The 55,244-nt window shown below is 63.1% G+C and carries 61 protein-coding genes (2 of these 61 cut by a window edge); 26 read left to right on the top strand and 35 right to left on the bottom strand.

Annotated features, from left to right (window positions below):
- Positions 1–1,204 carry the 3' portion of a methyl-accepting chemotaxis protein gene (locus RIN56_09805; GenBank protein MDR7867107.1) on the top strand. Its footprint begins 206 nt before the window's first position, so 1,204 of the gene's 1,410 nt are visible here — the last part of the coding sequence; its start codon lies beyond the left edge, outside the window; the stop codon is at positions 1,202–1,204.
- Between the two features lie 92 nt (positions 1,205–1,296).
- Here the strand turns inward: RIN56_09805 and RIN56_09800 are convergent, their stop codons facing one another.
- Positions 1,297–1,851, bottom strand: coding sequence for a CBO0543 family protein (locus RIN56_09800; protein ID MDR7867106.1), 555 nt, complete (start codon positions 1,849–1,851; stop codon positions 1,297–1,299).
- Positions 1,852–2,045: 194 nt separating this feature from the next.
- Between RIN56_09800 and RIN56_09795 the strand changes: the two genes are divergently transcribed.
- Entirely contained in the window at positions 2,046–2,795 is a 750-nt protein-coding gene (locus RIN56_09795) for a sulfite exporter TauE/SafE family protein (protein MDR7867105.1), read from the top strand.
- Between the two features lie 33 nt (positions 2,796–2,828).
- Here the strand turns inward: RIN56_09795 and RIN56_09790 are convergent, their stop codons facing one another.
- Positions 2,829–2,966: a hypothetical protein gene (locus tag RIN56_09790; protein MDR7867104.1), complete on the bottom strand. Its 138-nt coding sequence runs from the start codon at positions 2,964–2,966 to the stop codon at positions 2,829–2,831.
- A gap of 98 nt (positions 2,967–3,064) precedes the next feature.
- Between RIN56_09790 and RIN56_09785 the strand changes: the two genes are divergently transcribed.
- Positions 3,065–3,658 (top strand): YkgJ family cysteine cluster protein, encoded by a 594-nt coding sequence (locus RIN56_09785; protein MDR7867103.1) that lies wholly within the window; start codon positions 3,065–3,067, stop codon positions 3,656–3,658.
- On the opposite strand, the gene RIN56_09780 is transcribed toward RIN56_09785, so the two are convergent.
- Positions 3,648–5,318: an FAD-binding protein gene (locus RIN56_09780; GenBank protein ID MDR7867102.1), complete on the bottom strand. Its 1,671-nt coding sequence runs from the start codon at positions 5,316–5,318 to the stop codon at positions 3,648–3,650. The genes RIN56_09785 and RIN56_09780 overlap by 11 nt on opposite strands.
- Entirely contained in the window at positions 5,315–5,671 is a 357-nt protein-coding gene (locus RIN56_09775; GenBank protein MDR7867101.1) for a 2Fe-2S iron-sulfur cluster-binding protein, read from the bottom strand. The genes RIN56_09780 and RIN56_09775 overlap by 4 nt, the downstream gene beginning before the upstream one ends.
- A gap of 148 nt (positions 5,672–5,819) precedes the next feature.
- On the opposite strand from RIN56_09775, the gene RIN56_09770 reads away from it, so the two are divergent.
- From RIN56_09770 to RIN56_09720, 11 genes are all read left to right on the top strand, one after another.
- Positions 5,820–7,046: a S41 family peptidase gene (locus RIN56_09770; protein MDR7867100.1), complete on the top strand. Its 1,227-nt coding sequence runs from the start codon at positions 5,820–5,822 to the stop codon at positions 7,044–7,046.
- Positions 7,047–7,198: 152 nt separating this feature from the next.
- A complete protein-coding gene (locus tag RIN56_09765; GenBank protein MDR7867099.1) occupies positions 7,199–7,666 on the top strand; it encodes an EAL domain-containing protein in 468 nt (155 codons plus the stop codon).
- 389 nt (positions 7,667–8,055) lie between these two features.
- A complete protein-coding gene (locus RIN56_09760) occupies positions 8,056–9,228 on the top strand; it encodes a radical SAM peptide maturase, CXXX-repeat target family (GenBank protein MDR7867098.1) in 1,173 nt (390 codons plus the stop codon).
- Entirely contained in the window at positions 9,222–10,172 is a 951-nt protein-coding gene (locus RIN56_09755) for a CXXX repeat peptide maturase (GenBank protein MDR7867097.1), read from the top strand. The genes RIN56_09760 and RIN56_09755 overlap by 7 nt, the downstream gene beginning before the upstream one ends.
- A 2-nt stretch (positions 10,173–10,174) precedes the next feature.
- Positions 10,175–10,477, top strand: a complete 303-nt coding sequence (locus RIN56_09750) for a CXXX repeat peptide modification system protein (GenBank protein MDR7867096.1) — start codon at positions 10,175–10,177, stop codon at positions 10,475–10,477.
- Between the two features lie 54 nt (positions 10,478–10,531).
- Entirely contained in the window at positions 10,532–10,957 is a 426-nt protein-coding gene (locus tag RIN56_09745) for a hypothetical protein (GenBank protein MDR7867095.1), read from the top strand.
- 153 nt (positions 10,958–11,110) lie between these two features.
- The gene (gene uvsE / locus RIN56_09740) at positions 11,111–12,064 is read left to right on the top strand and encodes a UV DNA damage repair endonuclease UvsE (GenBank protein MDR7867094.1); all 954 of its coding nucleotides are present in this window, start codon (positions 11,111–11,113) and stop codon (positions 12,062–12,064) included.
- A 142-nt stretch (positions 12,065–12,206) separates the two neighbouring features.
- A complete protein-coding gene (locus RIN56_09735; GenBank protein MDR7867093.1) occupies positions 12,207–12,947 on the top strand; it encodes a hypothetical protein in 741 nt (246 codons plus the stop codon).
- Between the two features lie 45 nt (positions 12,948–12,992).
- The gene (locus RIN56_09730; protein MDR7867092.1) at positions 12,993–13,208 is read left to right on the top strand and encodes a hypothetical protein; all 216 of its coding nucleotides are present in this window, start codon (positions 12,993–12,995) and stop codon (positions 13,206–13,208) included.
- Between the two features lie 223 nt (positions 13,209–13,431).
- The gene (locus RIN56_09725) at positions 13,432–14,649 is read left to right on the top strand and encodes a serine protease (protein MDR7867091.1); all 1,218 of its coding nucleotides are present in this window, start codon (positions 13,432–13,434) and stop codon (positions 14,647–14,649) included.
- Between the two features lie 21 nt (positions 14,650–14,670).
- Positions 14,671–15,849 (top strand): tetratricopeptide repeat protein, encoded by a 1,179-nt coding sequence (locus RIN56_09720; protein ID MDR7867090.1) that lies wholly within the window; start codon positions 14,671–14,673, stop codon positions 15,847–15,849.
- A gap of 35 nt (positions 15,850–15,884) precedes the next feature.
- Here the strand turns inward: RIN56_09720 and RIN56_09715 are convergent, their stop codons facing one another.
- Positions 15,885–16,853: a P1 family peptidase gene (locus RIN56_09715; GenBank protein MDR7867089.1), complete on the bottom strand. Its 969-nt coding sequence runs from the start codon at positions 16,851–16,853 to the stop codon at positions 15,885–15,887.
- The gene (locus tag RIN56_09710) at positions 16,853–17,518 is read right to left on the bottom strand and encodes a flavodoxin family protein (GenBank protein MDR7867088.1); all 666 of its coding nucleotides are present in this window, start codon (positions 17,516–17,518) and stop codon (positions 16,853–16,855) included. Before RIN56_09710 ends, RIN56_09715 begins: the two co-directional genes overlap by 1 nt.
- Positions 17,519–17,686: 168 nt before the next feature.
- On the opposite strand from RIN56_09710, the gene RIN56_09705 reads away from it, so the two are divergent.
- Both RIN56_09705 and RIN56_09700 read left to right on the top strand, forming a co-directional pair.
- Complete coding sequence (locus RIN56_09705; GenBank protein MDR7867087.1) at positions 17,687–18,493, top strand: acetoacetate decarboxylase family protein; 807 nt, start codon at positions 17,687–17,689, stop codon at positions 18,491–18,493.
- Between the two features lie 57 nt (positions 18,494–18,550).
- The gene (locus RIN56_09700) at positions 18,551–18,865 is read left to right on the top strand and encodes an antibiotic biosynthesis monooxygenase (protein ID MDR7867086.1); all 315 of its coding nucleotides are present in this window, start codon (positions 18,551–18,553) and stop codon (positions 18,863–18,865) included.
- 19 nt (positions 18,866–18,884) lie between these two features.
- Here the strand turns inward: RIN56_09700 and RIN56_09695 are convergent, their stop codons facing one another.
- The 3 genes from RIN56_09695 to RIN56_09685 all read right to left on the bottom strand — a co-directional run bounded on the left by RIN56_09695 (position 18,885) and on the right by RIN56_09685 (position 21,408).
- Positions 18,885–20,096 (bottom strand): MFS transporter, encoded by a 1,212-nt coding sequence (locus RIN56_09695; protein MDR7867085.1) that lies wholly within the window; start codon positions 20,094–20,096, stop codon positions 18,885–18,887.
- A gap of 119 nt (positions 20,097–20,215) precedes the next feature.
- Positions 20,216–20,608 (bottom strand): MarR family winged helix-turn-helix transcriptional regulator, encoded by a 393-nt coding sequence (locus RIN56_09690; protein ID MDR7867084.1) that lies wholly within the window; start codon positions 20,606–20,608, stop codon positions 20,216–20,218.
- A 134-nt stretch (positions 20,609–20,742) separates the two neighbouring features.
- A complete protein-coding gene (locus RIN56_09685; GenBank protein MDR7867083.1) occupies positions 20,743–21,408 on the bottom strand; it encodes a GGDEF domain-containing protein in 666 nt (221 codons plus the stop codon).
- A gap of 220 nt (positions 21,409–21,628) precedes the next feature.
- On the opposite strand from RIN56_09685, the gene RIN56_09680 reads away from it, so the two are divergent.
- Positions 21,629–22,339: a gamma-glutamyl-gamma-aminobutyrate hydrolase family protein gene (locus RIN56_09680; GenBank protein MDR7867082.1), complete on the top strand. Its 711-nt coding sequence runs from the start codon at positions 21,629–21,631 to the stop codon at positions 22,337–22,339.
- 22 nt (positions 22,340–22,361) lie between these two features.
- Entirely contained in the window at positions 22,362–23,075 is a 714-nt protein-coding gene (locus RIN56_09675) for a L,D-transpeptidase family protein (protein ID MDR7867081.1), read from the top strand.
- 484 nt (positions 23,076–23,559) lie between these two features.
- Here RIN56_09675 and RIN56_09670 read toward each other — a convergent pair whose 3' ends face one another.
- Both RIN56_09670 and RIN56_09665 read right to left on the bottom strand, forming a co-directional pair.
- The gene (locus tag RIN56_09670; GenBank protein MDR7867080.1) at positions 23,560–24,138 is read right to left on the bottom strand and encodes a hypothetical protein; all 579 of its coding nucleotides are present in this window, start codon (positions 24,136–24,138) and stop codon (positions 23,560–23,562) included.
- 120 nt (positions 24,139–24,258) lie between these two features.
- On the bottom strand, positions 24,259–25,518 hold the full coding sequence (locus RIN56_09665; GenBank protein ID MDR7867079.1) for an ankyrin repeat domain-containing protein: 1,260 nt from the start codon (positions 25,516–25,518) through the stop codon (positions 24,259–24,261).
- A gap of 163 nt (positions 25,519–25,681) precedes the next feature.
- Here RIN56_09665 and RIN56_09660 point away from each other — a divergent pair, with 163 nt between their 5' ends.
- Positions 25,682–26,065: a hypothetical protein gene (locus RIN56_09660; GenBank protein MDR7867078.1), complete on the top strand. Its 384-nt coding sequence runs from the start codon at positions 25,682–25,684 to the stop codon at positions 26,063–26,065.
- Between the two features lie 90 nt (positions 26,066–26,155).
- Here the strand turns inward: RIN56_09660 and RIN56_09655 are convergent, their stop codons facing one another.
- The 8 genes from RIN56_09655 to RIN56_09620 all read right to left on the bottom strand — a co-directional run bounded on the left by RIN56_09655 (position 26,156) and on the right by RIN56_09620 (position 37,999).
- A complete protein-coding gene (locus RIN56_09655; protein ID MDR7867077.1) occupies positions 26,156–27,346 on the bottom strand; it encodes an MFS transporter in 1,191 nt (396 codons plus the stop codon).
- Between the two features lie 143 nt (positions 27,347–27,489).
- A complete protein-coding gene (locus RIN56_09650) occupies positions 27,490–29,490 on the bottom strand; it encodes a methyl-accepting chemotaxis protein (GenBank protein ID MDR7867076.1) in 2,001 nt (666 codons plus the stop codon).
- 221 nt (positions 29,491–29,711) lie between these two features.
- Positions 29,712–30,644, bottom strand: coding sequence for a cysteine synthase A (gene cysK / locus RIN56_09645; GenBank protein MDR7867075.1), 933 nt, complete (start codon positions 30,642–30,644; stop codon positions 29,712–29,714).
- 57 nt (positions 30,645–30,701) lie between these two features.
- Positions 30,702–31,742 carry a [FeFe] hydrogenase H-cluster radical SAM maturase HydE gene (hydE, locus tag RIN56_09640; protein MDR7867074.1) on the bottom strand — a complete coding sequence of 347 codons (1,041 nt, stop codon included), beginning with the start codon at positions 31,740–31,742 and terminating at the stop codon, positions 30,702–30,704.
- Between the two features lie 590 nt (positions 31,743–32,332).
- On the bottom strand, positions 32,333–33,433 hold the full coding sequence (locus tag RIN56_09635) for a PRK06851 family protein (GenBank protein MDR7867073.1): 1,101 nt from the start codon (positions 33,431–33,433) through the stop codon (positions 32,333–32,335).
- Between the two features lie 439 nt (positions 33,434–33,872).
- A complete protein-coding gene (locus tag RIN56_09630; protein ID MDR7867072.1) occupies positions 33,873–34,781 on the bottom strand; it encodes a hydroxymethylglutaryl-CoA lyase in 909 nt (302 codons plus the stop codon).
- A 16-nt stretch (positions 34,782–34,797) separates the two neighbouring features.
- The gene (locus RIN56_09625; protein MDR7867071.1) at positions 34,798–35,997 is read right to left on the bottom strand and encodes a CoA transferase; all 1,200 of its coding nucleotides are present in this window, start codon (positions 35,995–35,997) and stop codon (positions 34,798–34,800) included.
- A gap of 88 nt (positions 35,998–36,085) precedes the next feature.
- The gene (locus RIN56_09620) at positions 36,086–37,999 is read right to left on the bottom strand and encodes a sigma 54-interacting transcriptional regulator (GenBank protein ID MDR7867070.1); all 1,914 of its coding nucleotides are present in this window, start codon (positions 37,997–37,999) and stop codon (positions 36,086–36,088) included.
- A gap of 291 nt (positions 38,000–38,290) precedes the next feature.
- Between RIN56_09620 and RIN56_09615 the strand changes: the two genes are divergently transcribed.
- On the top strand, positions 38,291–39,697 hold the full coding sequence (locus RIN56_09615) for an anion permease (protein MDR7867069.1): 1,407 nt from the start codon (positions 38,291–38,293) through the stop codon (positions 39,695–39,697).
- A gap of 514 nt (positions 39,698–40,211) precedes the next feature.
- On the opposite strand, the gene RIN56_09610 is transcribed toward RIN56_09615, so the two are convergent.
- From RIN56_09610 to RIN56_09590, 5 genes are read right to left on the bottom strand one after another with little or no spacing between them, the layout of a single operon-like run.
- The gene (locus tag RIN56_09610) at positions 40,212–40,979 is read right to left on the bottom strand and encodes a TPM domain-containing protein (protein MDR7867068.1); all 768 of its coding nucleotides are present in this window, start codon (positions 40,977–40,979) and stop codon (positions 40,212–40,214) included.
- 27 nt (positions 40,980–41,006) lie between these two features.
- On the bottom strand, positions 41,007–41,561 hold the full coding sequence (locus tag RIN56_09605; protein MDR7867067.1) for a LemA family protein: 555 nt from the start codon (positions 41,559–41,561) through the stop codon (positions 41,007–41,009).
- Between the two features lie 53 nt (positions 41,562–41,614).
- Entirely contained in the window at positions 41,615–42,313 is a 699-nt protein-coding gene (locus RIN56_09600) for a phenylalanine--tRNA ligase beta subunit-related protein (GenBank protein MDR7867066.1), read from the bottom strand.
- Between the two features lie 38 nt (positions 42,314–42,351).
- Positions 42,352–42,864 carry a nitroreductase family protein gene (locus RIN56_09595; protein ID MDR7867065.1) on the bottom strand — a complete coding sequence of 171 codons (513 nt, stop codon included), beginning with the start codon at positions 42,862–42,864 and terminating at the stop codon, positions 42,352–42,354.
- 4 nt (positions 42,865–42,868) lie between these two features.
- Positions 42,869–43,240, bottom strand: a complete 372-nt coding sequence (locus RIN56_09590; GenBank protein MDR7867064.1) for a hypothetical protein — start codon at positions 43,238–43,240, stop codon at positions 42,869–42,871.
- A 120-nt stretch (positions 43,241–43,360) separates the two neighbouring features.
- Here RIN56_09590 and RIN56_09585 point away from each other — a divergent pair, with 120 nt between their 5' ends.
- Complete coding sequence (locus tag RIN56_09585) at positions 43,361–43,507, top strand: hypothetical protein (GenBank protein ID MDR7867063.1); 147 nt, start codon at positions 43,361–43,363, stop codon at positions 43,505–43,507.
- Between the two features lie 177 nt (positions 43,508–43,684).
- Positions 43,685–43,810, top strand: a complete 126-nt coding sequence (locus RIN56_09580) for a hypothetical protein (GenBank protein MDR7867062.1) — start codon at positions 43,685–43,687, stop codon at positions 43,808–43,810.
- 59 nt (positions 43,811–43,869) lie between these two features.
- Here the strand turns inward: RIN56_09580 and RIN56_09575 are convergent, their stop codons facing one another.
- Positions 43,870–44,070 carry a hypothetical protein gene (locus RIN56_09575; protein MDR7867061.1) on the bottom strand — a complete coding sequence of 67 codons (201 nt, stop codon included), beginning with the start codon at positions 44,068–44,070 and terminating at the stop codon, positions 43,870–43,872.
- Positions 44,071–44,330: 260 nt separating this feature from the next.
- Here RIN56_09575 and RIN56_09570 point away from each other — a divergent pair, with 260 nt between their 5' ends.
- Both RIN56_09570 and RIN56_09565 read left to right on the top strand, forming a co-directional pair.
- Positions 44,331–44,522, top strand: a complete 192-nt coding sequence (locus RIN56_09570) for a hypothetical protein (GenBank protein MDR7867060.1) — start codon at positions 44,331–44,333, stop codon at positions 44,520–44,522.
- An 80-nt stretch (positions 44,523–44,602) separates the two neighbouring features.
- Positions 44,603–46,228, top strand: coding sequence for a hypothetical protein (locus RIN56_09565; protein MDR7867059.1), 1,626 nt, complete (start codon positions 44,603–44,605; stop codon positions 46,226–46,228).
- 87 nt (positions 46,229–46,315) lie between these two features.
- On the opposite strand, the gene RIN56_09560 is transcribed toward RIN56_09565, so the two are convergent.
- The 5 genes from RIN56_09560 to RIN56_09540 all read right to left on the bottom strand — a co-directional run bounded on the left by RIN56_09560 (position 46,316) and on the right by RIN56_09540 (position 49,010).
- Entirely contained in the window at positions 46,316–47,062 is a 747-nt protein-coding gene (locus RIN56_09560; GenBank protein MDR7867058.1) for a YdcF family protein, read from the bottom strand.
- A gap of 151 nt (positions 47,063–47,213) precedes the next feature.
- Entirely contained in the window at positions 47,214–47,564 is a 351-nt protein-coding gene (locus RIN56_09555) for an ASCH domain-containing protein (GenBank protein MDR7867057.1), read from the bottom strand.
- Between the two features lie 79 nt (positions 47,565–47,643).
- On the bottom strand, positions 47,644–47,961 hold the full coding sequence (locus tag RIN56_09550; protein ID MDR7867056.1) for a hypothetical protein: 318 nt from the start codon (positions 47,959–47,961) through the stop codon (positions 47,644–47,646).
- A 36-nt stretch (positions 47,962–47,997) separates the two neighbouring features.
- Positions 47,998–48,567: a nitroreductase family protein gene (locus RIN56_09545; GenBank protein ID MDR7867055.1), complete on the bottom strand. Its 570-nt coding sequence runs from the start codon at positions 48,565–48,567 to the stop codon at positions 47,998–48,000.
- A 68-nt stretch (positions 48,568–48,635) separates the two neighbouring features.
- Positions 48,636–49,010: a VOC family protein gene (locus RIN56_09540; protein ID MDR7867054.1), complete on the bottom strand. Its 375-nt coding sequence runs from the start codon at positions 49,008–49,010 to the stop codon at positions 48,636–48,638.
- 137 nt (positions 49,011–49,147) lie between these two features.
- On the opposite strand from RIN56_09540, the gene RIN56_09535 reads away from it, so the two are divergent.
- Positions 49,148–50,410: a 3-isopropylmalate dehydratase large subunit gene (locus RIN56_09535; GenBank protein MDR7867053.1), complete on the top strand. Its 1,263-nt coding sequence runs from the start codon at positions 49,148–49,150 to the stop codon at positions 50,408–50,410.
- Position 50,411: 1 nt separating this feature from the next.
- Positions 50,412–50,930, top strand: a complete 519-nt coding sequence (locus RIN56_09530; GenBank protein ID MDR7867052.1) for a 3-isopropylmalate dehydratase — start codon at positions 50,412–50,414, stop codon at positions 50,928–50,930.
- Positions 50,931–51,093: 163 nt separating this feature from the next.
- On the opposite strand, the gene RIN56_09525 is transcribed toward RIN56_09530, so the two are convergent.
- From RIN56_09525 to RIN56_09505, 5 genes are all read right to left on the bottom strand, one after another.
- Positions 51,094–51,849, bottom strand: a complete 756-nt coding sequence (locus RIN56_09525) for a glucose 1-dehydrogenase (protein ID MDR7867051.1) — start codon at positions 51,847–51,849, stop codon at positions 51,094–51,096.
- Between the two features lie 39 nt (positions 51,850–51,888).
- Positions 51,889–53,178: a TRAP transporter large permease gene (locus RIN56_09520; protein MDR7867050.1), complete on the bottom strand. Its 1,290-nt coding sequence runs from the start codon at positions 53,176–53,178 to the stop codon at positions 51,889–51,891.
- A gap of 29 nt (positions 53,179–53,207) precedes the next feature.
- On the bottom strand, positions 53,208–53,714 hold the full coding sequence (locus RIN56_09515) for a TRAP transporter small permease (protein ID MDR7867049.1): 507 nt from the start codon (positions 53,712–53,714) through the stop codon (positions 53,208–53,210).
- 92 nt (positions 53,715–53,806) lie between these two features.
- Complete coding sequence (locus RIN56_09510; protein MDR7867048.1) at positions 53,807–54,829, bottom strand: C4-dicarboxylate TRAP transporter substrate-binding protein; 1,023 nt, start codon at positions 54,827–54,829, stop codon at positions 53,807–53,809.
- A 104-nt stretch (positions 54,830–54,933) separates the two neighbouring features.
- On the bottom strand, positions 54,934–55,244 hold the final stretch of the coding sequence (locus RIN56_09505) for a GntR family transcriptional regulator (protein MDR7867047.1). 352 nt of this gene lie beyond the right edge of the window; 311 of the gene's 663 nt are visible here — the last part of the coding sequence; its start codon lies off the right edge, out of view — the gene reads right to left on this strand; it ends in the stop codon at positions 54,934–54,936.

Raw genomic sequence — 55,244 nt, 5'->3', positions numbered from 1 at the left:
GCGGACGGTGGCCGGGGTGAACGACCTGCTGGCTGAGGTAACCAGGATGGATTTCGTGAAGCAGATGTTGGACGAGGTCGGTAAGCAAAGCCAGGCGATGCATTCGATCGCGGCCGGCAGCGAGGAGATGGCGGCGTCGGTGGACGATGTGGCGAACCGCGCCCAGGGCGCGGCCAGCCACGCCGACAAGGCGGCGACAGAGGCCGGTCAGAGTACGGAGACGATCGCCAAGGCGTTTTCGTTCGTGGAGGAGTCGTTCGCGGCGATGGACGCCGTGAACGGGCAGATGCAGGAAGTGCTCGAAAGCACGAAGAAGATCGGCGCGATCGTGGATATTATAAGGGAGATCGCCGACCAGACCAACCTGCTGGCGCTGAACGCGGCGATCGAGGCGGCCAGGGCCGGCGAGCAGGGCCGGGGCTTCGCGGTGGTGGCGGACGAGGTCCGCAAGCTGGCGGAGCATACCAAGGCTTCGGTGACGGAGATTCAGGGGAGCATCGGCGATCTGCAGGCACATACCCAGGGGTCGGTGGCGAACGTGGCGGCGACCGCCCGCCGGCTACAGAGCGGCAAGGAGCTGGTGGACGGCGCGCTGGGCGCTATCCGCGGCATGCAAGAGGCGATCGTCGCCATCAACGGGGAGATCGTCCAGATAGCCGCGAACAGCGAGGAGCAGACGGCGGCCGCGCAGGAGATCGCCGCCGAGGTGGGCACGGTTTCGGCGGGGGCCGAGAAGCTGCAGCACTCATGCGATACGACGGGCCGGGGCGTGTTCGCGCTCAGCCAGGGGATCAACACGCTGCGGATGGAGCTTTTAAAGAACGACCTTTGCCTGGGGGTCGAGGAGCTGCTGGATATCTGCATCGCCGACCATCTGCTGTGGCGCTGGCGGGTGTACAATATGCTGCTCGGCTACGAGAAGATCGATGTCAATACCGTCGGAACGCACCACGACTGCCGGCTGGGGAAATGGTACTACGCGGAGGGTTTGCAGGCGTTCGGCGGCGACGACGTTTTCACAGGCATGGAACAGCCTCACGCCGAGCTGCACCGGTTCGCCCGGGACGCTGCGGCTGCCTACGGGAAGAACGACATGAAGACCGCCCAGGATATGCTGGCGCGGATGGACGTATGCTCCGGGCAGGTGGTGGAAGCGCTCAATGCACTGAAGAGGCGGGCCGGGACGCAGGGCTGCCGGGCCTGACAGAGCGGAAAAAGGGACGGCCGAAGGCGGCCGCCTGGCGGAGATAGGACGTGTTAAAGCCGCGGACGGTGTCCGCGGCTTTCGCATGCGACTCATTTCATTTCCGCGGAGAAAAAACCGAACGCGACGAGGATGTAGAGGGCAACGGCCAGCGACGCCAGCCAGGCGAGCGGCGGCCTGAGGTGATGGAGGCGGACGATGGGGAACATGACGCAGTCGAAGAGTACGGAGTGGGCCAGCGACCAGCCGTTGAAGTAGGAGATGCCGCCGACGATGGTGTCGGCGGTTTCGATGGTCGCGAACAGCGCGATCCACGCCAGGATGTATCTGGCCTGCCGCGCCGGCCCGGCGGCGGGGTAGTTGCTGAGGTAGACGAGCGTGGCGGTCGGCAGGAGGACGAAGGTGTTGAGCAGTTCGACCGTTGTTTCGCTGACTGCCAGGGTGTCGGCGTTGAAGTCCCACAGGGGGTGATGGTAGGTGATGTAGCCTGCGGCGAGGTTGGCGACCATGACGAACAGCAGGGTGGGGTAGTAGCGTTGCCAGCGCCGCCAGTCGCTCCACCGCCAGGCGGCCAGCAGAAAGCCTGCCAGCAGGCCGATCCGGAACAGGAGAATCACTGTCCGGGGCTGGATAAGACCGTCCGTCACCCGCTCACCCCCTCCGCCCGCGCAAGTACTGGTCGAGGTTATTTTTTGCCCGCGGACGGCGGATTATGTGCCCGGTCCGGGACAAAGGGGCGCCGCAGGCAGGCTGCGGTGCCGCCGGAATGGCCCCGGAGGGATTGTTTCCGCCGGAAAAACGGTTTACAATGTAGAGTGTCAACACTCTTCGGAGGTAGCCTATGATAACGTTGTCCGCGTTTTACGTTTTCAGCGTCATTCTCGTCGCCAGCATTCTGCAGACGGTCACCGGCTTCGGCTTTGCCCTCGTCGCCGCGCCGCTGCTGACTTTCGCCATAGCGCCGAAGGAGGCCGTAATCGTCGTCATTTTTATCGGCATTCTGATAAAGGGCTTCATGGTCTGCAAGACGTGGCGCGAAGGCGCGTTCGCGCGCATTTTTCTCGTGTTTGCCGCGAGCGTCGTGGGCGCGCTGCCGGGGGCTTATGTCCTCCACGCCGTGAGCGACAGTGTCCTGAAAATCGTCATCGGCCTGACGCTCGTGCTGGTGACACTGGCGATGTACGCGAATTATCGCGTGACCATCCGCCGCCACGACCTGGCCAAGTCGCTGGTCGGATTTTCGAGCGGCTTTCTGGGCGCGGTGACCAGTTTCAACGGCCCGCCGCTGATTATGTATCTGATGAACGAGGGCGGCGACAAAACGACGATCCGGGCCGACCTGGCGCGCTACTTTCTCCTCTGCAATATGGCGACGATTATGATCGCTTACTTTGTCGGCACTGTTTCCACCGACCGTCTGCCCGGCTACGCGGCGGTGTCGGCGCCGGCGATCCTTATCGGCTGGTGGCTGGGACAGAAGATTTTTCGGCGCATCGACGCCGCGCTTTTCCGCCGCATCGCTCTCGGCGTCATTTCGCTGAGCGGGCTGGTGACGTGCGGGCTGGGCCTGTGGCCGCTGATGACGAAGTGAAACCCGGTCGCGATTTGCGGCCGGGTTTCGCTTTTACTTGTCGGTGTTGTCCTGGTAGTGCGCGGCTTCGGCCCGCACTTCTTCAGCCGACAGTTTGCCTTTGCCTGGCCGGATGCCGTGCTCGACGCCGAATTTGACCGGTCCTTTCTGTTGCCTGGGCGTACAGACCACCTCCGCGGTTAGTGTGCTCCCGCGCCGCAGAGTTTATCACCGTCACTCCGGCCCGCCGCCGGCGTATTATATATGGCGGCGGCTGGGGGAGGGATGGTATGGAGATATATTTGACGGCAGCCGGGGAGGTGGCGTGCCGGCCGCCTGCGCCGGAGGGCACGGTGGCCGGCCTGCTGGCGGCGATGGAGCGGTTCGGCCGCGGCGCGGTCGACTGCACCGACTGCGCTCATACGTGCTGCGCCGGCCTGCCGGTGTTCGCGGATAATGTTTTCGTTCGCAGTCTGTGCGCTTTGGCGAGACCGGCCGTGGGCGGGCAGGAGGGCGACGAGCTGGCCCGGCGCGTGCTGAGGCTCGATCCGCTCTCGCGCCGCTGGCTGCTGCGGCCGGACGGGGCCGGACGGTGCCGCCTCCTGGCCGCGGACGGGCGCTGCCTGATTTACAGGGTGCGGCCGCTCGTCTGCCGGCTGCATCTTTGCCTGCCAAGCGAGGCCGGGTTCGCGCGGCTGAAGGATGACCTCTATTTCGCGTACCGGCACGCGCTGGCCTGCGAGCTGGCCGGGCCGGACGGATTCGCGCCGGCGGCGGCCGCCAATCCGCTCATCGGCGCGACGGACTATGACGCGGTTATCGGCCTGGTGGCCGCCTGGGCGCGGGCCGCGCGGCCGGACGGGCCGCAGGGCCTCAGTCCCTGAGCGGCTTGGCGCCGAATAGCGGCCCCCCGGCCGTACGCTTGGCGAGGGTGTGGCGCAGCCAGTTAGCGTCGTCGCGGGCGGGGAAGTCGTCGCGGATATGGTGGCCGCGCGTTTCGGCGCGCGCCAGCGCGCAGCCGGCGACGAGGCCGGCGATTTCGGCCATGTTTTCGAGTTCGAGCAGTTCGACGAGCCGCTGGTTGAAGACGCCGGCGTCAGGGACCCGGGCGGCCGCGAGTTCGGCCTGTGTTTCGCGGGCGAGCTGCGCCAGCCGCGTGAGGCCCGCGGCGTCGCGTCCGACGCCGGCGTGCTGCTGGACGGCGGCGCGCAGCCGGTCGCGGAGAGCGGCGATGTCCGTGCCGCTGCTGCCGCGGTCCAGCCGCGCGGCGATCCGCGCCGTTTCGGCTTCGGCTGCGGCCGGGTCGGGCCCGGCGCCGCCATTTTCCGCCGCCCAGCGGCTTGCCGCCAGGCCGGCCCTGGCGCCGAAGACCTGGGTGGCGGTGAGGCCGTTGCCGGCGAGGCGGTTGGCGCCGTCGAAGTTGCCGGCGCATTCGGGGGCGGCGAACAGGCCGGCGACGGTGGTGCGGCCGTCGGGGTCGATATGGATGCCGCCCATGAGGTAGTGGGCGCCGGGGGCGACTTCGACGCGGTCGGTGGCGGGGTCGACGCCGTGGGCGCGGATGTAGTTGTATTGGAGGATGTCGAGTTTGGCGGCGACGGCGGCCGCGCCTTTCGGGGAGTCGCCGACGTACCACAGCAGGCCGCCGTGGGGGCCGCCGCGGCCGTCTTTGATGGCCCGCGCGAGAAGCCGCATGGCTTGGTCGCGGACAGGCAGGGGCTTGGGCAGGACGGGTTGGCCGGCGTTGTCGTAGATGTTGCCGTCCAGGGCGTCGGGGGCGAGGAATTCGTAGTGCACGAAGGCCCCCTTGAGGGACGGCGGCCAGACGAGCACCGACGGGTAGAAGAGCGCCATTTCCATGTCGACGAGTTCGGCGCCGGCGCGGTAGGCGTAGACGATGCCGTCGCCGGTGGCGTCGGCGGGGCAGTCGTTGGTGGCCCACAGCCACTGGCAGCCGCCGGTGGCCATGATGACCGCCCTGGCGGCGAGCAGGGTGAGTTCGCCGTTCCTGAGGTCGAGCCCGACCGCACCGGCGGCGGCGCCGCCGGTGTTCCGGACGAGGCCGGTGATAAAGAAATCGTCCATGATTTGGATGCGGGGGTTGCTCCGGCAGGCTTTGGCGAGGGCGGCCGCGAGGCCGATGCCGCCGCCGCGCACAAAGAGATTGCGCGGCCTGGACTGGCCGGGGAACTGGCTCAGGGTATAACCCCCGGCGGCGTCGCGCACGAAATTTACGCCATACCGCTCGGTTTCAAGGACGCGGTCGGCGGCGTCCTCGGCGAGCGCCCGCACGAGGTCGCCGTCGGCCAGCCCGTAGCCGCAGGCAATGATGTCGTCGCAGAAGATGGCGGCGCTGTCGTCGGGATGCAGGGGGGCCTGCATGCCGCCGGCGGCGGTGAGCGTTATCCCCGACCTGGCCAGCGGCCCTTTGTTGGCGAGGATGACGGCAGCCCCCGCCTCGGCCGCGGCCAGGGCGGCCCGCAGGCCGGAAGCCCCGGCCCCGATGACGAGCACGTCGGTATTATGTCTGGCGGTGATTTTCATTGCCCACTCTCCCCTTCCGCCGTCAGCGGGCGGGCGAAATCGATGACGACGTCGCGGACGACGGCGTAGCGCGAGTGCGGCTCGATCACGACCGTTTCGCCCGGCCGCACCAGGGTGGTGCAGCCGAAGGCGTCGCGGCCGTTGACCCGCACGAGGCACGAGCCGCAGCGCCCTTTGAAGCAGGTCGACGTCCGGCAGCAGAATGTGGCGTCGAGTTCGCGCACTTTGGCGAGCAGCGCCATGACCGACAGCGGCGCGGCGCTGGCGACGGCGAATTCCTCCAGGCGGCCGGCCTCGTCGGCGGCCGGGTCGAAGCGGAATACTCTGACGGTTATCGGCGGCGAATTATCCATCCGTTCATCCCCTCTCTGTAGATATTTTATCCCATCTCGCCGCCGTCCTCAATCCCGCCGCGGAGGCGTTCGCCGTCCGCAGGAAGGAACAGGGCCGCCGCGGGTCGAATTTTCCCTGTTAGGTAAACCTGACAACGGAGGAAAGATTATGCCCACCATTATCAGCCGCTACGCCACAGGCATTATTGCCAGCCTGATCGCCGCCCTTCTTCTGACCGGCGCCCCCGCCCTGGCAGCGCCCCAGGACGCCGCCTCGCAGGGCAAGAGCGCCAGAGCCGAGGCGATCGAAGAAATCGACGGTTATCTGGCGGAGATGACCGCCGACGAACTTGCCGCCACCCTCAAGCTGCTCAGGGTCAGGAAGCTGGTCGGCGCCGTGTATGTGGACGGCGCAGCCAAGCTCGATCTGCTCGGCGGCGCGGTGAAGGGCGCGGTCGGCGCGGTCGGCGACCCTTACAGCGAATATATGGACGCCCGCGCGCTCAAGGAGTTCCTCATCGATACGAAGGGGATTTTCGGCGGCGTGGGCCTGGTGCTCGGCATCAAAGATAAGCGGATCACGGTCATCGCCCCCATCGAGGGGACGCCCGCCGACCGGGCCGGGATCGCCAGCGGCGACTGGATTATCGATATCAACGGCCAGCCCACGAAGGATATGGCATTGGACGAGGCGGTAAGCAAGATCCGCGGCAAGGAGGGCACCGAGGTTATCCTGACTGTCGGCCGCGCCGGGCAGGAGCCCGCCGATTACACGATTACCCGCGACACTATCGAGATTAAGACGGTGTCCGGCAAGATGCTGGAGGACGATATCGGCTACCTCCGCCTGAGCTTTTTCAACGAGACGACGGGCGAAAATTTTGCCGCCAAGCTGCGCGAGCTGGAGGGGCAGGGCATGAGGGCCGCCATTCTCGACCTGCGCAATAACCCCGGCGGCCTGCTGGAGGAGAGCGTGAAGGTGGCCGGGCAGTTCGTGCCCAAGGGCCCGGTGGTGTCGGTGGTGACGAAGGACGGCAGCCGCCGGACGAGTTATGCTCAGCCGGGAGGGCCAAGGTACCCGCTGGTGGTGCTGATCAACGGCGGCAGCGCCAGCGCGTCGGAGATCGTGGCCGGCGCGGTGCAGGATACCGGCGCGGGTACGATCGTCGGCACGCGGTCGTTCGGCAAGGGGTCGGTGCAGAGCCTTATCCCCCTCGGCGACGGCACGGCGGTGAAGCTGACGGTCGCCCGTTACCACACCCCCAAGGACCGGGTGCTGAACGGCGTGGGCATCGAGCCCGACGTGCTGGCGGTGCAGCCGCCCGATGCGCGGGAGACGGGCAGCGACGCGCAGTTGGCGAAGGCTATCGAGGTGCTGAAGGAGAAGCTGCAATAGGAAATAAGCTGCGGATGGGAGTATTAATTGGCGGACCGGCCAATTAATACTCCCATTTTTGCAATGCCGGGCCGGGCGGGCCTGAAAACAAGGAATATTGAAAATATTGTCAAATTATAGCGAATAAGCGGCTCAAAAATGCCGATAATGCCATGTATGCGGCCAAAAAAGAAGGCAAGAACTGTTGGCAGGTTTACACGCAGGAGATGCAGTCCGCGGCTTACGAGGAGATGCGGCTGACCGGCGGTTTGCGCAGCGCGCTGGAGCGGGAGGAGCTTTCCCTTTGTTACCAGCCGCAATTTCTTGCCACCGGGTCCATTATCGGCTTCGAAGCGCTGCTTCGCTGGAACAGCCCCGAATTGGGGGCCATTCCGCCGCGGCAGTTCATCCCGCAGTCATTTGTCGATATGATAACAACCGATATTTATGCGGCGAAAATTATCGGTTCCATTATCCATATGGCCCACACGCTCAATATTGCGGTTGTCGCCGAAGGGGTGGAAACCAAACAGCAGCTGGCCTATCTCCGGGATCACGGCTGCGACCGTATCCAGGGGTTTATCTTTAGCAAACCGCTGCCCGAACTGGAGGCGGTCAGTTTTCTGGCCGGGAATAATTGAACAGGGAAGACTTTTAAGCCGCCCGCCAGGACGGCTCAGCTTGTAGACAGAGTCAGACTGGTGAGAAAGGTCCAGATGCAAGGCGCACCGGATAAGCAGGCACACAACGCTTTAGCGTTGATGTGATCGCTTATACCCGAAGGGTGCGAGCGCGCCGCGCCGCGTACTTTGGGACGTACGCAAGCAAGCGCTCTGAGGAGCAACGCCGCAGATGGGCCTTTATCGACAGTCTGAGCCGCCCGCCAGGGCGGTTTTTTTGTGTCCGGGATGGAGGGTGCGGGGGGTAGAAAATAGTTATTTTCTGCTTGGAAAATTAGCAGGAATTTACAAAATATGTGTATAACATTAGCAAAAATGGACGTTAATTCCAAGTGAGCGGCGAGGTGCCTGTGGAAGAATTGGAGCGGTTCAAGCGGCGGGAGGCATCATGGGAGGAAGGCCGCGCCAAAAATATCACCTTTATTGTTACCGAAGACTGTCAGCTGCGTTGTAAATACTGCTACCTCGTCGGCAAGAATCCCGGCCGGCGGATGGATTTCGCCTGCGCCAAACAGACGGTGGATTATGTCCTCGGAACACGGGCGCTGTTCGACGAGCCGTCGGTTATCTGGGAGTTCATCGGCGGTGAGCCGCTGATGGAGATCGAGCTGATCGACAGGCTGAGCGATTATATCAAACTGCGGATGTATGCGACAGGACACCCCTGGTTCGACAGTTACCGCTTCAGTCTTTCCACCAACGGCCTTCTTTACGACGATCCGCGGGTGCAGCGCTTTATTTTCAAGAACCACGGCCATCTCAGCATCGGCATCACTATCGACGGGATCAGGGAAAAGCACGATATCGCCAGAGTCTTCCCCGACGGCCGCGGCTCGTATGAGGCGGTGGTGCGCAACATACCCCTGTGGCTGCGCCAGTTTCCCGACGCCGGTACCAAGGTGACGGTGGCGCACGACGATCTGCCTTATATTAAGGAGAGCGTGCTGCATATCTGGAGCCTGGGCGTAAAAACGGTGAATATCAATGTGGTGTTCGAGGATGTGTGGCAGCCGGGCGACGACGTTTTGTTCGAAGAGCAGCTTGTAGGCCTGGCGGACGCGATTATCGACGGGGAACTGTACCGGGAATATGAGTGCTCGTTTTTCGACGACTCGATCGGCAGGCCGCTCGACCCGGCGGGCGACAATCAGAACTGGTGCGGGTCGGGCAAGATGCTGGCCGTGGGGGCCGGAGGCGAGTTTTACCCCTGCGTGCGCTTCGCGCCCCACTCGATGAGCGGCAAGCGGCCACGGGTGGTGGGCGACTGCGTGGGCGGCGTCGACACGAACAGGCTGCGGCCGTTCCTTGCCCTGACCAGGCTGGCGCAAAGCCCGCCGGAGTGCGTCGCCTGCGAGGTGGCCAGCGGCTGCGCCTGGTGCCAGGGCCTCAATTATGAGGCGGCCGCGACGGATACCATTTATCAGCGGGCGACTTATATCTGCCTGATGCACAAGGCCCGCGCGCGGGCGAACAGGTATTACTGGGACAGGCTGCGCCGGAAGCGGGGCGAAAAGTTATGCTGACCCATCTGCTCGTGCTGGTCGACGGCAGCGCGCCTTCATTTTGCCATTACGATCACGACCGCCGGCAAACGGCGCTGATGCCGCTCGCCACCCTGGAGCGGGCGATCGCCTTTGCCGCAAGCCGCCGGCTGTCGCTGACCATGCTGCCGGGCCGGGAGGAGCTGCCGCCGGAATACCGGGCGGTGCTGGCGAAAACCGACCATGCGGCGATCGTCCCCGCGGCTCTGGCCGACCGCTATCCGAACGCCGTCCTGGTGCTGGACCCGGACGATACCGGGGGCGCTCCGGGCGACGCCAAGCGCCGGTTCATCCTTCGCCTGCCGCGGCGACGGCTGACCGCTATGGCGGACCTTGTCCGCTCCTGCCTGGGGAGGGCTTCGCGGCTCGATGTTTATCTCGGCGATATCGACCGCTATACGGCGGCCGATATCGAGGAGTACGGCCGGCAGCTAGATCTGGCCGCGGGGTATGTGGCCGAGGTGTACCGGCAGGGCAGCCTGCCGGAGGTGAATATTTTCTCCGACCGGATGCTGCTGAGCGGCATGAATAACTGCGACGCCGGGACGGTTCACCTGACCGTGGCGCCGAACGGCAATTTTTATATCTGCCCCGGTTTTTACTATGACGACGAAAGCAACGCGGCCGGCAGCCTCGAAGCGGGCGTGGCGCTTGTCAACAGCCAGCTGCTGACGCTGGCGAACGCGCCGGTATGCTCGTGCTGCGACGCTTATCACTGTAAGCGCTGCGTTCATCTGAACGCCAGGACGACGCTGGAATGGAACACGCCGTCGCGCGAGCAGTGCGTGCTCGCCCACCTGGAACGGAATGCGGCGCGGCTCATCCGGGAACGGCTCGGGACTGTCCCCCCTTTCTCGCGGCTGAGGGCCATTCCCGCAGTCGACTATTTCGATCCATTTGAACAATTACCGACACGGAGGCTTTAGCGATGAACGAAGCCAGGCGAAAAATCGGCGCTGTGACCCCCGCCGAACGCGACGAGATCAAGGCTCTTTTCGAACGGAAGAACGCTTTGAGCGAGCTTTTCCGTTCCCTGGTCGGCATGCCGGACGAAGAGGCGGCCCAGAGCGCCATCTATGAGCGCCTGGTCAGGGATATGGGGGAAACGGCCACGAAGTTTCAGGCCTGGTGGGACGAAAAAAACGTCAAGTACGACTGGGAGAATATCAGCGGCTGCAGTTGGGAGATAGATTTTGCGAGCGGCGACATCTACCTCCGCCGCCAGGGGTAGGAGCGACTATCGCCGCTGCCCGGCCGCTTGAGCCGGTAAGAAAGGAGGATGGCTATGAAAGGATCCGACCGGGAGACCGATAATTTGTCCGCCGCCGGCAACGGCCTGACCCGGCGCGATTTTATCAAAAGGGCGGGGTTGGCGCTGCCGTCGATCGCCCTGCTGGGGTTCGCCTCGATCGCCGAGGGGACGCCCTTGGGGCAAGGGGCCGGGAACGACACGGGGCCGCCTGCCGCGGGGACGGGCAAAGCGGGCGCGGTGGCTCCCCAGAAGGGCGGCTGCAACTGGGCGTGCGCAGGCAGCTGCGCCGGCCAGTGCGGCGGGAAGTGCAGCTACGGGTGCGACGGCTCCTGCCGGGGCTCCTGCTACCAGACGTGCACCGGATCGTGCCAGAACACCTGCCGCGGCAGTTGTTCGCAAAACTGCGGCAGCGGCTGCAGCGGCACGTGTACGCGGGGCTGCACGGGCCTGATGCGCTGACAGGCGGGTGATAAGAACGCCGATAACCCGGACCGTTGGGGCCGGGTTTCTTTTTTGCCGTCGACCGTTTCTTTCTGCCCGCCGGTTCGCGGCTAAAGGGCCGGCGGCGTGGGCAGATTAACGGGTAAACGACGGAAAAGGGAGCTGGAGGGTGTGCGGATACGATTCGGCTATGTGGCGATTGCGCTGGCCGTGCCCGAGGGGTCGCCGAACAAGACGGCGAGCGTGAAGACGGTGGAGAAGATCGCCGATCCCTTGGGCCGCATCGGCCGGCTGCGCCGCCTGATGACGGCCAACCTGGAGACGACGCTGCGCATTCTGCGGTACAACGCCGCCCATGAGGTCGCCCTGTACCGCTTCACGTCGAAGACGGTGCCGCTCGCCACCCACCCGCTGGCGGCGGACTGGGACTATATCGCCGACGGCGAGTCGCTGTGGCGGGAGATCGGCGATTATGTAAAGCTGCACGGGATGCGGGTGAGCGCCCACCCCGACCATTACACCCTGCTTAACAGCCCGAAGCCGGAGGTGCTGGCCGCGTCGCTCGCCGATCTCGATTATCACGCCCGCATGTTTGAGGCGATGGGGCTGCCGCCCTCCCCTTCCCTTGTGCTGCATGTGGGCGGGCAGTACCGGGAGAAGGCCGCGTCGCTGCGGCGGTTTGCCGAGCGCTTCGCCCGCCTGCCGGGCCGCCTGGCCGCCAGGCTGATGGTGGAGAATGACGATAAGATTTTCACCGCCGCCGAGGTGCTGGCGCTGTGCGAGGAGCTGGGCCGCCCGATGGTGCTCGATATCCACCACCACCGCGTCAACGGCGGCGACGGCGACCTGGCGGAGCTGTGGCCGCGCATCGCCGCTACCTGGGGCGAGGCGACGCCGAAGGTCCATGTGTCGAGCCCGAAAAGCAGCAAGGATATCCGCGCTCACGCCGATTACGTGGCGCCGGAAGATTTGCTGCCGTTTCTGCGGCTGGCGCGGGAGACGGGCCGCGATTTGGATGTGATGGTGGAGGCGAAGATGAAGGATGAGGCGATGTTCCGCCTGGTGGAGGGGCTGGCGGAATCGCCGGGGGTGGAGCGCGCCGGCCAGGCGGCGGTGGAGCTGTAGGGGGAAAGGATGAAAAATAGGTTGAACCGGAGGGTTCAGCCCTTATATTTATCTGTGGAAGTAAAAGGAAATAAAGTTATTAGTAGAAGGAGAAATTATGTGAATTACCCTAGCACAAAAGCAATAAGTAGGAGGGATTATTGTGACAAAACGTCCGTTAATGTTTTTTATAAGTATAATAGTGATGGCTTTTTTATTTTGTCCTGCCTTAGCCGCTAACGCTGCCACAACCACCAAAACCTTAGATGAGAATACGCGGATAATGCCTCCGGGATTTATGGCAATCCACGCGGAGAATGTACCGGAGTTCAAGAAGGGAACAACCGTTGTTCTCAACGAATACGGCGAAATTCTTGAGGGTACTTTGACGTACGCCAGATATCTGCCGTGCATCGGCGGACCGTTCCATTACGGGTATGAAAGCTGGGAAGTGATTGAAGCTGTTCCCAAGATTATAAGGTTCAACAACGATAGCAGAGTGTATTTCAACGATAAAGGGGAAGTCGTCAGAGGGACGATATCAGGTTACAAGTTAGCCGCTCCCATCGGTTCGACAAGCTTTGTTATATTGAACGACAATAGTGAAATGAGTTTCTACGAAGACGGAAAACTGGCCACGTGTACGTTGGGTGCAAAAACCTATTTGCGGCCGATTGGGTGGCAACAACTTAGAACAGGCTCCGGAGACAAAACAACCTTTCCGGGATTTGTCGAGTTTGCGAAAGCTACGGCAATTTCATTAAACAATAAAGGTGAGGTGATCAAAGGCACTTTAAGCCAAGACACAAAGCTACGTTCGCCGACCGGCAATATCCGGGTTTATGAAGCCGGCTCCACGGTAGCGTTTGATAGTAATGGCGCAGTTGTAAATGTTTCGAAATAAAGATGACAGGAATTCGCCGGCGGGGGCGGCTTTGGGGGATGCCCCGTGAAGCGAGGCGACGGCCGCTACTTGGCGAAAGAGCCGGTAACAGCACCGCGCGAGCCGCCATGGACGGCGGCGAGAACCGACAACGAACACGGACGTTCGTTTGGCGGTGGCGCGGCGCTGTCGGCGACGAGCCTACGTAAGACCGTCGCCGCAGCGTGGGGCAGCACCCAAAGCCGCCCCAAAGCCGGTATTATGCAGGCAAAAAAAGGCTGAACCTTTGCGGGTTCAGTCTTTTTTGATGTCGAGGCAGGCTTTGAACCGGCGAGGGTGGTGGCCCCGGTGGCGGCGCGGAGGCCAGGCGGCGGTGGAGCTGTAGGGGGGAATTATGGCGCATTATTCCAGATAATTTGGCATATTTCTACATTTACTGGAAATTTATATGTTATCATTATAGATGAAGGTAGTTTCGGTCGACCTTAATTTAAGGAGGATAAAAATGAAGAGGCTTTCAGTTCTGGTTTTGGCGCTTATCTTCTTTAGTGTCACATTCCAGGGGGTACTGGCGGCGCCGAGAATGGATTTCAAGGATATGAAGGTTCACCAGATTATTAACGAATATTACAGCGGCCGGGAACTCGACGGAGTGGAAGGCTTATGGATATACCAGGGCCAGAAAGGCCCGGTGCTGATAGCCGTGTTGTCGGGAGCAATACCGGACATAGGGGATCAATATAGAAACAAAAAGGGATTCGTCGGCGTAATGCTTCAGCCCGAATCGCTTTGGACGAAGGGAGAAGTGCGGTTCACGATCAATAAAGTGCTGACGCCGCACGAGAAATATGAGGGTTCCTGGCAGGGGATAACACTGTATTTTGTTTATGGACTCCCGGTTCAAAGCAAGGTCGGCATTAATGCGACTTTCACGGTGATAGGCAATACGCTGCGGCTGGAGGCCGAAGATATGGGCAGATTTGATTTGCAGCGCCTGTTTCCGGCCAGAAATCCGGCTCCGGGGATCGCTGGCACGGGCAGCGGCTTTTTCGTCAGCCCCAATCTTGTCGTCACGAACCACCATGTGATCGACAGCGCGAGAAAGGTGGAGATCCGCACCAAGGACGGCATGTGGACGCCGGCGACGGTGTTGGCTTCTGACGCGGACTACGACGTGGCCATCCTGGAAGTGAAGGGTTTGGAAAAAACCAGCAAACCGCTGCCAATCGGCAACTCGCTTTCGGTAAAAGTGGGCCAGCGCGTATACAGTTTCGGCTTTCCGGCCCCCAGTCAGCTGAGCGGCGATATCTCCGAGATGCAGATGCGCATGAACGAGGGGATCATTACCAGCTTGCAGGGCTATAAAGGGAGCGAAAAAGAACTTCAGGTAAGCATCCCGACTTACGGCGGCAACAGCGGCGGCCCGGTCGTCAACGCCATAGGCGAACCGATAGCGATCATCACCAGCGGCTTGGCCGGCAATGTCAATGAAGACGGCATTGTCGACGTGCCGCAGAATATCAACTTCGCCAGGAGGATAGAACGGGCGGTCGAGTTGATCGAGCAGTTAGAGAGGTTTCAGGAATTGAGTTATAAGGACGCGAATAGCGGCGAGCTCAAGACCGAGGCTATGGCCGAGCAGATGCTCGATTCCGTTGTGCTGGTACGGATTGAGGGGTATAAGCGCGAGAAGGTCGTAAACAGCCTTCTCAAAATAAAATAAGTTTGCAGTGGTGGCGATGTTATGAACTGTTTTAAAGCGCTGTCCGGTACGTTTATCCGGCCGATAGTGGTGATGCTGTGCGCTATGCTAGTAGTCAGTCTGCCGCAAGGCGGGGGCGAGGCCGCGCCGGGGCCGGAGCTGTCGCTGAAAATGCTGCAAGGCCAGCAGGCGGGCGAAATGACCGAGCCGATCCTAGCGGCTTTTCAAAGCGCAACGGCCGACAAACCGGGCGCCGAGCTGATGTTGATCAAAGCCTGGGCGCTGCAGTCTACCGGCCGCTACGAAGATGCGTTGGCGGTTTATGAGGAAATAATTGCCGCCGACCCCATGCTGTTATCCGCCCGTTACGGGAAGGCCGTCTGCCTTTTCGAGCTGCAACGGACGGCCGACAGCAGCCTCGAAGTAGGCGAGATAGCCAAGAAATGGCCGAAAAGCCTGGAATATTTGGCGTTGAGGAATATGAGCCGCGGAAAAATCATCAGCGGCGAGAAATCGGCGTGGGAAACGGAAATCGAGCAGTACAGACCGCGAACCAAGGCGGAGGCGTTTTTCAAGGCGGAGTGGCTGTTTGCCAACGAGCGCCTCGGCGACGCTCTCAGGATATATGATACTCTGCAGGAAGATAACCCCGACAGTTTGGTTCCTTTCCTGCGAGAAGCGGAAATTCTGGTGAACCAGAAGAAGTACCAGAAAGCTATCGATAAAATTGACAAGATTATTGCCAAGGACGGCAACTGCGGGGCGGCTTGGCGCATCAAGGGCGAAGCGCTGGCCGGGCTCAACAGGGACGAGGAAGCGCTCGCCTGCTATACCAAGAGCGACGAGTTGGGGGTCGACAATGCTAAGCTTTACGGCAAGCGGGGCGACCTGTTCGCCAAACAGCGGAATTACCGGGAAGCTCTGGCCGAATATTCTTTGGCCGTCGCACGGGCGCCGTCGGATTACAAGCTTTTTTACGCCCGCTACCGCGCTTATCGGTCCCTCGGCGAACAGCGCAAGGCGTACGCCGATCTGTGCAAGGCCGCCGACCTCTCGGACGATAAGCTGGCCGAGCTGCATTACCTGCGGGGGATGATGGCGCGGGGTCTGGGGTTTCGCCAGGATGCGATCAAATCGCTGGAAAAATACCTTCACCTGGCTGCCGATGACGATCACAACCGCGCTTATGCCGTCGCCGTCTTAGCCGCTTTGTCTTACTGACGGGAAGAAATAAAAAAGGCTGAACCTTTTCGGGTTCAGTCTTTTTTGATGTCGCGGGCGGCTTTGAAGCCGGCGAGGGTGGTGGCCTCGGTGACGGCGCGGAGGACGGCCTGGGCCATGACGCGGGCGGCGAGGAGGCCGACGACGCTGGTGTCGGCGGTGACGCCGCCGGCGGACAGGCAGAAGATGGTGTCGCCGTCGACCATGGTGTGGGCGGGCCTCATGGTACGGGCGTAGCCGTTGTGGGCCATGGAGGCGATTTTGGCGGCCTGGGCCTTGGAGAGGGCAGCGTTGGTGAGGATGGCGCCGATGGTGGTGTTGCCGGCGAAGAGGTTGCCGGTGCGGCCGTATTTGGCGATCATGCCGTCTTCGCTGCCGAGGAAGGCGAAGGGGTGTTGACGGTAGGCGCCGGCGATTATGCCGCCGCGGTCGGGGTCGACGACGTCGCCGAGGCAGTTGACGGCGACGATCGCGCCGACCATGAGGTCGCCGATTTGGGCGGCGGCGGCGCCGAGGCCGCCTTTCATGGCGTGGTCCGGGCCGAAGAATTTGCCGACCGTCGCGCCTGTGCCTGCGCCGGCCGAGCCTTCGGCGAAGTCGCCTTTTTCGGCGGCCTGGCAGGCGGCGTAGCCCATGGCTTTGTCGGGGCGGACGGCGGGATCGCCGCAGGGGAGGTCGAAGAGGACGGCGCCGGCGACGATGGGGACTTTGGCGATGCCGACGTCGAAGCCGATGCCGCGTTCTTCGAGGTAGGCCATGACGCCGGCGGCGGCGTCGAGGCCGAAGGCGCTGCCGCCGGCGAGGAGGACGGCGTGGATTTTTTCGACATAGTTTTCGGGCCGGAGGAGGTCGGTTTCGCGGGTGCCGGGGGCGCCGCCCCTGACGTCGACGCCGGCGACGGCCCCTGCGGGGCAGAGGATGACGGTGCAGCCGGTGGCGGCGGCGAGGTTGTGGGCGTTGCCGAGTTTAAAGCCGGGGATGGCGGTGACGGGTACCTGGTCCATCAGGCGTCCATCCCGACGGCGAGGCGCGCGCCGAGCTCGAAGGCGTGCGCGAGGTCGCGGGGGAAGTTTTCCCGGCGGCTTCTGGCTTTGGCGACGGGGTCGAACATGGGGGCGTCGTAGCGGCTGTAGTCGTCGAACTGGAAGGTGTCGTAGGCGAACAGGGCTTCGGAGGGGCCGCCGAAGACCATGGAGAGGACGCGGGCGTTGTTGGCGAGGTGTTTGTCCCAGCCGAATTCTTGGAGGCGGGCTTGGTCGACGTTCATGGTGTAGATGAAGGCGGTGGGCAGGATGCGGGGGAAGAGGCTGCGCTTGTCGCCGGCGGCGTATTTGAGGTAGGGGAAGAGCAGCCGCTCGAGGAGGGAGCGCATTTCGCCGGTGACGGAGCCGAAGTAGAGGGGCGAGCCGAGGATAAGGGCGTCGGCGGCGGCAATTTTTTCGAGGAGGGGGGCGAGGCCGTCGCGGATGGCGCAGCGGCCGAGGCCGGGGCCGTTCTTGAGTTTGCAGGCGAAGCAGCTGATACAGCCTTTGTAGTCGAGGTCGTAGAGGTGGACGAGTTCGGTGGCGGCGCCCTGGTCGGCGGCGCCTTCGAGGGCTTTGGCGAGCAGGGCGGCGGTGTTCCAGGTTTTGCGGGGGCTGCCGTTGACGGCGATGACGGTTTTGCTCATTTTTTTATCTTCTCCCCTACCCTATTTTTGTTGGCATTATTTATGCTTTTCTCGGCGGCGGGGCGGATTCCTGCCTCGCGGGGACGGCCGGGGCAGGGAACAATTTTTTACAATACGGCGGGGGGCAGGTTTGTTAGGATGGACTAAAAAGACGAGGAGGGATTTATTATGCTGAAGGGCTATACTTTGCCCCGCACGCCGGGGGGCACGTCGAGTCTGGCGCCTTATCCGCCGTGGCATTATGCGGGGACGGCGCTGGCGGTGGAGTTCATGGCCGAGCCGGCGCGGGTGGCGGCTTTTTTGCCCGCGGGCCTGGAGCCTGCGGGCGGGCGGTGCGCGGCGTATTTCGTGGAGTGGCAGTACGCGAGCGAGACGGGCGAGGAGTATCTGGACCCGGTGCGCAGCCAGTACCGGGAGACGATTTTCCTGGTGTCGGCGAGCTACGAGGGGACGCCGGTGGCGTATTGCCCGTTTATTTTCGTGGATCAGGATGTGTCGCTGATGCGCGGGCTGGCGCAGGGGTGGCCGAAGCAGGCGGGGTCGACGTGGGTGACGCGGGCGTACGACCTGGCGTCGAAGGCGACGCCGGCGGTGGGGCCAGGAGGGAGGTTCGGGGCGTCGCTGGCGGCGCGTGACCGCCGCCTGGCAGAGGCGCGGGTGACGCTGCGCGAGGCGGAGGCGGCGCTGCCGACGCCGAATTTCGCGCGGGCGGTGAATGTGCGCTATTTCCCCGAGCTGGCGGCGGGCAGGCACGACATGCCGGCGGTCCATGAGCTGGTGCAGCTGAAGTCGCGCGATGTGATGATGTCGACGGTGTGGAAGGGCGAGGCGACGCTGGCGGTGTTCGATAACCCGTACCTGGAGCTGCCGGCGCTGCGGCCGACGGAGGTGCTGGCCGGGTACCGTTTTTCGTTCGCGCTGACGGTGGACGATGTTATGCTGCTGCGCGATCTGCGCGGCGGCGACGGCGCTTGACCGCCTACCGCCGATGGCTTATGCTGGTGGTAAGAATAACGGCGGGAGGGATGGACGATGGTGGTACGGATTTGGCGCGGGCAGGCGACGCGGGAGAATGCGCCCGCGTATTACCGGCATGTGACGGGGAAGGTTTTCCCGGAGCTGAAGGAGATCGCGGGTCATAAGGGGGCGTATCTGCTGCAGCGGGAGACGGCCGCGGGGGTGGAGTTTCTGGCGGTGACGATGTGGGAATCGCTGGACGCGATCCGCGCGTTCGCGGGCAATGACGCGGAGACGGCGGTGGTGGAGCCGGCCGCGCAGGCGGTGTTGTCGGATTTCGACGATTTTGCCCGGCATTTTACGATGACTTACGGTACCTGCGGACAATAGCGGATCAGGAGCCTGCCGGCTACGCCGGCAGGCTTATTTTTTCCTCGCGGATCGGCAGGTTGACGAGCGCCGCCAGAGCGGCCAGAACAATGTCGGCGTACCACATCCACATGTAGTTGCCGTCGTGGGCCATCGCCAGGCCGCCCAGCCACGCGCCGAGAAAGCCGCCGATCTGGTGGGTGAGCAGCGTCAGGCCGAACAGGGTGGCGAGGTATCTCGTACCGAAAAGTTTAGCGACCAGGCCGGCGGTCGGCGGCACGGTCGCCAGCCAGGTAAAGCCGAGCGACGCGGCAAAGATGTAGAAGGTCAGGGCGGTTTTGGGGGCGAGGAGGTATATGGCGATCATGACAGCGCGACTGCCGTACATGAGGGCGAGGATGTATTTCATGCGGTACCGCGAGCCCATCGAGCCGGCAAAGAGGCTGCCGGCGACGTTGAACAGGCCGATGAGGGCCAGGGAGAACGCGGATACGTTGGCGGAGTGCCCACATAGAGCGACTTCGCCGGGCAGATGGGTCACCAGGAAGGCGACATGAAAACCGCAGGTGAAGAAGCCGGCATGCAGGCAGAGGTAGCTGCGGTCGCCGAGGGCGGTGCGCAACTGCCGCCGGAGACTTTCCGCGGGCTCGCCGGCAGCGGCGGCGGCAGCGGCCGGCGGGTTTTGGCCCCCCAGTAATGCTGCCAGGGGAATGGTCAGCAGGGTGGTCGCGGCCATGGTAAACATGGCGGCTACCCAGCCGAAGCCGCCAATGATGGCCTGCAGCAGCGGGGCGAAGATGAATTGCCCCAGCGAGCCGCCGGCGTTTATAAACCCGCCGGCGAAGGAGCGGCGCTCGGCGGGCAGATGCCCGGAGGTGGCGCCGATGAGGATGGAGAAGCTCCCCGCGCCCGCGCCTGCGGCGCTCAAGACGCCTATGGTCATAACCAGCGACCATTCCGAATTTGCGAACGGGGTGAGGGCCAGGCCGCCGGCAAGCAGGAGCGCGCCGGCCACGAGAACGGCATAAGGACCCCGCTTGTCGGCGACGGCGCCCATGACGGGCTGAGCCAGCCCCCACACGAACTGCCCCACGGCAAGGGCGAAGCTGATTGAAACGATGCCCAGGCCTGTTGCGGCGTCGAGCGGCGCGACGAAGAGGCCGAGCGATTGCCTGGCCCCCATCGTGATGGCGAGGATAGCCGCCGAGCTAAGCATTAAAATCCAGGCGGCTCGCGATGAACTGATGTGCATGTATGTCTCCTTATAAGCTGCGTTTTGCCCTTATTTAGCCCTGCCCTACCGGGCAAGATGCCGCGATTAACGTGTATATACACTAAAAGTCCGGCCGTTATCCCCGACGTCGGCCGCGATTAAGGCATTAGCGCCTCCAGCTTGGTCAGCAGGTGTTTAAGCCGGGTCAATTCCTCATCTCCCATGTATACCTTTATCGCTTCCTGCGCCTCGCCCCATAGCCGCCAGCCCGTTTCGATGGCGTCTTGCCCCGCTTGCGTCATCGATATCTCCCGGGTGCGCGAGTCTTCGCCCGGGGCGATGGTTATGAGGCCGGCGTCGGTCAGGGGTTTCAGGTTGCGGTTGAGGGTGGTCCGGTCGATGCGGATCAGCTTGGCCAGTTCGCTGATGGTGGTCTTCTCGGCCATTTGGATGTGCCGCAGCAGGGCAAGCTGGGCGACGGTGAGTCCGCTCGGCTTCAGGATATTGTCGTAAAACCGGGTGACCGCCCGGGCGGCCCGGCGCAGGTTCATGCAAACGCACGGGCTGGGGCTTTTCGGATATACTTCACCTATGTTTTTCATGGCAACAGGCACTTCCGTTCTCACCGATGTATGTGTATATACACTTATATTGTTTTAAGAATAGCACTTATGCCGCTTCTGTGTCAAGCGTCGGACACGACGGAGTTTTTTGTCTGTTTCGCCCGGTAGAGGGCTTCGTCGGCCAGTCTGGTGAGCTGTTCGAGGTCGGCGGTTGCGGCGGCGGCGGCGATGCCGATGCTGACGGTGACGGCAACGATGTTCTGCCCCTGGCCGAAACGGTGGCGTTCGACGGTCGCCCTGAGCCGTTCGGCGAAGAGGCCGGCGCTTGTTTTGTCGGCGCCGGCGAGGATGACGAGGAATTCTTCCCCGCCCCAGCGAATGGCGGCGTCGTCTTTGCGGATGCCGGCGGCGAGGAGGGCGGCCAGTTGGCGGAGGACGGTGTCGCCCATGCCGTGGCCGTGGGTGTCGTTGATGTGTTTGAAGTCGTCGATGTCGATCATGAGCAGCGCTATGCCTGCGCCGCTTTCCCGCCCCCCGCCCTTCCTGCCGGCAATGGCGGCGGCGAAGTAGTGGCGGTTGTGGAGGGCGGTGAGGCTGTCTTTGAAGGCGGCCTGCACCAGTACGCCGCATCGGTAGGCGAAGGCGGCGTCGATGACGCCGACGCAGAGCCATACCGCCGGTGAGACGCCACCGGTCAGGTAGCGCTCGGCGAGGAAGCCGAGGAGGTGCAGGAGGGTGACGGACAGGGCGATGATGCCGGAGGCGTGGGTGATGAAGTAGTCGACCATAGTTGACCACCACCCTTTTATGTTTACTAATGAGATTCTTTGCCGCGGCGGCCTTTCCTGCCGCTACGGGTATGGCAATAGTTAGCAGACCGCAGCTTGTTACGGCCTTTGCAAGTTTGCAGGGAATTTCGCCGCCGTCCTGTCATATATTTTTAGCAGCAGCCGGAACGCGGGCGGGCGCGTCCGCGCGGGGAAGACGGTTCACGGCGGGGGGACGGCGGTGTATAATCCGGTTATCGGTATCGCGGCGAGCATCCAGGCCGACGGGGAGGAGCGGCTGTTCGCGGGCGGGGCGTATGTGCGGGCGGTGGCCCTGGCGGGAGGCTGCCCGGTGGTGCTGCCGTTCACCGGCGGGGCGGAGCAGGCGGGCCGCCATCTGGCGGTGGTAGACGGGGTGGTGCTGACCGGGGGCGGGGATGTCGACCCGTGGCTGTACGGGGCCGAGCCGCTGCCCGGCCTGGGGCGGGTGTGGCCGGAGCGGGACGAGTATGAGCTGGCGCTGGTGCGGACGGCGATGGCTTTAGGCCGTCCGGTGCTGGGGATTTGCCGGGGCTTGCAGGCGGCGAATGTGGCTCTGGGAGGGACGCTGCACCAGGATCTGCGCGGCCGGGCGGGCGGATTGCAGCATTGGCAGGAGAGCCGCGGCGAGGTGGCGGGCCATACGGTGGCGGTGAGGGCGGGGACGCTGCTTTGCCGCGTGCTGCGGCGGGATAGGGCGCGGACGAACAGTTTCCACCGCCAGGCAATCGATGGGGTAGCGCCGGGTCTGACGGTGTGCGGCCGGACGGCGGACGGCGTGGTGGAGGCGGTGGAGGATGCGGCGGGGTTGCTGCTGGCGGTGCAGTGGCACCCGGAGGATATGCTCGGCAGCCAGCCGGTGATGCTGGAACTGTTCCGTTGGCTGGTAACTGCGGCTGCCGGTCGCGGCTAGGATGGGAGGCGGGAGGATGAGGATGAGCGGCGGGGTGTGGCGGCGACGGCCGCTGTACTGGGCGATTGCCGGGCTGGTGCTGGCGGCGCTGGCGGTGAGCTTCGCAGCGGCGGATTATGTCGACGAGCTGGAGCTGGCGGCTGCGCCGGGACAGACGGTAAGTCCGCCCGAGGGGGCGGTGAGCCTGAAGATAAATGTGGTGAAGAGGACGCTGGAGGTGTACGACGACGGCGAGCTGCACAAGACTTACCGCGTGGCGGTGGGGAAGAGCAAGACGCCGACGCCGTTCGGGGAATGGAAGGTGGTCTGGAAGGATTACAACTGGGGGACGGGCTTCGGGACGCGCTGGATGGGGTTGAATGTGCCGTGGGGGACGTTCGGCATCCACGGGACGAATAAGCCGTGGTCGATCGGCAGCTTCGCCAGCCATGGGTGCATCCGGATGCGCAACCGGGACGTGGAGGAGCTGTTCGAGTGGGTGCGGATCGGGACACCGGTGTTTATCGAGGGCGGCCGGACGAGGGTGAACCGGGTGCTGAAGTATCAGTCGGTGGGGCCGGATGTGGTGCTGGCGCAGCTGCGGCTGAAGGAGCTGGGGTATCTGGACAGCCGGGCGGACGGCATCTACGGCCTGGTGACCGAGGAGGCGGTGAAGCGGTTCCAGGGCGACCGCGGCCTGGAGGCGAACGGGGTGCTGGGCCCGGAAGCACTGACGGCGCTGGGCGTGAAGCCGTGAAAAGCCCGATTATCGGGCGCGAGCGGTGATGATTTCCTGGGAAATAGGAAAGTTTTTGTCGGGAAAGGTAAAAGCGGCCTGGTACAACCGGGCCGCTTTTGTGCGCGATTATTGCGGCAGGCGGAAGTTGTATCGCCGCTTGCGTGTCTACGGATGAACGCGCTGTATGACTTGCGCCGACTCCGCCGTACCGGCGCCAAACGGGCGTCCATGCCCGTTGTCGCCTCGCCCGGCCGTCCATGGCCGGGCGTACGGTGTCGTTCGCGGCTTGCTTCGTCTACAGCGCGTAACATCCTTCGCCAATGCGCGCTTGCGATACAACTTCCGCCTGCCGCGTGCAGCGTTCGACTGGATCAGCGAACAGCCGTTCAGAAGGCCCCAGATGCTAGGCGGCTCTGCCAGGCGCGCCGCGCCGCGTACTCGGAACGTACGCAAGCAAGCGGCTGGCAGAACAACAACGCAGATGGGGCCTTATCAACGGCTGTCAAATTTTCCAGGTAAGCCCGAGGCCGAAGCCGCGGTAGTTGTGGCGCGGGGCCCCCTCCCCTATTTTATCGGCGGTGAGGTGGCGGTAGGTGGAGGTCAGTTCGAGGTGGGGGTTGAGCCGGTAGGAGAGGCCGAATTCGATGTTGGCGACGTTTTTGCCGCCACCGAGGATGGCGTAAAGGGTGTAGCGGTCGCCGAGTTTGCGGGCGGCGATGACGCCGGCTTGGAGAACGTTTTTGGCGTTTATCCCGGCGCCGCCGCAGGTGCGGGAGTGACCGACGTAAAGCTGGAGACCGTCGCCGAGTTTGCGGATGAGGTTTATTTCCCGGTTGTGCGTTCCGTAGTCACGGGTGTGGCCGGCGGTGTCGAAGTTTATCTGCCGGAAGGCGAGGGCCCAGTGGCCGCCAAGCCCGGCGGTAACGCCGAATTCCGCGGCGTGGCCGCCGGAGAAGGAGTAGGGTTTCCAGTTGAGGTCGAGGGCCAGGCGCCCGGAGGAGAAGTCCTGCAGCGGGCTGGCGCAGACGGGTGCGGCTGCCAGGAGCAGCACCGCGGCCATGAGGATCACGATTTTTTTCATGGTTCACCTCCATGTTTTTTCCGTACAAGTCTACGCGCCGGCTAGCCGTGTTATGAGTGAAAGTCGGGACAAGAGGCAAAAAAAACCGCCGTAATGGCGGCGGCACAGCCGGAAGCAGCTTCAGGGGAGCCGGTCCCCGCCGGCGAGGAGGCGGTCGATGACGGCGGCGAAGGTTTCCAGGGAGTGGGCGCCGTCGATGAGCAGGCCGTCGACGATGAAGATGGGGACGCCGTCAAGGCCGAAGGCGTCAGCTTCCCTTATATCGGCGGCGATCTGCCGGTCGACGGCGGGAGATGTCAGGGCCGCGTCGAGCCTGGACAGGTCCGCCCCCAATTCCGCGGCGGTTTGGCGGAGGAAGGATTCGCCTTCTTTCAGTCTGTCCTGTCCGGCGAATATGCGCCGGTAGAATCGCCAGGCCAAAGCCCCGTCCTGCCGGCGGAGGGCTTCGAAGTAGCGGGCCGCGGGCAGGGCCATGAGGTGGGATTCCAGCGGGCAGTGTTTGAGGACCAGTTTTACGCTGCCGCGGTATTTGGCAAGAACATTGTCGATGATTGCCGCCGCCGACCGGCAATAGGGGCATTGAAAGTCGGTGTATTCGAAGATCGTGACCGGGGCTGACGGCGGGCCTTGGACGGCGGAGCCGGCGATAACCGGCCGATACTCCGCGGCGCACCTGGAACCGAGGGCGGTTTCGCCGTAGTCGCCGATCGACAGTTCGCCCGCCGGAAGGGCCCCGTTGGCGCGGAGCAGTTCGGTCAGGCGCGGGTGGTAGCCGCTGTCGGCGGCCTGGTCGATTACGGTACGGCCGTCCCGGTCGGCGGTGTTCGCGTCGGCGCCGGAATCCAGCAGCAGGAGGATCATGTCGCGGTCGCCGCGCCGCGCCGCCCACATGAGCGGCGTCCAGCCCATGATGTCCCGGTGATCGAGGGCCGCCCCGGCGGCGATCAGCATGGCGGCGCCGGCGACGTTGCCGCGCTGGGCCGCCGCGATCAGGGCGGTTATGCCGTTGGCGGCCTGGAGGTTGACATCGGCGCCGCGGTGGATGAGGATATCGGTCAGCCAGGTGCTGCCGGCCTGAACGGCCACGATCAGCGGCGTGCGCTGCCAGTTGTCGCGGGCGTCGATGCCGGCCCCGTGGGCGAGGAGCATTTGGGCCATGGCGATGTCGGCTCTGGCGGCGGCGATGATGAGCGGCGACTTGCCCCATACGTCGCGGGTGTCGACCGCCGTCCCGCCGGCCAGCAATTTTTCCGCCGCCGTCAGGTCACTGTGCCTGACTGCCGCAAGTAAGGCATCGTCTTTTCCGGCCGCTCCGGCCGCGGTTGGCAGGGTCAATGCCAACGCCAGAAGCAAGCATGCCGCCAGGCGTTTTTTCCACACAGGCTTTTCCTCCCCTCGTCCCGCTTCTGCGGGTATGTAGAATGTATACGCGCAGATGGCGAAAAAATTCGCCGCAACCAGGGTCCGGGGCGCATAGCCTGCGGTTAATCCCGGCGCAGCGGCCGCATATAATAAGAAAAACACCGAAAGGCGGTCGATGTGGATGGTTTCAGCACGGATGATAAGAGGGTTGTGTCTGGCGCTGGTTCTGACGGTTACTTTTCTCATGAGTCCTGCGGCGGTTATGGCGGCGCCGGCGAGCGGGAATTTAAGGCCGGCCGTGGAGTCTGACCCGATGACCAAGTGCGTCGATTCCGCAGGCGTCAACGAGAATTTCGAATTCGTTGCCGCCGAGCCAGGGGAGCCAGCCCCGGAGGGCCTTTATCGCGACCACGACCGGGACCGGGACCGCCACCACCGCCAACGCTGCGAGCGGGTGCGCCATAACTGCATGGAGCAGTGCCGACACCACCGCGGCCACCACGATAACCGCCATCACTGTATCGAGCGCTGCATGCGCAACCACGATTGCCATAACTATCGTTAGCGTTCCGCCGGGGAACACGGCAAGGAGGCAGATAATCCTGCCTCCTTGGTTTTAGGGCCATGTTTTGTGTATTATGTTTATCCGCCGGGATTAACCTTGCCCGGTGGCGGGCGGACGGCCCCGGACGAGATAGACGGCGTAGACGGCGACAAAGAGGACCATGACGGCGGCGGCGGCGAGGTATACGGCGGAGTAGCCGGCGGCTTCGGCGACGAAGCCGAGAAGGATGACGCCGCCGCCGATGCCGCTGTCGATGAAGTTGTAGTAGGTGGCGTTTACGGCGGCCCGGCGTTCGGGGGGGACAAGGCTGACCATCCAAGCCTGCAGGGAGGGGAAAAGGATGCCTAAGCCCAGGCCGTGGAAGGCGGCGGCGGTGAGGAGGACGGGGGTGGAGGCTGTGTGGGCGAGAAAGAGCTGGCCGACGCCGAGGCAGACGGCGCCGGGGACGACGACCAGGGCGGGGCCTTTACGGTCAAAGATGCGGCCGACGAAGAGCCGTGCGAGGAAGACGAAGAGGGTGGATACGGTGAAGAAGTAGCCGACGGTGGTGAGGCCGGCTTCTTTGGCGAGAAGGGTGACGAAGCCGATGACGCCGCCGGCGGCTGCGCCGGTCATCAGGCAGAGGAGCGCGGGGAAGGCGGCTTTCCGCTCCATGAGGCGGTCGAGCAGGGAGACGGCGCCGGCCGGCCGGGCGGCGCCGGCGGGAGCGGCCGGGGGCGAGGGGAAAGCGCCCATGCCGAGGACGGCGATAAGCTGTCCAGCGACGGCGGCGGCGAACAGGGCCCCATAGCCGTGGTCGGCGGCCAGCCAGACGCCGAGCGCCGGGGAGATGGCGAGGGAGACGGTGCTGCCGAGCCCGAAGTAGCCGAGGCCTTCGCCGCGGCGGACGGCGGGGATGATGTCGACGGCGAGGGTGGCGTACATGGTGGTGGCGATGCCGAAGCCGAGACCGTGGAACAGGCGGACGACGATGGCGAGGCCGACGGTGTCGGCCCAGTAGTAGATCCCGGCCGACAGCATGCAGACGATCATGCCGATGAGCAGGAAGCGCTTTTTGCCCAGGCGGCCGATGCCGGCGTCGGTGAACAGGCGGACGGCGACGGCCGAGAAGGTGAAGCTGCCCATGACCAGGCCGATTTGGCTGTCCGAGCCGCCGCAGTCGGCGATGAAGAGGGGCAGGACGGGCATGGTGAGGTGGAAGCCCGAAAAGAGCAGGGCGTTGGAGAGGGTGAGGATGATGAAGTTTTTGGTCCAGAGGGGTCCGGTGAGGGGTACGGTCATGTAAAGACTCCTTGAATCCCGACCGGGGCGCGGGTGGTGTCGATGGTTGTCGGTCGTATACTTCCAGGCGGGCGAGGGAATATCCTGCCGGAATACGAAAAGGCCCGCGCTATGAAGGCGCGGGCCGTAGGGAATCGGAATTTTTACAGGCTGAAGCGGCTGACGGCGGCCTGGAGCTCTTCGGCCATTCTGGCCAACGCCTGGCTGGCGGCGGCGATTTCTTGCATGGAGGCCGACTGTTCTTCGGTAGCGGCGGAGACGTTCTGGCTCTGCGCGGCTGCCCCTTTGCTGACTCCTTCGATTTCGCGGACGGCGGCCACTATCTGCTGGCTGCCCTGGGACAGGCGGCGGATTGCGGCGGATATTTCCTGCACCTGGCCGGAAAGGTCGGCGGCGAGGGCGGCTATTTCACCGAACGATTGTCCGGCGGAATGGACGACTTGGGTGCCGACTTTTACTTCGCGCGTTCCTGCTTCCATGGCGCTGACCGCCTGGGAGGTGTCGGCCTGGATTTCGCCGATGAGGGCGGCGATCCTGGCCGCCGCGTCCTGGGATTGTTCGGCAAGCTTGCGGACTTCGTCGGCGACTACGGCGAAGCCGCGGCCCGATTCCCCCGCCCTGGCGGCCTCGATGGCAGCGTTGAGGGCGAGAAGGTTGGTTTGGCCGGCGATGCCGGAGATGGTCCCGACGATCTCGCCGATTTCCTGTGAACGCGCCCCCAGCCGGCTGACGACCTGGGCGGAATTAACGACCGTTTTTTCGATGCTGGTTATCTGGCTGACTGCCCTGTCGATGGCCGCGCCGCCGTCTTTGGCTGTGCCGGCGGTCTTGCCGGCGGCGGCGGCGGCGGTGTCGGCGCTGGCGGCGATTTGCCTTATGCCGGTTGAGAGATCTTCGAACGAGGCCACGGTCTGATCTACAGCTCTGACTTGTCGGGCGGCGCCGGCGGCGACCTGGGTGATTGATTCGGCGACCTGCCCGGCGGCGAGGGCCGATTGTTCGGCGCTGGCGGTCATCTGCTGAGAGGAGGCGGCGATCTGCCCTGCCGAGTGGGATATCTGGCCGACAAGCTGCCTGAGGCCGGTGACCATGGTGTTGGAGGTGGCGGCCAGGCGGCCAATTTCGTCGCGGCTTTGTATTTCGAGAGCGGCTACGGCGAGGTTGCCGCCGGCTACTTGATGTAGTTTTTCCATGACCTGCCGGACAGATCTGGCGAGCCGGCCGGTAAGAAATGCGGCGCCGATGAGACCGATGACGAGGACGAGCGCCGATACGGTGACGACGCGGAAGGTGAGGCCGCTGGCGACGGCCTGGATGCGGCTTTGAGGCGTGCCGGTGAAGATCAGGCCGATGGTTTTGCCGTTAGCGCCGATGAGCGGGCCGTAGGCGGTGGTATAGTCTATCCCGGCGATGCGGTTGGCGCCAACGTAGACCTTGCCCTGCTTGAGGACGGTGTCGAGGATGCCGGGGTTGTCGAGGGTGGTGCCGGTCATGCGTTTGCCGTCGGCGCTTACGAGGGTGGTGGCGACCCGCTCGCTGCCGAGGAAAAGGGTAAATTCGGAGCCGAACATTTTTTTGGCCATGTCGACGATTTCGTTCTCGCTGACGACGTAGCCGGTGGAGATAACGCCGACGAGGACGCCGGCTTCGTAGAGCGGGGCGCCCGCCCGCACGGAGAGCTTGACGACCTTGCCTTCCTCGATGCCGACGAAAGGTTTGCCGACCATGGCCTGGGCGACATTGACCTGGTTGGCGATGCTATCGTCGGGCTTGGGGATTTTGCCGGGCTCGTGGGTGCGGATGAGGGCGAAGCCTTTGGGGTCGGTGATGACCATGTAGTCGAGCTGGCCCTCTTTCATGAGCGGGGTGGTTATGGCGAACAGGGCCTGGGCGTCGCGGCGCTTGGCGGCGTCGATAATCTGGGGATTGCGGGCCAGCGCCTGAGCGTGGCCGAGGGCGTTGGTCTTATATGTGTCGAGCATGTGCGTCATGCCTCTGTAGCGGGCGGCCATGTCCTGCCGGTCGTTTTCTTCGAGGTAGGCGCGGGTGGTATAGACGGAAAAGCCGGCGATAACTAAGACTATCATGAGGAGGGCGACGGTGACTCCGGCGAGGATGCGGAACTGAAGACTGTTGACGTTCATTTCTCTCACCCCGTCTATTGTATTGTCGGAGAGCTGGAGCATGTCCCGCGGCAGGATGGTGATTTTAGGAAAATACCCGATTATTTGGTCGTTATTGTTAAAAGCATACCATGGCACTAAAACTTATGTCAATTTGCTTTGCTTATGGGTGCAATAATCATTAATTATATCTCCAGAATCAAAAAAAACACCGGCCCTCATTTGCGAGGGCCGGCGACGTTTCACTCTTGGGCGAAAAGATTGGTGGATAGGTAGCGTTCGCCTGTATCCGGCAGGATGACGACAATGGTTTTTCCTGCGTTTTCCGGTCGGCGGGCGAGTTCGTCGGCGGCGAAGGCGGCAGCGCCGCTCGATATGCCGACAAGGAGCCCTTCGGTGCGGGCGAGGGCGCGGGCGGTGCGGAAGGCGTCGTCGGCTTTGACGGTGGCGATGGCGTCGATGACGGCGGTGTCGAGGATTTTGGGGACGAAGCCGGCGCCGATGCCCTGGATTTTGTGGGGGCCGGGCTTGCCACCGGAGAGGACAGGCGAGTCGTAGGGCTCGACGGCGACGACGCGGATGGCGGGGTTGCGCTGTTTGAGGACGCCGCCGACGCCGGTGATGGTGCCGCCGGTGCCGACGCCGGCGACGAAGATGTCGATCTTGCCGCCGGTGTCGCGCCAGATTTCTTCGGCGGTGGTGCGGCGGTGGACGGCGGGGTTGGCGGGGTTTTCGAACTGCTGGGGCATAAAGGCGTTGGGGGTGGCGGCGACTATTTCCCCGGCTTTGGCGATGGCCCCTTTCATGCCTTCGGGGCCGGGGGTGAGGACGAGTTCGGCGCCGAGGGCTTTTAGGAGGCTGCGCCGTTCCTGGCTCATGGTTTCGGGCATTGTGAGGACGATTTTGTAGCCGCGGGCGGCGGCGACGAAGGCGAGGCCTACGCCGGTATTGCCGCTGGTGGGTTCGACGATGAGGGTGTCTTTATTGATGAGGCCGGCTTCTTCGGCGGCGGTTATCATGGCGAAGGCGGCGCGGTCTTTGACGCTGCCGAGGGGGTTGAAGTATTCGAGTTTGGCGAGGATGCGGGCTTTGAGGCCTTCGGCGCGGGCGTAGCCGGCAAGCTCAAGGAGCGGGGTGTTGCCGATGAGGTCGGTGAGGGAATGGGCGATGGCCATAGGAGGTACCTCCCTATTGGGTTTTCTGTTGCAACAGAACCGTATACTCCGGCTCTGCTATTCTTTATTCTTTTTTTGCCGGAAGCCGTGGCCGGCGGAGATTTTGCGGCCGATGGCGGTGATTTTGCCGGTGATGCAGGAGCGGCACTGGGCCGGGGTGTCGCCGACGCAGATTTTGCCGGGATAGAGGGCGTAGTGGCGGCGGTAGTCGCCTTCGGTGACGTTGGGCATGACGACGTTGGCGCCGCTTTGGAGGGCAATGATGCGGCCGTTTTTGTCGAGGGTTTCCATGGCGGTGGTGGCGGGGATGTTGATGTCGGGCAGGAGCAGTCTTATTATGGCCATGACTTTGAGGCTTAATGTGAAGGCGCCGCCGGCGGCCGCGGCGAGCGGGGTGTCGGGGTTGGGGATGAAGGGGCCGACGCCGATCATGTCGGCGTCCAGGTCTTTGAAGAAGAGGATGTCGTCGGCGAGGGATTCGAGGGTCTGGCCGGGCAGGCCGATGAGGCAGCCGGTGCCGACTTCGTAGCCGAGAGCTTTGAGGTCGCGGAGACAGCGGAGACGGTTGGCGAAGCTCATGCCGGGGTCGAGGTCCTCGTAGAGGCGGCAGTCGGTGGTTTCGATGCGCAAGAGGTAGCGGTCGGCGCCGGCCTGTTTGTAGGCGGCGTATTCTTCGCAGCTTTTTTCGCCGATGCTGAGGGTGATGGCGACGCCGAGTTTTTTGATTTCGCCGATGATATGGCGGAGGATGTCGGGGGTGTAGTAGGGGTCTTCGCCCGATTGGAGGACGACGGTTTTGTAGCCGTATTCCTTGGCTTTGCGTCCGAGGTCGATGATGGCGTCGGGCTCCAGGCGGTAGCGGTGGACGTTTTTGTTGTCGCGGCGCAGGCCGCAGTAGTGGCAGTTTTGGCGGCAGGTGTTGGAGAATTCGATGAGGCCGCGCAGGTGGACTTCGTCGCCGACGTAAAGCCGGCGGACCCGGTCGGCGGCGGCGAAGAGGTCCTGGGTATGGGCGTCGTCGGCGAGGAGGGCGACGATTTCGGGCTTGTCGAGTTGGTGGGTTGTTTCGGCTTTGGCGATGAGGGCGGCGATGTCCATGGCGGGCCTCCTCCTGGCGGGTATTTGCTATTATTATACAACAATTCCTATCGGAATGCTATGGATTTTTGACGGGCGGGTATTGTTGATTTAGTTTGTGTGGGAAAGAGGCTTGTCATTATACCACGCGTGGAAAGACAGAGAATCCCCTCGCTCTGTCGACTGTTCCCCTGCCTTGCCCGCGGAGAACGCAGGCTATGCGCCGGAGCTGCGGCCGAACGCGCCGTAAGCAGACACACGCCGCTTTAGCGGCGATGTGGTCGCTTATGCCTGCAAGGCGAAGGCTTGCGCCGACACAGCCGTACCGTCGCCAACTGTCGTCCGTGACAGATGGCTCCTCGCCCGTCCGTCCATGGACGGGCGTACGTTCGTGTTACCGGCAAGCTTCACCTACGGCGCGTAACGGCCTCCGCAACGGCGCTACGCCTGCGTTCTCCGTGTTGCAGTACGATGTCCCCTAAAAAGCGATGGACTGCCGCAGCCGTTCAGAAGTCCCCAGATGCAAGGCGGCTCCGTCGGGCGTGCCGCGACGCGTACTCGGGCCGTACGCTAGCAAGCGCCCGACGGAACAACACCGCAGATGGGGCTTATCAACGGCTGCCCTGGTAAGATAGCACGCGATTGAGCGTCTGTTGCCAGAGTTTTTCGATCTCCGCGAAGTTCATGTTCGGGACGTAGTAGGTTTCGAGTTCGTCGTGGAGGGTTTTGGCGCGTTTGATGCAGGCGACGCTTTTGACGAACAGTTCCCAGAAAAGGTCCTGGTCGTAGGTGACGGCGGCGGCGCGGGTGGCGACGGTGTCGCTTCGCCGGCATTCGCCCATGTCGATGGTGAGCTCGGGCTGGCGGGCGGCGTGGTAGGGGTGCGGCAGGAAGGAGGTGGTGACGGCGACATCGAGAGCGGGGATGACGGCGTGTTCGGGTTTTTCAGGGTCGAGGGGGCAGTAGAAGGCTTCGACGTCGAGCCCTTTGGCGAGGGCGGCGTCGACGACTTTGCGGACGAGGGTGCTTTTGCCGCAGCCGGGGTCGCCGGTGACGACGAAGCAGCGGCCGGCGGGCCAGACGGAGGTGTCGAGGTAGTTGACCATGCCGTCGGGGGTGATGGCGGAGGCGAAGAGTTTGCGGAGGCGGCCGGCGCCTACGGTGTCGCGGCTGCCGAAGACGGCGGCGAGGAGCTGCCGGGCCCGGTCGTTGGCGGCGGCGTGGTCGAGGGCTTCGGCGTTGGCGGCTTCCCAGTCGTCGTAGAGGGCTTTGGCGGCGCGGAGGAGGCGGTAGGCGCGCTGGAAGCTGGTGCTTATTTCGGCGGTGCAGGCTATTATCTGCCGTTTGTTGGCGACCATGCCGCCCTCGTTCCAGAAGTCGCCGAGGTGGATGATTTCGTCGACGCAGCCGGGGTGGCGGGGGTCGACGACGTGGGGGGCGGTGCCGTCGATGAAGGCGACGCCGAGGGCGGGGACGACGACGCCGTCAAGGGAGCCGTTGTCGCTGGAGCAATGGTGATGCTCGATGTCGAAGCCGCGGGCGCAGAGCTGCTCCCCCATCCGGCGCATGAAGGTGCTTTTCCCCGTCCCCGGTCCGCCTTTCATGATGAAGATGCGTCTGGCGTCGGCCGGGATTATGTAGTTGTAGTAGGAGAAGAAGCCCTGGGGCGTGTTGCCGCCCGGAAAGAGGTGACGGATTTTTCCCTCGCTCATGTATTATCCTCCTGTTCGGCCTGCCGGCGGCGGGCCGGTTTTTAACGCACATTATGATATGCGACGGAGGGGATTCTGCCACCGGGGAACGAGGAGGGAAGAATTTGTTATGGTGCTTTCTTGGAGGGACTGCAGGCAGCAAAAAATAAGCCTCCGCAAGTATGCAGAGGTCTTGAGGGTAACAGGTCTAACAGTTTTTCCACGCGGCTGTTCCCCGGCATCGGGTCACCCACCCGCTGCGGGCGGCGGACTTACTAGGCTCGTCGCCGACAGCACCGCACCACCGCCACACGGACGTCCATGTCCGAGTGTCGGTTCTCGCCGCCGTCCATGGCGGCTCGTGCGGTGCTGTTACCGGCTCTCTCGCCAAGTAGCGGCCGCCGTCCTCGCTAACCGTGGTTGCCCCGATGCCCGGGGACGCCGCGGTCCTTTTAACAGTTTACAGACCTGGGTACGAGCAGGCGCTCGCCATGTGGCCGGTAAGGGTGGGCTGGATTTTTTCTTTGACGATGGCGACGGCGGCGAGGTAGCGGTCGAGGTCGACGCCGGTGGCGACGCCCATGGCGCGGAGCATGTTGAGCAGGTCTTCGGTGGCGGTGTTGCCGGCCGCGCCGGGGGCGAACGGGCAGCCGCCGAGGCCGCCGATGGCGGTTTCGAAGGTGGTTATGCCGGCTTCGAGGCCGGCAAGGGTGTTGGCGAGGCCCATGCCGCGGGTGTCGTGGAGATGGAGGGCGACGGGCACGGCGGGGAAGGCGGCGAGGAAGCGCTGGCTAAGCCGGTATACCTGCAGCGGGTTGGCGACGCCGATGGTGTCGCAGAGGGCGACGGAGCAAGCGCCGGCGGCGACGGCGGCCTCGACGAGGCTGAAGACGTCTTTTTCCGCCACCGGGCCGGCGAAGGGGCAGCCGAAGGAGGTGGCGGCGGCGAGGCGGATTTTGAGGCCGGGGAGCTCAGCGGTTATGCCGGCGAGGTCCTGAAGGGATTGCTCGCGGGTGCGGTTGATGTTGGCGAGGTTGTGGCGTTCGCTGGCGGAGATGACGCAGGTGACTTCGCGGAGGCCGCAGTCGTAGGCTTTCCGGGCGCCGGTGAGGTTGGGGACGAGGGCGAAGAGGCGGAGGCTGTCGGCCTCCCGCCTGGCGACGGCGGCGCGGGCAACTTCGGCGGCGTCGGCCATCTGGGGGATGGCTTTGGGGTGGACGAAGGAGGTTACTTCGAGGTTTTTGACGCCGGCGGCGATGACGGCGGCGATGATTTCGTGCTTGACGTCGGTGGGGATGGGGGTTTTGATGTTCTGGAAGCCGTCGCGCGGGCCTACTTCGATGATTTCGACGTTTTGGGGGATTTTCACGGTTTTCGCCTCCTGCTCAGATGGCTCCGTCGGCTTTCAGCCCGGCAACCTGTTCGCCGTTCAGCCCGAGGAGTTCGCCGAGGACGGCGGCGTTGTGCTCGCCGAGGGCCGGCGAGGGGACGCGGATGGAGGGCGGGGTGGCGGACATTTTGATGTGCGAGCCGGTGATTTTGAGTTTGCCTGCTTTGGGGTGGTCGATTTCGACGAACATTTCGCGGGCGCCGGCAATGTGGGGGTCGTTGACGACTTGCTCGATGTTGTTGATGGGTGCGGCGGGGACGCCGGCGGCGAGGAGCATGTCGACGAGGTCGGCGACTTTGTGCTGCACGGTCCAGTTTTCGACTTCGATTTTGACGGCGGCGTGGTTCTGCACCCGGTCGCGGACACGGGCCCATTCCTGTTTGGCGGCGAGGTCGGGGCGCTGCATGAGGGCGCAGAGGTTCTGCCACAGTTTGTCGTTGGCGGTGCCGATGACGAGGCTGCCGTCGGCGGCTTTGAAGGAGTCGTAGGGGTAGGTTGATTCGTAGCGGTTGCCGATACGCTGGGGGATGCGTTTTTCGGTGAGGTAGATCATGTTGATGATTTCGAGGCTGGCGACGGCGGAGTCGACGAGGGCGACGTCGACTTTCTGGCCTTCGCCGGTGAGGCTGCGGTTGTGGACGGCGGCGAGGATGCCGATGACGCAGGAGAGCCCGCCGAGGACGTCGCCCATGGCGGTGCCGGTGCGGGTGGGTTCGCCGCCGGGCCAGCCGGTGGTGCTCATGAGGCCGCTCATGGCCTGGGAGATTATGTCGTAGCCGGGCCGGTCCTTGTAGGGGCCGTAGTGGCCGAAGCCGGAGATGGCGGCGTAGATTATGCGGGGGTTGATTTTTTGGAGGTCTTCGTAGCCGAGGCCGAGTTTTTCCATGGTGCCGGGCCGGAAGTTTTCGAGGACGATGTCGGCTTTTTGGACGAGCTGGCGGAAGAGTTCCTTGCCTGTGGGGGCTTTGAGGTTGACGGTGATGCCGCGCTTGTTGCGGTTGAGGTTCATGAAGTAGGCGCTTTCGCCGTTCTGGAAGGGGCCCATGTGCCGTTCGTCGGCGCCTTTTTCCGGTTCTTCGACTTTGATGACGTTGGCCCCCATGTCGGCCATTATCATCCCGGCGAACGGGCCGGCGAGCACTCTTGTCATGTCGAGGACGGTCAAACCCTGCAGGGCGCCGCGTCTTGTTTCCATATCGTTTCCTCCCCGTTTTCTATTGCGGTATGTGATTATATGATGCAAATACTGTGCCAAGACGGGGAGGAGGATTACCCGGCCGTTCTCACGACAGCGGATCGCGGCCGGCGGTTTTTTCGCGGTATTGTTTGAGCTTGCGCCAGAGGGTGGAGCGGCCGATGCCGAGGCGGTCGGCGGCTTCCTGGGCGGTGGCGGAGTTTTTGAGGACGGCGGCGATTTTCGCCATTTCGCTGCGCGCGAGTTCCTGGCGCAGGTCGCCGCGCGGGATTGCGCCGTCGGCGGCGACCGCCTCTTCGAGGATGTTGGGGGCGATGGCCGCGAGCAGGCTCCTGGCGTCGGCGCCGCCGTAGCCGGCCTGGAAGAAGGCGAGGCGCTGGACGAAGTTGTAGAGTTCGCGGACGTTGCCGGGCCAGGAGTAGTTTTCGAGGTAGGGGAGCATTTCCCGGAACCAGCCTGCTTCGTCGATGACGGCGCCCGGCAGGAAGTGGCGGCAGAGGTCGGGGATGTCTTCCTTGCGCTCGGCGAGGGCGGGCAGCTCGAGGTAGAGGACGTTGAGCCGGTAGAAGAGGTCGGCGCGGATTTTGCCGGTGGCGAGCAGTTCCCTGGGCGGGGTGTTGGTGGCGGCGACGACGCGGATGTCGACGGAGACGATGCTTTCGCCGCCGACTCTGAGGACTTCGCGCTCCTGGAGGACGCGGAGCAGCCGCCCCTGGAGCTCGACGGGGATGGCTTCGACTTCGTCGAGGAAGATGGTGCCGCCGTGGGCGAGCTCGAACAGGCCGTGCTTGCCTTTGCGCCTGGCGCCGGTGAAGGCGCCTTCTTCGTAGCCGAACAGTTCGCTTTCCAGGAGCGAGGGGGGCAGGGCGCCGCAGTTGACGGCGACGAAGGGGTGGCCGCGCCGCCGGCTGGCGAGGTGGATGCTTTGGGCGAACAGTTCTTTGCCGGTGCCGGAGGGGCCGTAGATGAGGACGGTGAGGTCGGAGGCGGCGAAGCTTTTGGCGAGCCGCTTGCGTTCCTGGATGACGGGCGAGAGGCCGACGATGTCGGCGAAGGAGAAGCGGGCCCGGAACTGGCTGCCGGTGAGCTGTTTGCGGACGTTGCGCTCGGCGTGGACGACGCCGGATACGTCCTGGAAGGTGGCGACGGCGCCGATGGTGGCGCGGCCGTCGGTGACGGGGATGCGGTTGGTGACGATGCGGACGTCGCCGATTTCCTGGATTTCGCCGATCTCGGCCTGGTGGAGTTGGAGGACGCTTTCGAGCCTGGATGTGGGGATGACGGTTTTGACGGCCCGGCCGAGGGTCCTGGCGGCGCTGAGGCCGAGGATGCGCTCGGCGGCGCGGTTGAATACTTCGATTTTGCCGGCTGCGTCGATGGCGATGATGCCGTCATAGACGGAATCGAGGATGGCTTTGAGACGGAAGGCTTTCGCTTTTTCGTCCCGCCGGAGTTTGGCAAGGTCGCGGGCTTTGATGAGGGCGTCGGAGACCGTTTCGCGGCTGGTGCGCAGGAAGACGCTGGGCAGGCCGTTGTTCTGGGCGTAGGTGACGGTGGGGCCGCCGCCGACGACGCAGTAATGGCCGCTGTGGGCGAGGGCGATGATTTTTTCCTCCAGGTCGGCGAGGGTTGTGAAGTTGATGTTGGTGATGGAGGCGCCGAGGACTTTTTCGAGGAGGTCGAGCCCGGTGAGCGGCCAGTAGGAGGTGACGGCGATGTTGGGCGACAGCTCGCGCGCTTCCAGGCAACAGGCCATTATGTCGAAGGGGCCGGTGTCCATGCTGACGACGGGGATGTCGGTGCAGGAGGCTATGTAGGCGGCGGTGCCGCCCCGGCTGACGAATACGTCGACCGGCAGGCCGGCAAGGCATTTCCTGACCACTTCCCCGGACTGGTCCATCGAGCCTTCGTGGACTTCCAGGGCGATGCCCAGCTCTTCGGCCGCCGAGCGGGCCAGCAGTGACAGGTCGCGGAACGGGGAAACGAGAACGATGCGATGCATGGGCGTCTCCTTCGCGTTAATATATTTGTTGTAATTATTTCCCTTCTTTCTTGACGGCGCGGCGAAGTCCTGCCGGCGACTCTCATTTTTGTTTCATGTCCGGGCCATATAGTCTCAGATTCGGGATGCGGCCGGTCCCTGCCGCGTCCCGAGCTGCCGTTATCTTCCAGTTTCCTCCTTGGCACGTTTTTTGCTTATTAGGAAATAAGGAGTTTATTGGGTTATGAAGGCCGTGGCGGCGGAGGGGAGGCAACAGGAAGTTTTCCGTATTGAGCGAGAGGGGTGAAACAGTTGTCCAAAAACGCATGGCGAGGTATCGCCGTTGTCTGTATCGGACTGGTGTTGTGGTTCATTCCCGTACCGGCGGGCCTCAAGCCCGCAGCCTGGCATTTATTCGCTATTTTTGTCGCCACGATTGTCGCTTTTATTTTCCCGCCGCTGCCTTTGGGGGCCCTCGGTCTGATTGCCATGTGCGTGACGGCGCTGGCCGGGGTGGTGAAGATCGGCGATCTGCTGGTCGGCGCGTTCGGCAATACGACGGTGTGGCTGGTGGTGTCGGCTTTCCTGTTCGCCAAGGGGCTGATCAAGACCGGCCTGGGGCGCAGGATCGCGTATACGCTGATCAACGCGATCGGCGACAGCAGCCTGAAGGTGGCGTATGCGTTGGCTTTAAGCGATCTGATCATCGCGCCGGCGACGCCGTCGAATACCGCCCGCGCGGGCGGCGTGCTTTTCCCGATAACGAAGAGCCTTTGCCTGGCGTACGATTCGTCGCCGGGGCCGACCGCCCGCCGCATCGGCGCTTATCTGATGCAGTCGGTCTTCCAGGGCAACGCGGTGACGTCGGCGATGTTCATGACGGCGATGGCGGCCAACCCGCTGGTGGCCGAGCTGGCGTCGAAGGCTCTCGGCATCCAGATAAGCTGGGGCCTATGGGCGCTGGCGGCGTGCGTGCCCGGCATTGTGTCGCTGCTGCTCATTCCGTATTTCCTGTTCAAGGTCTATCCGCCCGAGCTGAAGGCGACGCCGGAGATCAAGAAGCTGGCCGCCACCGAGCTGGCGAAGATGGGCCCGACGACGAAGGCGGAGAAGCTGATGGCGGGGATCTTTTGCCTGGCGCTGCTGCTATGGGCGACGGCGACGATCAACAAGCTGGATGCGACGCTGGTGGCGTTGTCGTGCATCGGCCTGATGCTGGTGTGCCAGGTGCTGGAGTGGCAGGACATCACCGAGGAGAAGGCGGCCTGGGATACGATGTTTTGGTTGGGCAGCCTGGTGTCGCTGTCGGGGTTCCTTCTCAAGCTGGGCTTCATCCCCTGGTTCGCGAAGGCGGCCGGCGCGGCGGTGGCGGGCATAAACTGGCTCCCGGCGCTGCTGGTGCTGGCGGTGATTTATATGTACGCGCATTACGGCTTCGCGAGTCTGACGGCCCACGTGACGGCGATGTATGTGGCGTTCGCGACGATCTGCGTGGCCGCCGGGGCGCCGAAGTACCTGGTGGCGCTGATCCTGGCGTATTTCTCGAACCTGTGCGCCAACCTTACGCATTACGCGACCGGCCCGGCGCCGATTTATTTCGGGGCGGGCTATGTCGACCAGGGGACGTGGTGGAAGCTGGGCTTCGTGGTGTCGCTGATCAATATGGTGATCTGGATCGGCATCGGCGGCGCCTGGTGGAAGGTGCTCGGGCTCTGGTAGCAACTGGCATAGAAAAAGAGGCGTATCCGGACGGATACGCCTCTTTTGTGTTTTGTTTTCCTCCAGTACTAGGTTGGCTCGCGGAGAACGCGGGCTATGCGCCAAAGCTGCGGCCGAACGCGCCGTAAGGTTCGGGCCGACACAGCCGTACCGTCGCCAACGGACGTCCGTGTCCGATGGCTCCTCGCCCGGCCGTCCATGGCCGGGCGTACGTTCGTGTTACCGGCCTGCTTCGCCAACGGCGCGTACTCGTCCTCCGCAACGGCGCTACGCCCGCGTTCTCCGCCGCCTCCGGCGAAAAGAGTGCGATGTCAAAGCATTGTATAGGCTTAGGCCGCGCAGAAGGTCCCAGATGCAAGGCGCACCGGATAAGCAGACACACAACGCTTTAGCGTTGATGTGATCGCTTATACCCGAAAGGGTGCGAGCGCGCCGCGCCGCGTACTCGGACGTACGCAAGCAAGCGGTCTGAGGAGCAACGCCGCAGATGGGGCCTTATGGGCGGCCGTGGCTGTCACCAGCGGCGGTCGGAGCCGCCGCCTCCGCCTGACCCTCCGCCAAATCCTCCTCCCCCCCCTCCCCCACCGCCGCGGCGCATGAGGAGGGACAGGATGAGCCAGGTGAACTGGCCGCCGAAGAAGACCCAGTCGAGGATGAAGAGACCGATGGCGCCGGCGAGGAGAAGGATCTTGCCCCACCAGGGCAGGGCGTCCCACCAGGGGGCGTCGCCCGCCGGCTGGGGCCGGGAGAGGGTTTTCTTCTTGTCGCCGTCGAGGGTGATGCCGTATTCCTGGGCGGCTTCCTGGGCGACGGCGAGGTAGCCGTTGTAGACGCCCCGGTCGTAGTCGCCGCGCTGGAAGTAGGGCAGCATGTATTCGTCCTGGATGCGGCCGGTTTTGGCGTCGGGCAGCCGCCCTTCGAGGCCGTAGCCGACTTCGATGCGGGAGGCGCGGTCGTCGATGGCGACGAGGATGACGACGCCGTTGTTTTTTGTTTTGTCGCCGACGCCCCACTGCCTGAGGATGGCGAGGGCGTATTCGGCCGGTGGCGCGCCGTCGGTGGTTTTGACGACGACGGCGACGATGTGGGCTTTTGTTTTGCCTTTTAGCTGGGAACCGAGGAAGTTGATCCTCGTTTTGGCGTCTTCGCTGAGGACGCCGGCGTAGTCGCGGACGAAGAGGCTGCCTGAGGTGGGCGCGGGCGGAATGGCAGGCTGGGCCCAGGCCACAGCGCCGGAAAGCAGGAACGCCGCCAGCAACAGGCAGGCCAGCCACTTTTTCATGGTTTTATCCCTCGTTTCGGAACGGGGTTAGAATTTGACCTGGGGTACCTGCTTGGCGCCTTCTTCGGCCCGGAAGTATTCTTTGGGGCCGAAGCCCATCATGCCGGCGAAGATGCTGGTCGGTAGGGAACGGATCTTGGTGTTGTAGCCCTGGACGGCGTCGTTGTAATCCTTGCGGGCGACGGCGATGCGGTTTTCGGTGCCGGAGAGCTCGTCCATGAGGGCGCGGAAGTTTTGGTCGGCCTTGAGGTTGGGGTAGTTTTCGACGACGACGAGCAGGCGGGAGAGGGCGGAGTTAAGTTCGCCGTTGGCCTGGGCCTTGGCGGCGGGACCGCCGGCGCCGGCCAGCTTGGCGCGGGCGTCGGCTACCGCGGCGATGGCCTGCTGCTCGTGGACGGCGTAGCCCTTGACGGTGCTGACGAGGTTGGGGATGAGATCGGCGCGGCGCTGGAGCATGTTTTCGATCTGGCTCCATTTGCCGTTGACGTTTTCGTTCATGCCGACGAGGCTGTTGTAGCTTGAAAAGCCGAAGACGACGAGCAGGGCGACCACGGCGATGACGACCCAGAGTGATTTGTTCACTTTTTTACCTCCTGTTTGCTTTGGGGTACTTATATATTATAGCAGAAAATATGCTAGTCCGCCCATTCTGTTACGGGATTATCCTTATCTATAAAGAATATTTCCGCACGGCAGCCGAGGAAGGCGAGCGCGGCGGCCAGTTCGCCCCTGGCGTTCAGGACGTCGGTTTTGTTGAGGTCGGCGAAGCCGTCGATGGGGAAGAAGATGTCGCTGGTATCGGCTTCGATTTTGGCTTTGTCGCCCTGGCGCCAGACCCAGCGGCGGGTGCGGACTTCAAGGCCGTCGGCGTAGACGATTTCGCCGGGAGGGACTTCTTCGGCCTCGGGGCTGCCGAAGGGGGTGAAGATGTCGCCGGGCCGGCTGAGGCGGAGGTGGATGTCGCCGGTCATGCGGCCGAGGTCGTGGGCGCCGATGGGGAGGATGTATTTGAGTGAGACGGCGTTGCCGAGGTCGACGACGCTGTTGATGCTGGGGATGTGACCGGTTTTGACGGCGCGGGTGTGGAGGGCTTCGACCGAGCTGGCGAATTTGTTGGGGTTGAGGCCGAGTTTGGTGAAGGCGTCGCGCCAGACGGCGATGGCGGGATGGTTTTTGACGCCGTCGGGAAAGTTGCCGGCGGCGGCGGCGAGGGAGGCTTCGAGCTTTTTGGCTACGGCGGGCTGGGCGCCGCGGGGGAAGCCTTTGGCGACGACGACGCCGAAGCAGGCGGTGGGGAAAAGGTCGAAGATTTCGGGGGCGACGATGAATTTCATGGGGTCAGCTCCTTTGGAAAATAGGTTGGTTGGGGGGATTATTTCCGCCCGTAGCTTTCACGATAAATGCGTTTTTCGTCAAAGCGGTCCACCCTCCCCGACTGCTCCGCGGGATGGCCGACGGCGACGATGGCGAAGGGCACGATGGGTTCGGGGATGGCGAGGACGCGGCGGACGCCGGCGACGCGCTCGGGGACGGGGTGGACGCCGAGCCAGCAGGTGCCGAGGCCGAGGGCGGCGGCGGCGAGGAGGATGTTCTGGGTGGCGGCGGCGCAGTCCTGGACCCAGTATTCGACCGGGTAGCGGCTGCGGGCCTTGTCGGCGCAGACGACGATGGCGACCGGGGCCTGCCTGAGCATTTGGGAGTAGGGGTGGACGCGGGTTATTTCTTCGCGGGTGGCCTGGTCGTGGACGACGATGAATTCCCACGGCTGTTCGTTGCCGGCCGAGGGAGCGGCCATGGCGGCGGCGAGCAGTTTTTCGACCGCGCCGGCGTCGACCGGCTCGTCGGCGTAGCGGCGGATGCTACGGCGGGTGAAGATGGCTTCCATATGATCAGCTCCTTGTTTTTTTCTTGCGATAGGTCCAGGGCCGGAAGGAATTTATTTTGGCGAGGAGGGCGCCGGCGTCGCCGTCGAATGTGATGGCCCGGTCGTCGACGATGACTTTGGCGGGCGGCTTTTCGTCGGTTACGGCGTCGACGACGATGCCGTGCGCGGCCAGCCAGCGCTCGATGGCGGCGATGCCGCCGGGCTGGTAGCAGCGGGATGAGACGATGACGATCCGGTAGTATTTCCTCATATTCGCTATCGCGTCTTTTATCCCCTCCACGGGCGGGTCGGGGATGATGTCCGCTCCCTGCCAGCCGCTGACGTAGCTGTGGATGACGCCGTCGAAGTCGAGGATGACGGTGGGTTTGAAGGGCATGGCTTTTCACCTCGCGAAACATTATTGCCCATTACCGGCCCGGTCATGCGCGGCGGCCGGCGGCGACGGCGGCGGTTTTTTCGCGCCGCTGGGCAAACTAGCTGCGGGAGGTGATTTTTTATGGTCAGCCGCAGCGAAGCGGACGGGCGGCGGAAACCGGCTGTGCGGCCGGACGCCGGCCTTGACGGAGCCGCTGCCTTGGAGGAGGATGTGTACGCCAAACAGGAGAAGCTGTTCACCGCGGGGACGTCGGAGATGCCGTCGTAGCGGATGCCGTAATTTGCCAGGTGATGACGCAGATTAGGCGGCTGCTTTCCGGCGCACACTAACGCCGAGGGGGTTGGTAGGCCGGGAAGGCCGCGGGCCTGACGCGGGGCGGCGCGCGCGCCCCGGAATATCAGCCCCTGCGGATGCGTTGCCTTACCTTGCGAGGGGGTGAGATGTTTGGAGATGAAGTATGACCACGCCGCGCCCGACCCGGCCGCGGACGCCAGCCTGGCCAAGCGCCGGCGTCTGGAGATGCTCGATATCCGCCCGGCGGTGACGGTTTATAAGCACACGGAGGAATAACGGGGGGCCGCCATGATCGAGGCGGCCCCTTTTTTTTGCCGACGGCGTGCGGCTGCCTGTCATCCCACGGATGAAAGGACGGCCGCTATCGCCAATCCGAGGCTGGCGATGACGGCGGGGTCGGGTTGTGCTTTGGCGGCTTCGGCCTCGCTGACTCTTGTTAGAAGATCGAGGGACCGCAAGGCGATAACTTTCCGGGTGAGGTCGTAGTTGTCGAGCTGGTCGGCCAAAAGGTCCGCGGATTGCCGGTTTTTGCCCATGTGCGCTACCTCCGTTTTTTTCCATTGTATGAACTGCGGGGCGCCACTGTGACGGCCGTGGACATGGCCGCCGGCGTCGCGATGGTTGCGGCAGGGGATTTGTGCGCCGAATGCGCGGGTTTCTATTGACTTGTATCCTTCCATGTGATACATTTTTTGTAAGCCATATCAATTTTCTTTTCCTGTTGATGTCTGTGTGTAAACGCAGACCTCTTTTTTTTACCCGGCGGACCGGGAATACTAGGCCAGGGGTGATAAAAATGAGTGATCGTGACCGGAGCGAGTATGTCCGTTTTCCGGAACGGGTGAAGACGGGAGATTCCCTCGGCTCGGCCAAGGAGATGGTGGCGGCGGCGCGGCTGGCTGAGCGGGAGGAGAAACGGCTGGGCGATGAGCCGGCGGCGACGGTGTCGCAGGATGCGTTCGCGGCCGCGGAGGACATAGAGGAATAATAAGGGAACTTGGGTCGGAAGGAATATTGCCTCCTGCCGCTTAAATAGTAGGGTAACGGAACGCGGCAGGAGGTTTTGCGATGTTAAGCGGTATTGCGGTGTCGAAAAAAGGTAAGATCGCCCTGGCGGCCGGGCTGGTTGCCCTGCTCGCCATGGGTTTTTGGTGGAATTCGCTGCTGGCCAAGATGGCGTCCGCCGCCCAGACCCAGCTTGTGGCCAAGGTCAATGAGCAGGTGAACGGTAAGGTGACGGTCGGTAAAATTGAGTTTTCGATTTCCGGGTCGCTGATTATGGATGGCGTTACGGTGAGCGACCGGCAGAATGCGGTGGTGGGCAAGAGCGAACGGATCGCGGTGCGGTTCGGCATCGGCGATGTGCTGGCCGGGCGCGCCGATCTTTCGGCGGTGAAGAGCGTGACGCTGGAAAACGCCGCGATGACGCTGACGAGCGGCAAGGACGGCCGCTGGAACTGGGAGGATCTTATCAAGACAAGCAAGGACCGGGAGATGGCTTTCCGCGGGACGGTGACCGTAAAGCAGGGAACGCTGCTGGCGGGGTCGGCGGGAAACGAGCGCAAGCTGGAGGCGGTGAACGGGACCGTGGATTTCGCCCGCTATCCGGCGCTGGCTTTCGATCTGACGGCGAAGACGGGCAGTACACCGCTGGCGGCAAAGGGGTCGTGGGCCGAGGGCGGCGACGGCGAGGTGACGCTGAAGGCCGACCAGGCGGCGCTGGCCGATCTGCCGCTGGGGCTCATCGGGGCCGGCGATCTGAAGCTGACGGGCGGCACGGCGAAGAATTTGTCGGTGACGGTGAAGCAGAAGACCGGCAAGCTGAGCCTGACCGCCGAGGGAGCGGTGGAGAAGCTGGCGGCGACGGTGGCGGGCTACGCGCTGAGCGAGGGCGCGGGCAAGGTGAGTATGACGGACGGAAAGGTGGCGCTGCAGGAGGCGGCGGTGCTGGTGAACGGCCAAAAGGTGACGGCCGGCGGCATGGTAACGCTGGCCGATGCAGCTCTGGCGCTTGATCTCGAGCTGGCGGCGGCGGCGTTCGATCCCGGGGCGTTCGGCACTACGCCGCTGAAAGGACAGCTGGCGTTTCAGGCGAAGGTTGCGGGGACGACAGCCAACCCGACGACCAGGGGCACGTTCACGCTCAACCAGGGGAGCTTCGGGGCGGTGGCGTTCACGAACGGCCGCGGCAGCTTCACGTATTCCGGCGGGACGTTGACGCTGACTGACACCCATGCGAACGCCTGGGACGGGGCGCTGGCCATCCAGGGCAATATCGTGCCGGCGACGCAGCAGTATAATATGACGGCGAATGGACGCGGCGTGGACGCCGGGCTGCTTTCCGAGAAGGATATCCGCGGCCGGACGGATTTCGACGCCCGGCTGGAGGGCAAGGGCGCGAGCGGCGGTTATGCCGAGGGCAGCTTCAAGATGGGCGATGGGTCGTTTTCGGGTATCCCTTTCCTGTCGATGACCGGCGATTTTGTGAAGCAGGGCGAGCAGATGAATTTCCGCAACGTGATCGTGAATACGGTGGGCGGCTCGTTTTCGGCCGAGGGCCTGACGGATGGTGCGATTGTAAGGCTGCGCCGTACGGGCGACACGACGGTTTCTTCGCCCCGCGAGGCGCTGGAAAAGGCGGTCACGGATAAGGTGGGCGAGAGTCTGCTGAAGAAGTTGCTGCCGGGTAGGTAATAGGCAAGGCCCGCGATTTTTCGCGGGCCTTTGTGTTTGTATTTGGAGTTAGATTTCGCGGAGACCGTGTATCGGCAACCCGAGGAATCAATACAAGTTTATTGCAGCAAGGCCGAGATACTCTTTGAGCGCCAGGACGAGCTGGCCGGCGGCTGCCGGGGTGGGCCAGAGGTCGGTGTAGTGGAACCGGCGGACGACATTGTCCTGGTAGTCGGTGGGGTACGGGAGGACGGCGACGCCGGCTTTGCCGAACTGGCGGACAGCGCGTTCCATGTGGTAGGCGGAGGTGACGAGGATGGGACGAGCGAAGCCGCGCTGCCTGAGGATGGCGGCGGTGTTGCGGGCGTTGTCGCCGGTGTTGAGGCTGGCGGTTTCGGTGATGATTTTGTCGTCCGGGACGCCGAGGGTGAGGAGGATGCTGCGGGCGACTTCGGCTTCGACGCCGCCGGTGGCGAAGACCTGGCCGCCGGATATGATTATGGGAACGCTTAGCTTGTGGTGTAGCTGGAGGCCGGTGAGCAGGCGGTTGGCGGACGAGCCGGAGAGGTGGCCGCGGCCGCCGAGGTTGGGGGTGTCGAGGGTGACGCCGCCGCCGAGGACGACGATGACGTCGCCGCTCACCTGGGCCGGTGGAGTGTGGCAGGTTTCGAGGGAGTTGACGAGGGGGCCGCTGACGAGGGCGATGCTGGTAAGGTAGAGGACGGCGGCGGCGAGGAGGGCGGCGCGGGAAAGGGCGCGGCTGCTGCGGCGCCGCCAGGCGAGGAGGAGCAGGGCGAGGATGAAGAGACCGGGCGGGAAAAGGAAGACTGTATAGAGAAATTTGATGACATACACGGCGGTCAGTCCTTTCCGGCGCCGGCTAGTAGTAATTTCCAAATAATGTAATATTATGCTAGGAATAATTTGTAAATTTCTTCCTATTATGCCGGGTGACGACTGTAAAAACGGCCCCGCCACGGATGGCGGGGGCGCTTGGGATGCGGTATTATTCGCCGGTGATTTCGGAGAAGCCGATGACGGTGACGAGGTCGTCTTCGGTGAGGTTTTTCTGGTAGATTTCCTCGAAGTTGGCGATGAGTTCCTCGACGCTTTTGATGTCGGGGTTTTGGTGGGCGAGGTCGTCTTTGGTGAGTTCGGCGAAGCGCTTGACCTTGACACGGTCGAGGAAGGCGGTGAAGAGTTTGCGCTTGGGGGCGTATTTCTTGCCGACGGTTATCCAGACGACGGAGTTTTCGAGGTAGATGCCGCTGACGTCGTCGAGGCGGATGGTATAGTTTTTCTTGCGCTCGATGAGGAGTTTTTCGTGGAGTGCGGACTGGAAGTTCAGCGCCAGCATTGGTTCTATCCCCTCTCCCTTTTGTGGCGTTTTGTTAACATTATACACTATTTGCCCTGCCAGTAGAAGAGGGAAGCGGTCATTCCGCGCGGCCGTATTTGTTCTGCACCCAGGAGTCCAGCCTGCGGACGTCTTTTTTGCCGGCCGTGGCGCCATAGAGGATGAGGGCGACGATTACGGCGGTGAATAGGTCGATTTCCCTTGTGCCGAGGTAGTTGATTATTCCCATGCCGATCTGGGGGATGACGCCGGTGAGGACGGTGAGAATGACGCCGGCGCGAAAGAGCGCGGTGGACCGCAGGCGGTAACGGGCGTAGAACATGAGGAAGGTGGAAGCCCAGGCGAGGACTTCCAGGACGACGAGAATGGGCCAGCGGTATTCGAGGAAGAGGTCCATAAGGTCAACTCCTGCCGGAACGCAGCTGCGCCGGCATTATAGAAATTTTACTTTCTCGTCGAGGGTCTTGCGGGCAGGTGCCGCGGCGAGGCGTTCAGAATATCCCACACAGATGACGGCGACAGGGTCTTTGTCGTCATCGATTGCAAAGATTTCGCGGATGTCGCTTTTTTCGTAAAGGGAGAACCACAGGGTCGCGAGCCCCTGGTCGTGAGCGGCGAGAAGCATATTCTGGATGGCGGCGCTGCAGGCTTCGAGGTAGCCGGGGCTGGGTTCGTCGAGGAACTGCTCGGCGCCGTTTTTGGACGGGTCGCCGAGAACGACGATGAGGACGGGGGCCTGGAGCAGGAAGTCGATGTTGAAGGTGGGCAGCCACTTCCAGCCGCTGCGGGCGGCGAGCTTGTGCTTGGTTTTTTCCGAGGCGTCTTTGAGCCGGGCGTTGTATTGGGGGTCGGCGGCCACAAGGAATTCCCACGGCTGCTTGTTGGCTGGCGAGGGCGCCACGAGGGCGGCTTCGAGGATGGCGGTCAGTTTTTCCTTTTCGACCGCCCGGCCGGTGAAGCTGCGGCAGCTCCTCCTGCCGGTTATCGCGTCGCGACATTCCATTTTTCTCAACCTCCCGCTGATTTGTCCTGCCTTTATTATAGACTGTTTGCCGTTTATGGCGGAAGGGGTCAGCCGCGAAATTCGATCGCTTCGCCGTCGGGTCCGGTGAAGACGACGCGCCGCCAGCCCTCCTCCCCCGTTTTGCGCGCCGCGGTCGGGTGGGGCTCGGTCTGGACGGGGGCGCCGGCGGCTTTGAGGCGAGCGACGTCGGCATCGAAGTCGTCGCTGGCCAAGCAGAAATGATAGACGGCGCCGCATTTTCCGTGCGGCATGTGGATGAGTTCGAGTACGGAGTCGCCGAGCTCCAGGTAGACGATTTTCTCGATTTCCGGTACGGGGACGTCGTGCTCGAAGTATTGCCTGAAGCCGAGCTGTTCGTAGAAGCGGACCGATTTTTCCCGGTCTTTGACGGTGAAGGCGATGTGATCGATTCTTTTGAACATGGCTATACACCCCCTGGTGTATTTGTTTCCCGGCCTGCCGGTTTTATCCGATACTGCCGGCGTTTATCGGGTTAAGGTTCCCCGCGGGGGAAAAGATATAAAATAGCATGCTATGAGGGGAGGATACTGTGGTGGGTATGACGATGGCGGAGAAGATAATCGCCAGGGCGGCCGGCAGGGAGGCTGTGCGGCCGGGAGAGTTCGTGTGGGCGAATGTGGACACGGCGATGATGGATGACCTGCTCGGCCCGCGGGTGGTGATTGCCGACCATATCAGGAGGATGGGCAACCGTGTCTGGGACAGGGATAAGGTGGTGATCATCTCGGATCATTATTCGCCGGCGGCGACGATCAGCCAGGCCGAGATCCTGCAGTTCACCCGCAATTGGGCGAAGGAGTACGGCATCGGCAGGTATTACGAGGGCCTGGGGCCGTGCCATCAGGTGCTGGCGGAGATGGGGTTCGATATTCCGGGGACGCTGATGGTGGGGACGGATTCGCATACGACGACGGCGGGCGCGTTCGGCTGTTTCGGCACAGGCATCGGCTCGACGGAGATGCTGGGGGTGCTGGTGTCGGGACAGATATGGCTGCGGGTGCCGGAGTCGATGCTGTTGGTTTGGAACGGACGCCTGCCGCCGGGCGTTTACGCGAAGGATCTGATCCTGCGGACGATCAAGGAGATCGGCCAGGCGGGGGCGACTTATAAGGCGATGGAGTTCGCGGGCGAGGCGATAAGCGCGCTGTCGGTGGACGAACGGATGACGATCGCGAATATGGCGGTGGAGGCGGGGGCGAAGGCGGGGCTGATCGCCCCGGACGAGAAGGTGGCGGCGTATCTGGCCGCTATCGGGGCGCGGCCGGGGATACCGCTTTTGAGCGACGCGGACGCGGCGTACGGCGAGCGGTTTACTTTCGACGCTGCGGAGCTTGCGCCACAGATCGCCCTGCCGCATGAGGTGGATAGAGTGGTGGATGTGACGTCGGCGGCGGGCGAGGTTATCCACCAGGCGTATCTGGGGTCGTGTACAAACGGCCGTTTTGCCGATCTGGCGGAGGCGGCGCGGGTGCTGAAGGGCCGCAGGGTGCACCCCGAGGTGCGGCTGCTGGTTTCGGCGGCGTCGCGCTCGATTTACCACCGCGCTATCCGCGAAGGGGTCATCGAGACGCTGTCGGCGGCGGGGGCGATGGTGCTGGCGCCGAGCTGCGGAGCTTGCCTGGGGCTGCACAGCGGCATCCTGGCGCGGGGCGAACGGGCGATTTCGTCGACAAACCGCAATTTCGTCGGCCGGATGGGCCACAAGGAGGCGGAGATCTTCCTGGGGTCGCCGGCGTCAGTGGCGGCGGCGGCGATTGAGGGGCGGATAACCGACCCGCGCAAGTTTTTGCAGGAGGGCTGATATGATGAGTATTGTCAAAGGCAAGGCGCTGAAGTACGGCGATAATATCAACACTGATCTTATTTCCCCGCCCCAGTATCTGGAGAAGTCGCTGGAGGTGGTCGCCCAGCACGCGATGGAGGGGATCGACGAGCGGTTCGGCGCAAAGGTGGCGCCGGGCGATATCCTCGTCGCCGGGGCGAATTTCGGCCCCGGCTCGAGCCGCGAGACGGCGCCGATCGCGCTGAAGATGGCGGGCGTGGGGGCGATCGTGGCGAAGTTTTTCGCCCGCATCTTTTACCGCAATGCAATCAATATCGGTTTGCCGGTGCTGGAGTGCGCGGAGACGGACAGGATCGCGGACGGCGATATCGTGGCGATCGACCTGGGAACGGGGTCGATCACGAATGTGACGAAGGGCGAGACGTACCACGCCGCGCCGCTGTCGGCGCCGGTGATGGATGTGCTGTCCGCCGGCGGGCTGATCGGATTTTTGGAGAAAAAGTACGGGATTGATGTCGATAAGAAAGACCTGGCGTAAACGCCAGGTCTTCTTTCGTTCTTATGGCACTAAGCACGAGGTCGTTCAGAACCTGCCAGATGCAAGGCGCACCGGAAGAGCGCGCCGCGCCGCGTACTCGGATGTACGCAAGCAAGCGCTCTGAGGAGCAACGCCGCAGATGGTAGGTTATCAACGACCGAGTTTAAATGGTCGCGCCGCCGTCGATGGTCAGGATGCCCCCGTTAAAGAAGGCTGCTTCGTCGCAGCAGGCGAAGAGGATGGCGTGGGCGATTTCTTCGGGGGCGCCGAGGCGGCCCATGGGCTGGCGGGCGATGAAGGCGGCTTTGGCGGCCTCGTAGTCGGCGGCGGACCGCATGCGCGCTTCCATCGAGGGGCTGTCGGTGGTGCCGGGGCAGACGACGTTGACGCGGATGTTGTCTTTGATGTAGTCGGCGGCCATGGCTTTGGAGAGGGCGACGACCGCGCCTTTGGAGGCGGCGTAGACGCTGCGCTCGGGGAAGCCTTTGAAGGCGGCGACGGAGGAGACGTTGACGATGACGCCGCCGCCGTTCTTTTTCATTTCCGGTACGGCGTATTTGCACGTGAGGAAGGTGCCCTTGACGTTGACGTCCATGGTGCGGTCGAAGTCTTCCTCGCTCAGGGTGTCGACCCGGCCGCCGATGACGATGCCGGCGACGTTGGCGAGGATGTCGAGTTTGCCGAAGGCGCGGACGGCTTCGTCGACCATCCGTTTGGCGTCGGCGGCGTTGGCGACGTCACCCTGGACGAAGAGGCCGGCGCCGCCGGCTTTTTTGACGAGGGCGAGGGTTTCGGCGCCGCTGGCCGAGACGCTGTTGACGACGACGCTGGCGCCTTCGCAGGCGAAGAGTTCGGCGGCGGCGCGGCCGATGCCGGCGCCGGCGCCGGTGATGAGGACGACTTTACCGGTGAATCGCATATTTTATCACTCCGTTATGTATGTTTGCGGATTGCGACGCTACAGTTGCTTCCCAAAGATGAGGTCGGGAACGAATAGCACTAGCTCGGGGAAGAAGACGCAGGCGAGGGCCACGGCGACGCAGGCGAGGAAGAGCGGCCAGGCTTCTTTGAAGAGAGAGGATATTGAGCATTCGAAGATGGTGCAGACGATATACGTCACCACGCCGACGGGCGGGGTGAGCAGGCCGAAGGTGAGGGTGAGAATCATGATGACGCCGAAGTGGACGAGGTCGATGCCGACTTCTTTGACTACGGGGATGAGGATGGCGGTGAGGAGCAGGATAAGGACGGTGGAGTCCATGAACATGCCGGCGACGAGAAGGAAGACGATGATGATGAGCATTATCACCCACGGGGTGGAGGAAATGCCGAGCATGAATTCGGCGAGCTGCTGGGGAATCTGCTCCCAGGTAAGGCCATAGCTGAAGATGGCCGACATACAGATGAGGAGCATTACCATGCCGATATCGGTGACGGTTTCTTCGAGGGTTTTGAGGAATTTTTTCCAGGTGAGTTCGCGGTAGACGGCGAGGCCGATGATTATCGCGTAGGCGACGGCGAAGGCGCCGGCTTCGGAGGGGGTAAAGAAACCGAACCTGAGGCCGGCAATGAGCAAGATGGGAAACAGGAAGGCCCAGATACATTCCATGAAGGTGGCGAAGCCTTCCTTGAAGGAAACTGGCTGCTGACGCTCGGGCTCATAGCCTTTACGCCGCGCGGTCCAGGAGATGGCGAGCATCATGAGGACGGTCATGAGGAAGCCGGGGACCAGTCCGCCGGCGAACAGGCGGCCGATGGAGACTTCGCCGATGCTGCCGTAAAGGATGAGGCCGATGCCGGGGGGGATCATGGTGACGATGAGGGAGCTGAAGCCGATGACGCCGGCGGCGAAGCCGCGCGAGTAGCCGCGCTCGATCATGCCGGGTCCGAGGACGCGGGCCTGCATGGTGGCGTCGGCGATAGCGGAGCCGGTGATGCCGCCCATCATGGCGGCGAGGACGGTGTTGACCTGGGCGAGGCCGGCGCGCATGTGGCCGGCGAGTACGGCCGAGAGCTTCATCAGCCGGTGGGTGATGCCGGATTCGTTTAAGAGGTTGCCGGCAAACATGAAGAGGGGAATGGCGAGTAGCACGAAGCTCTGCGTCTGGGTGAGGGTGAGCTGTACCGGGATGCTGGACGGCAGGGTGGGCTGCGAGAAGAAGAATACCGTGCCGGCAATGCCGATGGCGAAGCAAACCGGCATGCCCATGAGCATCAGTATGAAAAAGGTGGCGAATACTTCGGTCATGTGTCAATCCTCCTGTCGGCGACAGCGGCTTAGAGAAGCTCTTTGCCGCCTCCGCTGCTCCTGATATTTGCGTAGCCGGCCTTGATTTGCTGCTTGGCCTTGAGGACGGCGGTTATCAGCATGAGCAGCGACCCCAGCGGTACGCTGATGGTGACCCAGGTGTAGCTGAAGCCGGGGATGCCCTGGAAGGCTCTTAGCCTGGTGTCGTAGGAAAGCTGAATGCCGTAGACGATCAGGAAGGCGAGAAAAGCGATGATGATGCCCCAGTTTATAAGTTTTAACCAGTGCTGCACTTTCTTGGGCAGCTTGCCGGTGATGACTTCGATGGCGAACAGTTTGTCGTGGCGCATGGCGGCGTCGCTGCCGAGGAAGACGCACCAGGCAAACAGGAAGGTGGCGGCGTCGACCGCCCATTTGACCGGCATGCCGATCGTTCTGGCGACCGCCGAGAAGAGGACCAGGGCGGACAGGAGCGCGAGGCAGGCCATTGCGATCCGGACTTCAAATTTGATGATGTTTTCGTAAAGCTTTTTCACGACTCAATTCCCCCGCCTTTGCGGCGAAAAGCCAGTTTCCGGCCCCGCCGCGGGCGGCGGGGCCGGATAACCGATCAGTTCGCACCGGATGACTATTTCTTTTTGCCCATTTCCTTGTAGAGCTGATCGCGGACTTCGGTGAGCTTGAGGACTTGGTAGGCGCCTTCGCCGGCTTTCTTGAAGGCGGCGATGTCGACGTCCTTGACGATGGTCATGCCTTTGCCGGTCAGTTCTTTCTGGAGGGCTTCGATTTCTTTCTCCATTACGCGGGAGGTCTCGAGGCCGGCTTTATCGCACTCTTCTACGAGGATTTTCTGGTATTCGGGCGGCAGGGAGTCGAACCATTTTTTGCTGACGACTTCGAAGTTGATGAGGAGGATGTGTTTGGTTTCGCTCATGTATTTGGCGACTTCGAAGAGTTTGGCGCCGGTGACGTTGCGGTAGACGAGGTCGGCGCCGTCGATGGCTTTCTGCTGGGTGGCGATGTAGACTTCACCGAAGGGCAGGGCTACAGGGGTGGCGCCGATGGCACGGATGGATTCCTGCCAGATGGGGACGCCCGGGGTACGGATGCGCAGGCCCTTGAGGTCTTCGGGGGTTTTGATCGGTTTATTTGTTACCATGTGCCTCATACCCTGTACCCAGGTGAAGGACAGGATCTTGATGCCGTGCTTGTCTTCGAGTTCTTTCTGCCAGGCCTTGACGGTGGCGAGTTCGCGGAGTTTGGCGACTTCGTCGATGGAGTCGACGAAGTAGGGGGCGTTCATGACGGCAATGGCGGGCACGTACATGCCGAGGCGGGCGGAGTCGGTGTTCTGGCCGACGTTGGCGCCTTTGCGGATCTGTTCGATGATGTCTTCTTCGACACCGAGCTGGGCGCTGTGGAAGACCTGGATCTCCAGACCGCCGTTGGTGCGTTCCTTAACGGCCTTGGCCCAGTTCTGGAAGCCTTTGTTGAAGGGCTCGGATTCGGCGAGGACGTGGTTGAATTTGAGGACGAATTTTTGCTTGGGAGCTTCCTGTTTGGCCGGCTCGGACTTGCCGCAGGCGGCCACGAGCACCGAGACCATTACCAAAACCATGAGGATACCGATAAGCTTGGCGTACTTTTTCACTAAACTGTTCCCTCCCTCTAAAATTAAATACACCCAGATGCCGGCCGCTGTTTATACCCTCTCCCTCCCTTTTCCTTTCTGCCAGCAGTAAGAGCAATTGGTGCCTACCCTTTTCCGAGGATTCTGTTGACCTTGTTTTTGGCGTTGGTGATGTGGATTGCCACGCAGCGTTTGAGTTCGTCCTCGTCCCCGGCGATGAGGGCGGCGAAGATGGCTTCGTGCTCCTTGACGCCGGCGATGGTTTCTTCTTTGCCCTGCCGCCCGTAGATATAGTAGGAGTATACGTGGGTGCCGAGGGCGTTGAATATCCTCGCCATCCTTTTGTTGCCGGCGCATTTGACGTACAGTTGGTGGAATTCCTGGTCGAGGTAGTAGTTGCGGAAGTAGTCGTTGAGGTCGGCGGCGTTTTCGATGA

The organism is Sporomusaceae bacterium (genome assembly GCA_031460455.1).
Lineage (GTDB): Bacteria > Bacillota > Negativicutes > Sporomusales > UBA7701 > Anaeroselena.
This window is presented reverse-complemented; position numbering and strand designations above follow the sequence as displayed.

Excerpts from the sequence above, each read along its gene's own strand:
- RIN56_09795 (MDR7867105.1), top strand. The coding sequence starts at position 2,046 with ATGATAACGTTGTCCGCGTTTTACGTTTTCAGCGTCATTCTCGTCGCC.
- RIN56_09785 (MDR7867103.1), top strand. The coding sequence starts at position 3,065 with ATGGAGATATATTTGACGGCAGCCGGGGAGGTGGCGTGCCGGCCGCCT.
- RIN56_09780 (MDR7867102.1), bottom strand. The coding sequence starts at position 5,318 with ATGAAAATCACCGCCAGACATAATACCGACGTGCTCGTCATCGGGGCC.
- RIN56_09775 (MDR7867101.1), bottom strand. The coding sequence starts at position 5,671 with ATGGATAATTCGCCGCCGATAACCGTCAGAGTATTCCGCTTCGACCCG.
- RIN56_09770 (MDR7867100.1), top strand. The coding sequence starts at position 5,820 with ATGCCCACCATTATCAGCCGCTACGCCACAGGCATTATTGCCAGCCTG.
- RIN56_09765 (MDR7867099.1), top strand. The coding sequence starts at position 7,199 with ATGTATGCGGCCAAAAAAGAAGGCAAGAACTGTTGGCAGGTTTACACG.
- RIN56_09755 (MDR7867097.1), top strand. The coding sequence starts at position 9,222 with ATGCTGACCCATCTGCTCGTGCTGGTCGACGGCAGCGCGCCTTCATTT.
- RIN56_09750 (MDR7867096.1), top strand. The coding sequence starts at position 10,175 with ATGAACGAAGCCAGGCGAAAAATCGGCGCTGTGACCCCCGCCGAACGC.
- RIN56_09745 (MDR7867095.1), top strand. The coding sequence starts at position 10,532 with ATGAAAGGATCCGACCGGGAGACCGATAATTTGTCCGCCGCCGGCAAC.
- RIN56_09725 (MDR7867091.1), top strand. The coding sequence starts at position 13,432 with ATGAAGAGGCTTTCAGTTCTGGTTTTGGCGCTTATCTTCTTTAGTGTC.
- RIN56_09720 (MDR7867090.1), top strand. The coding sequence starts at position 14,671 with ATGAACTGTTTTAAAGCGCTGTCCGGTACGTTTATCCGGCCGATAGTG.
- RIN56_09715 (MDR7867089.1), bottom strand. The coding sequence starts at position 16,853 with ATGGACCAGGTACCCGTCACCGCCATCCCCGGCTTTAAACTCGGCAAC.
- RIN56_09710 (MDR7867088.1), bottom strand. The coding sequence starts at position 17,518 with ATGAGCAAAACCGTCATCGCCGTCAACGGCAGCCCCCGCAAAACCTGG.
- RIN56_09705 (MDR7867087.1), top strand. The coding sequence starts at position 17,687 with ATGCTGAAGGGCTATACTTTGCCCCGCACGCCGGGGGGCACGTCGAGT.
- RIN56_09700 (MDR7867086.1), top strand. The coding sequence starts at position 18,551 with ATGGTGGTACGGATTTGGCGCGGGCAGGCGACGCGGGAGAATGCGCCC.
- RIN56_09695 (MDR7867085.1), bottom strand. The coding sequence starts at position 20,096 with ATGCACATCAGTTCATCGCGAGCCGCCTGGATTTTAATGCTTAGCTCG.
- RIN56_09690 (MDR7867084.1), bottom strand. The coding sequence starts at position 20,608 with ATGAACCTGCGCCGGGCCGCCCGGGCGGTCACCCGGTTTTACGACAAT.
- RIN56_09685 (MDR7867083.1), bottom strand. The coding sequence starts at position 21,408 with ATGGTCGACTACTTCATCACCCACGCCTCCGGCATCATCGCCCTGTCC.
- RIN56_09675 (MDR7867081.1), top strand. The coding sequence starts at position 22,362 with ATGAGCGGCGGGGTGTGGCGGCGACGGCCGCTGTACTGGGCGATTGCC.
- RIN56_09670 (MDR7867080.1), bottom strand. The coding sequence starts at position 24,138 with ATGAAAAAAATCGTGATCCTCATGGCCGCGGTGCTGCTCCTGGCAGCC.
- RIN56_09660 (MDR7867078.1), top strand. The coding sequence starts at position 25,682 with ATGGTTTCAGCACGGATGATAAGAGGGTTGTGTCTGGCGCTGGTTCTG.
- RIN56_09655 (MDR7867077.1), bottom strand. The coding sequence starts at position 27,346 with ATGACCGTACCCCTCACCGGACCCCTCTGGACCAAAAACTTCATCATC.
- RIN56_09650 (MDR7867076.1), bottom strand. The coding sequence starts at position 29,490 with ATGAACGTCAACAGTCTTCAGTTCCGCATCCTCGCCGGAGTCACCGTC.
- cysK (MDR7867075.1), bottom strand. The coding sequence starts at position 30,644 with ATGGCCATCGCCCATTCCCTCACCGACCTCATCGGCAACACCCCGCTC.
- hydE (MDR7867074.1), bottom strand. The coding sequence starts at position 31,742 with ATGGACATCGCCGCCCTCATCGCCAAAGCCGAAACAACCCACCAACTC.
- RIN56_09635 (MDR7867073.1), bottom strand. The coding sequence starts at position 33,433 with ATGAGCGAGGGAAAAATCCGTCACCTCTTTCCGGGCGGCAACACGCCC.
- RIN56_09625 (MDR7867071.1), bottom strand. The coding sequence starts at position 35,997 with ATGGAAACAAGACGCGGCGCCCTGCAGGGTTTGACCGTCCTCGACATG.
- RIN56_09620 (MDR7867070.1), bottom strand. The coding sequence starts at position 37,999 with ATGCATCGCATCGTTCTCGTTTCCCCGTTCCGCGACCTGTCACTGCTG.
- RIN56_09610 (MDR7867068.1), bottom strand. The coding sequence starts at position 40,979 with ATGAAAAAGTGGCTGGCCTGCCTGTTGCTGGCGGCGTTCCTGCTTTCC.
- RIN56_09600 (MDR7867066.1), bottom strand. The coding sequence starts at position 42,313 with ATGAAATTCATCGTCGCCCCCGAAATCTTCGACCTTTTCCCCACCGCC.
- RIN56_09595 (MDR7867065.1), bottom strand. The coding sequence starts at position 42,864 with ATGGAAGCCATCTTCACCCGCCGTAGCATCCGCCGCTACGCCGACGAG.
- RIN56_09590 (MDR7867064.1), bottom strand. The coding sequence starts at position 43,240 with ATGCCCTTCAAACCCACCGTCATCCTCGACTTCGACGGCGTCATCCAC.
- RIN56_09585 (MDR7867063.1), top strand. The coding sequence starts at position 43,361 with ATGGTCAGCCGCAGCGAAGCGGACGGGCGGCGGAAACCGGCTGTGCGG.
- RIN56_09575 (MDR7867061.1), bottom strand. The coding sequence starts at position 44,070 with ATGGGCAAAAACCGGCAATCCGCGGACCTTTTGGCCGACCAGCTCGAC.
- RIN56_09570 (MDR7867060.1), top strand. The coding sequence starts at position 44,331 with ATGAGTGATCGTGACCGGAGCGAGTATGTCCGTTTTCCGGAACGGGTG.
- RIN56_09565 (MDR7867059.1), top strand. The coding sequence starts at position 44,603 with ATGTTAAGCGGTATTGCGGTGTCGAAAAAAGGTAAGATCGCCCTGGCG.
- RIN56_09555 (MDR7867057.1), bottom strand. The coding sequence starts at position 47,564 with ATGCTGGCGCTGAACTTCCAGTCCGCACTCCACGAAAAACTCCTCATC.
- RIN56_09550 (MDR7867056.1), bottom strand. The coding sequence starts at position 47,961 with ATGGACCTCTTCCTCGAATACCGCTGGCCCATTCTCGTCGTCCTGGAA.
- RIN56_09545 (MDR7867055.1), bottom strand. The coding sequence starts at position 48,567 with ATGGAATGTCGCGACGCGATAACCGGCAGGAGGAGCTGCCGCAGCTTC.
- RIN56_09540 (MDR7867054.1), bottom strand. The coding sequence starts at position 49,010 with ATGTTCAAAAGAATCGATCACATCGCCTTCACCGTCAAAGACCGGGAA.
- RIN56_09535 (MDR7867053.1), top strand. The coding sequence starts at position 49,148 with ATGACGATGGCGGAGAAGATAATCGCCAGGGCGGCCGGCAGGGAGGCT.
- RIN56_09530 (MDR7867052.1), top strand. The coding sequence starts at position 50,412 with ATGATGAGTATTGTCAAAGGCAAGGCGCTGAAGTACGGCGATAATATC.
- RIN56_09525 (MDR7867051.1), bottom strand. The coding sequence starts at position 51,849 with ATGCGATTCACCGGTAAAGTCGTCCTCATCACCGGCGCCGGCGCCGGC.
- RIN56_09520 (MDR7867050.1), bottom strand. The coding sequence starts at position 53,178 with ATGACCGAAGTATTCGCCACCTTTTTCATACTGATGCTCATGGGCATG.